This is a genomic window from Novosphingobium jiangmenense (assembly GCF_015694345.1).
GTDB classification, from domain to species: domain Bacteria; phylum Pseudomonadota; class Alphaproteobacteria; order Sphingomonadales; family Sphingomonadaceae; genus Novosphingobium; species Novosphingobium jiangmenense.
In genome coordinates this window covers 111,937-169,607 of sequence record NZ_JADQDC010000006.1, presented here as the reverse complement: position 1 = coordinate 169,607, position 57,671 = coordinate 111,937, and the positions used below count along the sequence as shown (strand labels likewise).

The following is a 57,671-nucleotide window of genomic DNA, read 5'->3' as shown; positions in this document are numbered from 1 at the left end:
CCTTCGCTGTAGGTGGCATAGACCATCAGATCGGGCGTGATCTTGTAGGAAGTGTTGAACTTCCAGACCGTCCCGCTCTTGCCCGAGTCACCGCCTCCGGTATCGAAGCGCAGCACGGGCACCGGCTCGAGCAGGGGCAAGGTGATGCCACCGTTGGTCTTCGCATCGTAGTTGAAGTATCGGCCACCGGCGGTGACTTGCCATTTCGGCGTGATCTCGAAGGTGGCTTCGCCGAAGATCGCCTTTTCGATGACCTTGCTGTCGTTGAAGCTCGCGTACTCGATCGGCTCGGGATAGGCGGGCGAATAGGTGACCGGGCCGAAGTAGAATTCGGGCAGGCCCGGCGTGACTTCGCGGTAAGTGCCCTTGGTCTTGCGCTCGTTGTAGAAGCCGCCGATGACCCAGCTGAATGGCCCGCCGTGCGTGGAGACGAAGCGGACTTCCTGGTTGAACTGCTTGATATCGGTGGCCGAACGGGTGAAGCCCGAGAACTGCGGGAACAGTTCGTAGCCGTAGTCGAGGTCGAGCAGAAGGTCGGTGACGTCATTCGACGAGCGGATCTTCTGGTGCGAGTACGCGGTTGCCGATACCATCTGGGCAATGTCACCCAGCTCGATCTGGACTTCGCCGCTTACGAGGTGGACCTGACGCTTGGATGGTTCGAGATAGCGCCCGACGGCCTCGTACTTGCCGGTGCCGAACACGCCGGCGCCATTGACCTGACGGCCGTTGGTCGAAGTGTTTTGGTACGCATAGTTGATGTAGACGCCGATCGTTTCCGACGGGAACAGAGCCAGCGTGTTACGCGTGGTGAAGGTATGCTCGAAGTTGGCATCCTTGTAAGTGTAGAGGTTCGCGGCGATCTGTTCAGGCGTGCCGAGTGGTGCGGTGCGCGAGGTGGCGGGGCCGCCGGGCTGCGGCAGCGACACGCCAGGTTCCTTGAGCAGCGCGACGTAATCGATGAAGCCGGGGTCGTTGTAGTAGCCTACGGTCGAACGCAGCGCGATCTTGTCGGTCACGATCGGAATGTTGACCGTTGCATCGACCTGGAAGCCCGGATCATCGGCCTGCGCGACGTCATAGACGCGGCCGTGGAAGTCTGCCGTCCAGCGCGTCGGGTCCGGACGGTTGGGGATGTAGCGGATCGCGCCGGCGAGCGTGCCGACGCCGTAGAGCGTGCCCTGCGGCCCGAGCAGTGTTTCGACGCGGGCGATGTCGAGGAGCTTGAAGTCCTGATAGAGCGGCACTTCGCCGAGGTAGATGGCGACGGCGTTGTCGGAGTTCGCGCCGGTCACGCCGACGTCTGCCGCCGAGAGGCCACGTATCACGATGGAACCGGTCGAGCGGGGGCCGGTGTCGAGGATGGTCAGGCCCGGCGTGAAGGCGGCGAGGCCGCGCACATCGTCGATGCGCTTTTCGGTGAGGTCATCGCCGGAGACGGCGGTGATGTTGATCGGCACATCCTGAAGGGAGACGGCGCGGCGGGTGGCGGTGACAACGATGGTGCCGCCTTCTCCTTCGCCCTCGGGTGCAGCTTCTGCCGAAGTTTCGGCGGCCGGGGCTTCCTGGGCGACAGCAGGAAGGGCGGCGAGACCAGCAAGAGCGCTGGCCGAAAGGAGCGCTGCGCGCTTCAGGGAAAACGTCATGAAACCCTCACTTTGTTGTTTTGCTCTCGTGGCTTCAGTCACCCTCAAGGTCGGCAAGGCTTGACCCTCTGTGCCGAGGCCGTTGTGGCCACGCCGACGCTTTTCTCCCCGGCAATCGATCCGGAATGACCTGAAGCTAGACGGTTGGACCAAAGCGCCTATGGGTCATTTGACGTACTGCCGACGCGCTGGGTGAGCGTTCTCAATTCAGGCGTACGTAAATCGGCCCATCCTCGCCGCAGGAATGCGCGCGCAGTATCGGGACATGGAAATTTCCTGCCCGGATCGCGCGCGGTCCACTACATCGCGAATTGCGCAAACCATTGAAGGGGCACGCTGAAGGTGCCACGCCCGGTGTCCATCGTTCCGGAACGGCGGTCCTACAACCAATGGGCGGCGAGCCAGACTCTTGAAGACTTTGCCCATCGCCACACCGGGCAGGAAGCGCGGCAGGGACCAGCGGGAAATGTCGTCACTTCTGCACTGAGCACGAGTTCCTCGCTGGTCTACGAAGCCATCGGGGCGACGATCACGCTCCTGTATGGCTTGAAGGCGAGCGTGGCGGCGATCGTGGCGGGCTGCCTGCTGATTGTCCTGACCGGGTTGCCCATCGCAATCCGTTCGGCGCGGCGAGGCATCGACATCGACCTCGTGACGCGCGGGGCCGGGTTCGGGTATCTCGGTTCGACGATCACCACCCTGATCTATGCCTCGTTCACTTTCCTGCTGCTGGCGATCGAGGCGAGCATCATGGCGATGGCGCTGCAGACGGTGACCGGCCTGTCGATCGAACTGGCCTATGTCGTCTCGACCTTCGTGGTGGTGCCGATTGCGCTGCAAGGCGTGCGCTTCGTCGGCCGGTTCCAGGCGTGGACGCAGCCGCTGTGGCTGGCGATGCAGGTCGTGCCGGTGGTCTATGTGCTGTGGCGGATCGATGATGTTGCCGCGGCCTGGGCCGGTTTCTCGGGCGTCTATGCGCCGCGCACGGATGTCGTATCGTTCGGTCTCGCCCTGTCGGTGCTGCTGTCGCTGCTGCCCCGTATCGGTGAGCAGGCGGGCTATCTGCGGTTTCTCCCTGCCGTCGAGCAGATTGGAGCGAAGCGCTGGTGGACTTCCGTGATGCTCGGCGGCGCGGGTTGGGTGGTGATCGGCGGTCTGAAGATGCTGCTGGGAGGCGTGCTGGCAGCGTGGGCCGTCAACCCCGCAATGGCCCCCGATGGTGCCGCTTCGGCCAGCCGGCTTCTTGGTCAGGCTTTCGCGCCGATAGGGGGCGGCATGGAAGGGGGCCTCGTCCTTTCCCTGCTGTTTGTGATCATCTGCCAGACGCGAGTAAACGTGACCAACGCCTTTGCCGGGGCTGTGGCGTGGTCCAATCTGTTCTCGCGCCTGACCCAGGGTTACTCGTCCCGCAATGTCTGGCTGCTGTTCAACGTCGGGCTGGCGACGACGCTGCTGCTGTTCGGCATCACGCGGTCGTTCGAAGTGGTGCTGGTGCTTCATGCCAGCCTTGCGGCGGGATGGATCGGAACCCTTGCCGCCGACCTGCTGATCTCGCGGGCACTGGGTCTCAGTCCTGAAGCAACCGAGTTCCAGAGGGCCTTTCTGTATGACGTGAATCCTGTCGGCATCGGGGCGATGCTGCTGTCGTTGGTCGCCTCGGCGGTGTGCCAGCTCGGCTTTCTGGGCGAAGTTGCCCAAGCCTTTGCCCCCCTGATCGGGCTGCTTGTTGCCATGGCGGCGGCGCCGGCGATCGCGGCGCTGACGAAGGGGCGCTATTACCTCGCCCGGCGCCGCGCCGAGTCTGAACCGGCAGTGCAGGCCTGCGTCATCTGCGAGCACAGGTACGAGCGGGCGGATATGGCGCATTGTCCGGTCTATGCCGGCGCGATCTGTTCGCTGTGCTGCACGCTGGAGACGCGCTGCCACGATGCCTGCAAGCAAGGCAGCAGGGCGACCGAACAGTTCACCAACATTGCCGAGCGCCTGCTGCCGCGCGTGCTGGCGCGTTATGTCCACACCACGACCGGGCATTTCGTGGGCGTGGCGGGTGCTTTCACGCTGGCCAACATGCTGGTGCTGGGCCTGATCGGGCGCGAGTATGCCCGGGTCTATCCTGCGCTTTCCACCCATGTGTGGTCGATCCTGTTCGCGGTGTTCCTGGTGTTCTTCTTCATGTCGGGCGTGGGGAGCTGGTTCATCGTGCTGGCGCATGAAAGCCGCCGCGCGGCGCTGGACGAGACACGGCGGCACTTGGCCGAACTCGAGCAGGAGATCGTTGCTCACGAGGCGACTGACGCTGCGCTGCAGAAGGCGCGCGAGGTGGCGGAGAACGCCAACGCGGCCAAGAGCCGCTATCTCGTCTCGGTCAGCCACGAGATCCGCTCGCCGCTCAATTCGATCTACGGCTATGCCCAGTTGCTGGAGCGGGGAAGCGATCTGAATCCGGGCGAGGTGGGCAAGGTGATCTGCCGGTCGAGCGAGCACCTCTCCAACCTCGTCGACGGCTTGCTCGACATTGCACAAGTCGAGGCGGGCGTGCTGCGGCTGTCGCGCGACACGATCCGCCTGCCGGCCTTTGTCGAGCAGATCGCCAACATGTTCCGTCCGCAGGCGCAGGCCAAGGGGCTGACATTCCGGCTGGAGACGCCGAAGCAGTTGCCCGAGTTCGTGCGCGGCGACCAGAAGCGCTTGCGGCAGGTGCTGATTAACCTGATCTCGAACGCGATCAAGTTCACGCCAACGGGGTCGGTGACGTTCCGGATCGGCTGGCGCGGCGAGATCGCGACGTTCGAGGTGATCGACACCGGCATCGGCATTGCGCCGGAGGACATGGACCGGATCTTCGGCGCGTTCGAGCGCGGGACCAGCAATTCGGTGGCGGGACAGCCGGGGATCGGACTCGGGCTCGCGATTACTTCGACGCTGGTGCACGTCATGGGCGGTGACCTTACGGTCGACAGCACATTGGGCGTGGGGACGCGGTTCGCGCTCAGGTTGATGCTCTCGCGGCCGGTGACGCAGCCGGTGCAGAGCCATCGGGCCGATGTGATCACCGGCTATGAAGGCGATCGGCGCAAGGTTCTTGTGGTCGACGACGATGCCGCGCAGGCCTCGGTGATCGAGAACCTGTTGCGGCCGCTGGGCTTCGTGGTGACCGGCGCACGCGATGGCGATACGGCGATCGCGCTGGCGGCGGCGACGCGGCCGGACATCGTGTTCATGGATATTTCCATGCCGGGCAAGACCGGGTGGGAGACGGCGGGGCTGCTGCGTGCAGCGCATGGCAGCGCCTTGCGGATCGTCATGGTCTCGGCCGACGCGCACCAGTTCCGGCGCGGGGGTGACGGGCATGATCCGCACGACATGTTCCTGACCAAGCCGGTCGAACTCGACAGCCTGCTCGACGCGCTGTCGTGGCAACTGGACCTGACCTGGACCGTGGCGGACGGGAGCCCGCGCCCGCCAGCGCCCGCCGCCGCCGTTGAACTGCACTTGCCTGCCGCAGCCCTGCCGTTCGTCCCCGAAATCGACAGCCTCGCGCGGATCGGCAACGTCCGCGCGATCCAGAACCGCCTTTCCGAACTTGAGGATGCCGTCCCCGATGCAGCCCGCTTCGTCGCACACCTTCGTACCAGTCTCGAATGCTTCGATTTCAAGGGCCTGCGCGAGGCCCTCCGGCGAGGCGTCGTCAGTGTTCAGTGACGGCGTCGTCGCGCAGGCAGGGCGCGACACCGTGCTGGTGGTCGATGACAACCCGGAATCGCTGCACTTCCTGATCGACACGATCGAGCGGGCGGGGATGACCGTGCTGATCGCGACCAATGGCGACAACGCGCTGGAACTGCTGGAACACGTGGCGCCCGATCTGATCCTGATCGATGCGATCATGCCGGGGCTGGACGGCTTCGACACGACGCGGGCGATCAAGAAGCAGCCCCGGCTTGCGGACATTCCGGTGATCTTCATGACCGGGCTGACCGAAACCGAACATGCCGTTCGGGCGCTCGATGCGGGCGGGGTGGACTATGTGCGCAAGCCCATCGCCATCGAGGAACTGCTGGCGCGGATGCGGGTGCATCTGGCTGGCGCGCGGGTTTCGCAGGCGGGGCGCTCGGCGCTGGACGCTACCGGGCGGCACCTGTTCGCGGTGGACCGGGCTGGGGAGCTGTTGTGGGCGACGCCGCAAGTGGAACACCTGATGGGCTCGCTAGGGGCAGATGACGGCCTGCCGCCGGACTTTGCGGGGCCGGTCGCGCGATTGCTGGCGCAGCGGGAGAGCCCGGATGCGTCGCTGCGTTTCGATGCCGGGGGGCAGGTGGTCGAACTGGTTCTCGTCGGCCCGGTGCGGCGCGACGAAGGTGACGGACGGGAATTGCTGATCCGGCTCAACCTGATCCGCGAGGGCGCCGAAGTGGAGCGGTTGCGCGAGCGCTATGGGCTGACCCAGCGCGAGGCCGAGGTGCTGCTGTGGATCAGCTATGGCAAGCCCAACCGCGTGATCAGCGAGATTCTGGGCATCAGCCCGCGCACGGTGAACAAGCACCTCGAGCAGGTGTTTGTGAAGCTCGGCGTCGAGACGCGCGCGGCGGCGGCGGCGTTCGCGGTGCGCACGATTGCCTGAATGCTTTGGTGAAGGGCCCGCTCTCTTCCTTCGCCATGCTGCGGGAAAGGCGTTAGGATAGGTCGATGATGATCCGAGCCCTTTCCCGCAGCGCCTCTTTCGCCCTCATTCTGGCAGCATCGCCGGTGTTGGCGAGCAGTCATGACGTCACGATCACGCGGGATGATTGGGGGATTGCCCATATCGACGGCAAGACCGATGCCGATGCCGTGTTCGGCGCGATCTATGCGCAGGCCGAGGACGATTTTCCGCGCGTCGAGGCGAACCTGCTGACGGCGCTGGGACGCCGCGCCGAGGCCGAAGGCGAGGATTTCCTGTGGCAGGACTTGCGGCAGCGGCTGTGGATCGATCCAGTGGCGCTGAAACGGGACTATGCGGCATCGCCTGCGTGGTTGCGCAAGCTGATGGATGCCTGGGCTGCGGGGCTCAACCACTACATCGCGACGCATCCTGACGATCAGCCGAAGGTGCTGATACGGTTCGAGCCATGGATGGCGCTGTCCTTCACCGAAGGTTCCATCGGCGGAGACATCGAGAAGGCCGCGCTGAAACCCCTGGCCGCGTTCTACGGTGGCGAAGCCAGTCCGCTGGCGCTGGCGATGGAAACGGTGCGCGACAACGAGCCTCGCGGCTCGAACGGAATCGCCATTGCGCCGAAGCTGACCGCGAACGGCCATTCCCTGCTGCTGATCAACCCGCATACCTCGCTGTTCTTCCGGTCAGAGCTGGAGATGAAGAGCGGCGATGGGCTTCATGCCTATGGTGCTTCGACCTGGGGGCAGTTCTTCATCTACCAGGGCTTCAACGACAAGCTCGGCTGGATGCACACGACCAGTGGCGCGGACAATGTCGACGAGTTTGTCGAACAGGTCTCGAAGAAAGCGGGCAAGTGGTTCTACAGGCGCGGAAATGCCCTGAAGCCTTTTGTCGTGAAGCGCGTCACGTTGCGCTATCGCAAGGCCGATGGCAGCATGGGCGAGCGGACTTTTACGACCTATGTCAGCGAGCATGGACCGATCGTGCGGGCGGAATCGCGAGATAACACCGCGAACTGGATTGCCCTTTCGTTGATGCACCGGCCGGTGGCGGCGCTGAGCCAGTCATGGCTGCGGACCAAGGCGCGCGATCAGGCTGAGTTTCTGAAGGTCGGCGAGTATCAGGCCAATTCATCGAACAACACGCTCTATGCCGACGCCGGGGGCAATATCGCGCTGCTGATGCCGCAGTTCGCGCCGCGCCGCGACGCACGCTTCGACTATCGCCTGCCGGTGGACGGCAGCGATCCGGCGGCGGACTGGCATGGGTTTTATGAACGGGCGCAGCGGCCGGATGTGATCAATCCCAAGTCGGGCTGGGTCTACAATTCGAACGATGCGCCCTGGCGCGCGGCGGGCGAGGGGACTTCGGACTCGGCGCACTGGCCGGCGACATTCGATCAGGTGGGTGCCAATCCGCGCGGCGATCATGCGCTGGAATTGCTTGGCAAAGCCAAGGGGCTGGATCTCGAGAGCTTGCGCGCGCTCGCCTATGATCCGCATATGCCGCTGTTCGAGGATCTGATACCGGGACTGCCAGCGGTGCAGGCCGGCGATCCGTTGGGCGGGCCTGTGGCGCTGCTCAAGGGCTGGGACCGGCGATGGTCGGCGGGCTCGGAGGCGATGAGTCTGGCCAACTATTGGGGTGATGAGCTTGAAGCGGATGTGCGCAGGACTTTGCCGCGTACCGGCAATGTGTTCGACGCGATGCGGGCGACGTCGGGCGCGCAGCGGCTGGCGGCACTCGCGCGCGCGGTATCAAGGATGCAGGCCGACTTTGGCGGATGGCGAGTGCCGTGGAGCGAGGTCAATCGCTACCAGAGAACGACATCAGCGATCGTCCAGCCCTTTGCCGACGACAAGCCTAGCTTGCCGGTGGTGTTCTCGTCGGCGCGGTGGGGTTCGCTCGCCTCGTTCGGGACAAAGCAGTATCCGGGGACGAAGCGGTGGTACGGCACGAGCGGGAACAGTTTCGTTGCTGTCGTGGAGTTCGGCCCGAAGGTTCGCGCGATGGCGGTTTCGTCGGGCGGTGCGAGCGGGCGCGAGGGTTCGGTGCATTTCAACGATCAGGCCGAACTCTATGCCTCGGGACGGATGCGGCCGGTTTACTTCTATCCCGAAGACCTCGCGGGGCACGTCGAGAAGACCTATCGGCCCTGAAGCAGGGCTTCGGCCCGCGCCAGATCGTCCGGCGTGTCGATGTCGAGCGCGAGAGTTTCTTCGAGCGTAATTGCCGGGGCATCGCGTAGCAGGGCTGCCGCGCCGCGATCGCCGTCGAGCGCGGCGAGGTCAGAAAACAGATGGGCGCCGAAGATGGCGGGGACCATGGTGCGACCGGCAACCACGGTGCCGATGCGCTCGCCGTCGAACGCTTCGATAAGGCGCTCGAAGTGGTCTGTGGGCACCAGTGGCATGTCGGCGAGGGCAATCAGGGCTGCGCCTGTGCCTGAGACTGCGGTAATGGCGGTGGCGATGGAGCGCGACAGAGGCGCTCCGGAGGGATCGAGCTCGATGCGTTCGAAACCGTCTATGGGCGGGGTTGCCGTGGAGCAGACCAGCACTTTTCGGGCGAACGGCATGGCGGCCAGACGTTCACCGACGTGAAGGGCAACGGGCTTCCCTGCGAGGTCAGCCGCAAGCTTTCCGCCGCCAAAACGCGACGCGCGTCCTGCGGCCAGCAGGATCACGGCGATGTCGCCTGCCTTCACTGCGCGGCGTCTGCCAGCGCTGCCCCGGTCCAGTAGGTCCATTGCGACAGCGCGTTGTATTCGGCGACGACTTCGCCAAGCACCGAAAGGGCAAGGGTTGCCGGATCGCGGGTTGCGGGGATCAGGCCGATATGGCCGCGCAGGCGCGCGATGTGGTCTTCAGGTACGCCCGAGTTTCGAAGGGCTTCGAGTCTGGCGGCGTGGGTTCGTCTGGAGCCTATTGCACCGTGGTAGAAGGCGGGCAGGGCAAGGGCCTGCGGCAGAAGATGTTCTTCCCAGTCGCGGCCATGGAACAGGAAGATGATCGCCGACCACGGATCGGACGCGGCGAGCGGCAGTGTCGTCCGGGTTGCGATATGGCTCGTGGCAATACCGGTGGCTTCCAGTTCCGCGCACGTCAGGGCTTCCGGGCAAAGTGCATGAACTTGTGCGCCGAAAGCGTTGGCGAGCTTGGTGAAAGCCGTCAGATCCTCGCCCTGGCCGAGCGCATGGATGTGCAAGGGGGGCTGGTAGCTGTGGCTCAGCGTCTCGCCGTTCCATGAGCCTGAGGACAGATCAGGGAGGAGCGTGACGCAATCGCATTCAAGGCGGAGTGTCGCGGGCTTTCTGGAATCGAGCAGCGCCAGCGCGGCCTTGATCGCGGCAGGATCGGGGCGGGGGGTGAACAGCAGGTCGATGCCACCGCCGCAGGGCAGGCGGATGTCGATATAGGGTGAGCCGACTCCGTAGCGGACCACGTGCCCCCAGCCGTCCTTCAGCGTTTCGAGCGCTTCGGACGCCACGGCATCCTCGACGCAGCCGCCCGAAAAGGAGCCGATGCGCCGACCGTCGGCAGCAACCGCCATCTGCGTACCGACGCCGCGTGACGAGCCGCCGATGACGGCGACAAGCGTGATAAGCACGCAATCGACACCCTCGTCCGCACGGGCGGCAAGGAAGCGCAGGATATTGGGCGGAGTCGTGGCGACCATGGGCCGCGGGCTATACCATCTCCAGCGGCAGGCGGCGATGGCGCTTTCCGGTGAGCGAGTAGATCGCATTGGACAGCGCCGGGATCACCGGCGGCAGTGCCGGTTCGCCAAGGCCGGTGGGCGGGAAATCGGTCTTGACGAACTCCACCGCGATGGCGCGCGGGGCCGCATCGATGCGCATCAGCGCGAAGTCGCCGAAGTTTTCGGCGGTGATGGCGCCGTTCTCCTGCACGATCTTCTGGCCGATCAGCGCTTGGCCGATGCCGTCGATCACGCAGCCCTGGGCCTGGTTCATCGCGTTGAGCGGGTTGATGACGTGGGCGCCAATGTCTCCGGCGACCCAGACCTTGTCGATCCGGATCATGCCGTCCTTCATGGAAAGATCCACGATTTCAGCGAAGTATCCGAGATGGCTGAAGTAGAAGCCGAAGCCGCGACCCTTCTCGCGGCCTTTCCATCCGGCGGACTTGCACACGGCGTCGATCACGCCCCGCGCGCGGCCGGTGTGGAACTTGACGCGCTCGCCCGGAATTTCGCGCGGCGCGCCGAGGGTGCGGCGCATGAATTCGGGGAGGTCGAGTCCGGCGGCTTCGGCGACCTCGTCCATGAACGATTGCCAGACGAATGACATCGCGTTGGACGTGGGCGCGCGCAGCCAGCCGGTGGCGAGGTTCGTCGCCATGTAGCTGACGCCGAGATCGACGTTGGGCACGACCGGCGCGGGGAATTCGCTCGGTGCCATCTGCGCGGCACGGATCGGCTTGCCGTCGACGCCGAAGGTGACGAAGTGGTCCTTGAGCGCGATCAGCGCGCCATTCGCGTCGAGACCTGCGGTGAAGCGGTGCCAACCTGCCGGACGGTAGAAGTCGTGGCGGAAATCGTCGGTGCGGTCGTAGAGCACCTTGACCGGCTTTCCGGGCATGGCTTTGGCGATCTGGCCCGCTATGACCATGTAGTCGTTCATAAGGCGGCGGCCGAAGCCACCGCCGATGCGGGTCATGTGGATGGTGAGGTCGTCAGGCGCCAGGCCGCACAGCTTGGCGGTTTCCTCGCGGCCACCGGCGGGCGCCTGGCTGGGTGCCCAGATCTCGAGCTTGCCGTCCTTGAACAGCGCAGTGCAGTTCTGCGGTTCGAGCGGGGCGTGGGCGAGGAAGGGGTAGTCGTAGTCTGCCTTCACCACCTTGGCTGCACCGGCGAGCGTGGCATCGGCATCGCCTGCCTTGAACAGGCTGGCCTGCGGGGCGTTGGCGACGATCTTTGCTGCATCGGCTTCGTACTTCGCGGTGGAGAAGCCGGTTACGGCGGCATCGTCCCACTTCACGGCCAGCTTCTCACGGGCCTTGCTGGCTTTCCACCAGCTGTCAGCGATCACGACCACGGTGTCCGATTTGCCTTGGGGGACGAAGCCGCTGTTGACGGCGACGACACCGAGGACGCCGGGCATCGCCTTGACCGCTGCAGCGTCGAACGAGGCGACGGTGCCACCATGGGCGGGACACTTGACGATCGCAGCATGGACCATGCCGGGCAAGCGCGTGTCGATGCCATAGAGGGGGACGCCCTTGACGATCTTTGGCACGTCGACGCCGGGCTTGGACTTGCCGATGATCGTGAAGGTCTTCTCGTTCTTGAGTGCAACCTTGGCGAGATCGGGCGGGGTTTCGACGGCGGCGAGTTTCGCGAGCGAGGCGTAGGTAAGGCTCTTGCCCGAGGAGGGGTGGACGACCGCGCCCTTGGACGTGGCGAGGGTGGCTGGATCGATACCCCACTTCTTCGCCGCAGCGGCAACGAGCATGGCGCGGGCGGCGCCGCCGACCTGGCGCATTGGCAGCCAGTTGCGCGGGGTGGCAGTGCTGCCCCCGGCGACCTGCGGGCCATAGCGCTTTTCATCGGCATCGGTCTGTTCGATGCGGACCTGCTCCCAGGCGAGGTCCATTTCCTCGGCGATGAGCATCGGCAGCATGACCTTCACGCCCTGGCCGATCTCGGGATTCTTGGCGCCGATGGTCACGGTGTTGTCGGCATTGATGCGGATGAAGGCGTTCAACTCCTGGCCGGGAGAGGAAGCCGTGGTGATCTCCGTGGCGGCGAGAACAACCGAGGCGTCGAGCGTCAGGACGGTGCCGCCAGCAAGAGAGGCAGCGATGAACGAGCGGCGGGAGAGGGCGATCTGGTCGCTCATGCTGCGGTCTCCTCGGCGGGAAGGCCTGCGGCGGTGCGGATCGCGGCGCGGATGCGCATGTAAGTGGCGCAGCGGCAGATGTTGCCGCTCATCCAGCCGTCGATGTCCTCGGGCGTGGGCTTGGGGTTCTGCTTGAGCAGGGCGGTGGCGGACATGATCTGCCCGGCCTGGCAATAGCCACACTGCGGCACGTCAAGCGCGATCCATGCATCCTGCACGCGCTTGCCAAGTTCGTTCAAGCCGACTCCCTCGATCGTGGTGATCGACTTGCCCGCTGCATCGGCGATCGGCGTCTGGCACGAGCGGACCGCATCGCCATCGAGGTGGACGGTGCAGGCGCCGCACAGCCCCGCGCCGCAGCCGAACTTGGTGCCGGGCATGTCGAGGTCTTCGCGCAGGACCCAGAGCAGGGGCTTATCGGCATCGGCTGCTACCGTCCGCTTGCGGCCATTTACGGTGAGGGTAATGCTCATCGCTTGAAATCCCTGGATAATCCGGAAGGGCGAAGCGGCAGCGCCGTCTGCACTGACTTCGTTCGCGCGGAAATCTGGACAGGCATCCGGTGCCGGTCAAGCTCCTTGTTGGGCAAGTGTCCGTTCTGCGGCACTCGGGCAAAGCCGGTCCTTGGTCTTGGGCGCAGGCGGTGTTATGCGCGACTTCACAATGGCCGCGCTTCCCGAGACTTTCGACACGGACCTGCCGTCCGCTCCGCGCCCGGGAACCTACGCGCGTGGCACCGAAACGGTCGATGCGATCATCAAGGCCGCGCTCAGCGTGCTGATCAACGAGGGCGCCGGAGCCTTCACTATCCGGCGCATCGCGGCCGAGTGCGGGATGAAGGTAGGCAATGTCAGCTACCACTTCCCCAAGAAGGAACTGCTGATCCAGACGCTGCTGGATGACATCATCGGCAACTACGACAAGTTGCTGGAACGCACGGTGCGGCAGCCCGGCCTCGATGCCGAGGAGCGGCTGCGGCTGATCGTGGTGATGTGCCTGGATGACATCGCGGGCAAGCGGACCACGCGGTTGTTCACGGAACTCTGGGCACTGGCCAACCACAACGAGTTCGTGGCGGACCGGGTACGGCTGTTCTACCAGCGCGTACACGAGATCATCGCCGAATACGTTGCCGAACTGAACCCGGCGCTGAGCAAGCAGGAAGTGCGCGACGTCGCGCTCTACATCAGCGCTTCGATGGAAGGAGCGACGCCTTTCCTGGGTTATGAGAAGCCGTGGGCGACGCGGATGAGCGCCTATACCGCGATTGCAACGCACGCGCTGGTGTGGCTTGCCAAGTCGGTCACTTCGGCAGAAATTGCGGGTCTCGCTGACCGCAGATAGGGCCACGACCAGTACGTCCCTTCGCACACGCAAAAAAGGCGTTGACCGAATCTGGACATGCGTCAAGTCTCTTCCCCGCGGACTGGCAAAGGGGGCCGAGATGACGCTTGAACGCAAGGTGTCGCGAGTTGTTCTGGGATCGATGCTGGCGGGATCGCTGGCAGGTCTTGCTCCGCTTCCCGCGATTGCCGAAACCGTGGTGCCCGAGGCTGAAGAGCCGGGCGTCATGACCATGGAGCCGCCCAAGGCGAACTGGTTCTATGTGCGCGGTGGCTGGGGCTCGGCCGGATCGAGCATTTTCGACGCCAGCACAGGCAAGATGGTCGGCATGGTCAACACCAGCCGTGATTCCGATCTGGCAATCGATCCTTCGGGCAAGTTCTATTACGTGGCCGAGACAATCTGGTCGAAGGTCAACCGTGGCACGCGGCAGGATCTGATTTCGGTCTATGACAGCAAGACGCTGAAGCTGGTGAGCGAGATTCCGACGCCGGGGCGCCTGATCGTCGGCGGATTCACGACCAACTTCGTGCTGACGGACGACGGCAAGACGGCCTACGATTACAATTTCGATCCGGCCTCGTCGGTCAACATCATCGACATGGTGAAGCGCAAGTTCGTGCGGGCGGTGGAGCTGCCGGGTTGCGCAGGGATGATCCTCAATCCGGGCGTGGGCTTCTCCTCGCTCTGCGCCGATGGCACGATTGCGACGGTGGCGATCAAGGGGGCGACGCAGGACATAACCCGGACCGAACCGTTCTTCGATGCGGCGGCGGACCCGATCTTCTCCAACACCCTCTACGATCGCAAGAAAAAGCAGGTCGTGATGGTCAGTTACACCGGTCTTGTCCGCACGGCTTCGGTCGGTGCGAAGGTCGAAGTGAGCGCGCCGTTCTCGCTGCAGGAAGCGGGCGGAATGAAGGCGGCGGACGTCAAGCCGCTTGATATCGCCTGGTATCCCGGCGGAATGCAACCGATCGCTCTGCATCGACCAAGCGGCACGCTGTGGGTGCTGATGCACAAGGGCGAGTACTGGAGCCACAAGGAAGGCGCCGAGGAAATCTGGGGCATCAACCTGGCGACCAGGAAGCTCATCAAGCGCATTCCGGTGGAGGGCGAGCCGGGCAACATCCAGATCACGCAGGATGATGCCGCGCTGATCATGGTCAATGGCTACAAGGGCAAGGCGCTCATCATCGACTCCAAGACCGGCGAGGTGAAGCACGAGATCGAGAACGCCGGTGGCGGCCTGATCACCGTCGTGGAGCCGATGTGATCCTGGGCGAAGCCATCGGTGTTGCCGGAGCTGCGGCCGGGATCGGCGTCGGCGCTGTGTTTCTGGGCGCGGGCTTGGCGAAGCTGCGCAACCGCCGCGTCTTTCCCGGTGTCGTGGCCAATTACCGCTTGCTGCCCGAACCGCTGGTCGCGCCGGTGGCAGTGACATTGCCGATTGCGGAAGTTGTTATCGGCTTGGCGCTGTTCGCGGGACTGCGGGTCGCGGCGGTTCCGGCGGGGCTGCTCCTGCTCGCGTTTGCTGCGGCAATGGCGATCAATATCGGGCGGGGACGTTCGCACATCGATTGCGGATGCGGGCGTCCCGAATTGCGCCAGCCTCTGAGCCGTGCCCTGGTGGTGCGCAATCTGGTTCTCGCTGCTTTGCTGCTGCCGCTGTTGATGCCGACTCCACCTGTCGGATCCGCGCTCTGGTTCGTCGCGCTCGCCTTTGGCGTGGCGCTCTATCTTTTGACCCTGCTGGCCAATGCGCTGAGCGCGCTGGCGCAGGGGCCTCTCGCCATGGAAAGGAATTCGCGATGATGACGGCGCTGCTCGTGGGGCAGGTCCTGTCGTGGCTGGTGATCATTGCGCTGGTGGTGGCACTGCTGGCGCTGGCGCGGCAGGTGGGCGTGCTGCACATGCGCGTGGCTCCGGCAGGCGCGCTGCAGACGAGTGGCGGGCCTGCTGTCGGCGGCAAGGCTCCGGCGGTTCCGGCGCATACGCTTGAAGGCAAGGACGTCATTATCGGCGGGCCTGCCAAGGACGTGCCGTTGCGGCTGCTGATGTTCGTTTCAGCGACGTGCCCGCTGTGCAAGGGGCTGATCCCGGCGGCGCGCTCCTTCGCCAAGGATGAGCGGGTGGAGCTGACCTTCGTCGGCGACGATGACGCGCAAGTGCAGCGCGGACTGATCGCGGCGCAGGGGCTGGAGAGCTACCGCTTCATCAACGGGCCTGAAGTGGGCCAAGCGTTCGAAGTGGGCAAGCTGCCCTATGCGGTGCTTTTGGATGCGGAAGGGACGATCCTGTCCAAGGGGCTCGTCAACAGCCGCGAGCATCTCGAGAGCCTGGTGGTGGCGCACGAGATGGGGATCGCCACCGTGCAGGACTACATCGGCAAGCTGAAGACTGTCGCCGCAGCCTGACGGCGCGAGCGCATCAAGGATCATAGGGGGCATTCGATGAAGCGTTTCAATCCCGATGCGATGGGCGAGAAGCTGTTGCGCCGCTTTGCCGGTGGCACTTCGCGACGCGGTATCCTTGCGCGGATGGGGGCGGCGCTGGTTGCGGCGCCGGTCTTCCCGCTGCTGCCGGTGAGCCGTGCCGAAGCGGCCAAGCCCGATCGTTCGCCCGAGGCCAAGACCGCGTTTGCGCGCAGTGCCCAGACGACCGACCAGACCAAGTGCAACTACTGGCGCTATTGCGCGATCGATGGCGCGCTGTGCACTTGCTGCGGTGGTGGTATCCACACGTGCCCGGCGGGCGCGGAGCCGTCTCCGGTTTCGTGGGTGGGATCGTGTATCAATCCGGACGACGGCAAGGCCTACATGATCGCTTACCGCGACTGCTGCGGAAAGCCGGCCTGCGGCCAGTGCAACTGCGACAACACCGACCGCGAGACGCAGCTTTACCTGCCGCAGCTCAACAACAACGTGATCTGGTGTTTCGGCACGAGCAGCATGGAGTACCACTGCTCCACCGCGATGATGATCGGCGCGGCCTGAGGATCTGGCGATGCGCCTGATCGCTCTTGCCGGAATTGCCGTAGCGCTGGCGATTGCCGTGCCGGCGTTGTCGGCGGGCGATCCGCGTGCGGAGACCGTCGCGAAGGGTTTGGCCGCGATTGGCGATCCGGAACTGGCCAAGGCGGACTACGTCGAGCATTGCGCCGGTTGCCATGGTGTGCAGGGGCTTTCGGCTCCGGCCAAGCTGCCGGAACTGCGCGGGCGGGTCGGCTACATGATGTGCACGGCCGATACCCGGGCCTATCTGCTGCGCTTGCCCAACATCGCCAAGAGCCGGATCAGCGACAACCAGCAGCTGGCCGACATGTTGAACTTCATGGTGTTCGGGCTGGGCGGGACGAGCATCCTGCCCGGGACAAAACCGTTCACGGCGGCAGAGGTGGGCTACGAGCGCCAGTTCGCGCTGACGTCGGCATCGCTGGTGCGCGAGCGCAAGCGGCATGTCGAGACCGCAATCGGCAAGTGCGGTGCGCCTGCCTCGTTCCGCAACTTTTACAGCGGGAACTGATCAGCGCGGAGCGAGGCCTGCAGTCAGGAAATCGACAAGCTGCGTTGCGATATCGCGCTCTGAAAGTTCGCCATCGGGGCGGTGCCAGCGCGAGGGGCCGTTCAACGCGCTGGCCAATGTGAGGGCCGCGAGCTTCGGGTCGCACTGCGCAACCGAACCATCGGTAATGCCTTCGGCAACCAGTTCTCGCAGTGTGGCGTCGATGCGGCGCTTGCGCAGGCGGATGGACTCGCGCGCGTCCGGGGACAGCGCTTCGTTGGCGGTGAGGATGTTGCAGCGGCCGAAGTCGTTCATATTGATCTCGGCGTAGTCGGTGAGGAAGGCGCGGAGGCGGTCAATGCCGCGTCCATGGTGCGCGCGCGCTTCTTCTGCGGCGGCGAGCAACTGGTTCATGCCGATGGTCAGGCATTCGACCAGCACCTGCTCCTTGTTGCCGAGGTAGTGGTAGATCGTCGGCTTGGAAATGCCGAGGCTTGCCGCAACGTCGTCGAGCGAGGTCTGATGATAGCCGCGCGCGTTGAACATCCGTACGGCTGCTTCGAGCACGGCCATGCGCTTGGCCTCGCGCTCCTCGCTGCGTTCGGCGGGGGTCTTGAAGGGGGATCGTGCGGCCAAGAGCGGTACCCTGCGTGTTCTGCCAGTTGGAAAGTGCGCCAAGCCGGCGCTTCTGTCGCCTGCAAGGTAGGGCAATCTTGCGATTGACACCATACCCTTCAGAACAATACTTACTTGCGAGTAGATGTTGTTCCGGCTGGTTTGGTAATACGCCGCGGTCGGCTGCGCGAAAGGATGGATTGGCTATGGAAATCAACGGTCTGGCAGCAATCGTAACCGGCGGCGCTTCGGGTCTTGGTGGCGCAACCGCAGCACGACTCGCACAGTTGGGCGCGAAGGTCGCGATCTTTGACCTCAATGAAGACCTTGGCCGCGCCCATGCCGCCACCATTGGCGGTTCGTTCTTCAAGGTCGACGTGACTGATGAGGACGCGGTAGACAATGCCATCCTTGAAGCCGAGGCGATGAACGGCAAGGCGCGCATTCTGGTGAACTGCGCCGGTATTGGTCCGCCGGCCAAGGTCATTGGCCGCGATGGCAAGGCGATCCCGCTCAAGGACTTTTCGAAGATCATCCAGATCAACCTGATCGGCACGTTCAACGTGCTGTCGAAGTTTGCCGCGCGCATCTTCGATGCCGAGCAGGTCGGCGAAGAGCGCGGCGTGATCGTCAACACTGCCAGCGTTGCCGCTTTCGAAGGGCAGATCGGGCAGGCCGCCTATTCCGCGTCCAAGGGGGGCGTCGTCGGCATGGCGCTGCCGATCGCACGCGAGTTTGCCCGCTATGGCATCCGCGTGAACACCATCGCGCCAGGCCTGTTCCTGACGCCGCTGCTGCAGTCGCTGCCGCAGGAGGCACAGGATTCGCTGGGCCAGCAGGTGCCGTTCCCGAGCCGTCTGGGCAAGCCCGAGGAATATGCGCGCATGGTCGAGAGCATCGTGACCAATCCGATGGTCAACGCCGAAGTGATCCGCCTCGACGGCGCGATCCGCATGGCACCCCGCTGAGAATTACCAACCGATCCCGCGATTGAGGAGTGAAGCAAATGGCAACTGGCATCGGCATGGACGCCGCATTGGAAATCGCGGATCGGGTGGAGCGGTTCGTCCGCGACGTGGTCATCCCCTATGAAAGCGATCCGCGCCGCGACGATCACGGCGCGCCGCTTGACGAGATGGTCATGGAAATGCGCGAGAAGGCGCGGGCTGCTGGCGTTCTGACGCCGCATATCCTTGCCGATGGTCGCCATCTCAACCAGCGCGAGACGGCGGTGGTGCTGATCCGCTCGGGCCTTTCGCCGCTCGGCATGCTGGCCGTGAATACCCAGGCGCCAGACGAGGGCAACATGTACCTGCTCGGCAAGGTCGGCAGCCCCGAACTCAAGGAGCGATTCCTCAAGCCGCTAGTGTCGGGCGAGGCGCGGTCGGCGTTCTTCATGACCGAGCCTGCCGAAACGGGGGGCGCAGGTTCCGACCCTTCGATGATGCAGACCACGTGCCGCCGCGACGGCAACCACTGGGTGATCAATGGGCGCAAGGCCTTCATCACTGGCGCCAAGGGCGCGAAGGTTGGCATCGTCATGGCCAAGGACGAGGAGGGCGGCGCGTGCATGTTCCTCGTCGACCTGCCCGACCCGGCGATCGAGATCGTGCGCGTGCCCAACACCATCGACAGCAACATGCCGGGCGGCCACGCGGTGATCGACATCAAGGATCTGCGCGTGTCTTCCGACCAGATGCTGGGCGAGCCGGGCGAGGGCTTCAAATATGCTCAGGTTCGCCTGTCGCCCGCACGTCTTTCGCATTGCATGCGCTGGCTCGGTGGCTGCATCCGCGCGCAGGAAATCGCTTCGGATTATGCCAACCGCCGCATGGCATTCGGCAAGCAGCTTATCGACCATGAGGGCGTCGGCTTCATGCTCGCCGAGAACATGATCGACCTGAAGCAGGCCGAGCTGATGATCGACTGGTGTGCCGGCGTGCTCGATACCGGCTCGCTCGGCACGGTGGAAAGCTCGATGGCCAAGGTTGCCGTGTCCGAGGCGCTGATGCGCGTGGCCGACAAGTGCGTGCAGGTGATGGGCGGGACCGGCGTGACGACCGACACGATCGTCGAACAGATGTTCCGCGAAGTGCGCGCCTTCCGCATCTATGATGGCCCGACCGAAGTCCACAAGTGGAGCCTTGCGAAGAAGATCCGCCGCGACTGGCGTCATGCCCAGGCCGGGGCTGCGCACTGATGAGCGGGGGCGCGCAGGAGGCCAATGCCGGCACGACGCCGGTGCGTGAAGGCTATCGCTTCGATGAAGCGGCGCTTTCGCGTTGGATGGAGGGACACGTCGAGGGCTTTTCCGGCCCGCTGACGGTCGAGCAGTTCAAGGGTGGGCAGTCCAATCCCACCTACAAGCTCGTGACTCCCGATCGCGCCTATGTCCTGCGCCGCAAGCCGCCCGGTCCCGTGCTGAAGGGCGCACACGCCGTCGAACGCGAGGCCAAGGTGCTCTCCGCGCTCGGCTCTGTCGGCTTCCCGGTGGCGAAGGTCTACGGGCTGTGCACGGACGAAAGCGTTATTGGCAGCTGGTTCTACGTCATGGAAATGGTGGAAGGGCGCATCTTCTGGGACGCGACATTCCCTGAAGTCCCGCGCGAGGAACGCCCGGCCTACTTCGACGCCATGAATGCGACGATCGCGCAATTGCACTCGATCGATCACGAGGCGGTCGGGCTGGGCGACTACGGCAAGCCGGGCAACTATTTCGCCAGGCAGGTCGGTCGCTGGTCGAAGCAGTATCTCGAGGACGAGCTTGCCGGGCGCGATCCGGACATGGACGCGCTGGTCGAGTGGCTGCCGACGGCGATTCCGGACGGGGACGAGACCAGCGTCGTCCACGGCGACTTCCGCTGCGACAACATGATCTTCCATCCGACCGAACCGCGCGTGATCGCGGTTCTGGATTGGGAGCTTTCGACGCTCGGACATCCGCTCGCCGACTTTGCCTACCACGCGATGATGTATCACATGCCGCCGAACATCGTTGCTGGATTGGAAGGTGCAGACCTCGCGGCACTCAACATTCCGAGCGAGGCTGACTACGTGGCCGCCTACTGCGAGAGGACCGGGCGCGATACGATCCCGTCGTGGGATTTCTACATGGCGTTCAACTTCTTCCGGCTCGCGGCGATCTTCCATGGCATCAAGGGGCGTTACCTGCGCGGCACCGCGGCCTCGGCCCACGCCAAGGACCGCGCCGAGGCCTTCCCGGTTCTCGCGCGGCTGGCGCGTCAGGCGATGGAACGTTGCGCCTGAAGAAGCGACGCTTTTCGTTCGATTCTGAAGCTTAACGGGCGGCAAGAGTCCGTGTGCGCTCACCCTCGGGCAAGGACGAGAACGAGCGCGGCAAGCCTGCGGGCTTAGACCATCGGCATGATGGGGCCCTGAAGTGGCGGGGTTCTGCAAATTACCCGGTCACGGCGGGTTCGCTGCTACGAATCTCGCCAAAGCGGAGCCGGTTCTGCCGGGGGATTACCTCATTGGCAACGCTGGTCCTGCGCGTGGACTAACTGACGAAGTTGTAAGTACTTCTCCGCAGCTGGCCCAGAAAATGCGCCATGTCGGCGGCGAATGTTGCTCTTATCCGGTGCAATCTTCGCTTTGCGCAGCGAACTTCGGCGCTACCGTGCCTTCATTGTCGAAGCCCGCGAGCACAGCGGAGCAGCAGGAAAAGCCGTCGCCATGCAGGTAGCAGCAAAGCCGCTCGTAGAAGTCTATGAAGCCTTGTCCACGGCGCTGGACGAGCTCGACAAGCACGGCGAAGCAATGGCCGCGTTGCATCTGGCAATGGCCGTTGACTGCCTTGCATCCTGCATCAGCGCCGAACCGGCCGAACAGACAGCCCTACGTCCGCGACCATATCTGCGGCTGGTCACTACCTCCTGAACCAGCGCCATTGGCGAGGGGTGTCCTGCGGCAAGGCGGGAGGGCGACTTGTCGCGCGTCATTCTCGCTCCATCGCTTCTTTATTGTCTATCGAAGAGATAGAGTTTAGGTGCCTCGCACGCTCCGGCCGTGTGTCGGCGCAGATCAACCTCTCCGATCGCTGATAGGAAAGCTTGAGGGCACAACAGTCGAAGTTTAATGTCTACTGAAAAAGTTGAGTATAGAAGCTTCACCAACGGCGGTTGATTCGCCGGAAACCGCGCAAACAGGGGCATCACGACAATGGTATCTGCATCGACGGGTGTTCTTCGCGCCAACAGGATCGAACGGGCGATGACCGAACCCACCAAAATGCCTTCGGGCACCGGGGCTGGCAATCAGGGTGAGTCCGAACGCCATCTCGAAGAAAGCATCGCAAGCGTGCGCGAGGCCCTGACAGGGCTGCGCTACGGCTCGGTGCAACTGACCGTCCACGAAGGACGTGTCGTCCAGATCGACGTGACCGAAAAGCGACGGCTCAAGCCGAACTGATCGTTCCACGCACCAGGTTTCAAGAACAGAACAACCGTACCGCTGACCGGACCACCGGAAGCATCGTTCGGGAACACATGAGGTCCTACGATGAATTTCCGCGTCCTTCTCGCGGGTGGCGTTGCGCCGCTCGCTCTCCTCTCGCATGCCGCCTTCGGGGCCGAGCCTGCTCCGGTGGCCGACCCGCAGAACACGGTTCCCCCTGCTGACGTAACCGCTGGCCCTGCGGAAGCTGATGGAGCGCCCGGTGACATCGTCGTCACCGCCCGCCGCCGGACGGAGAACGTTCAGACCGTACCCATTGCCGTTTCGGTGGTCGATGCGGGCCGTCTCGAAGCGCAGGGCACGTTCAACATCTCGCGCCTGACACAGATTCAGCCGACGCTGCAGTTCTACACGCAGAACCCGCGCAATACCTTCATCAATATCCGCGGGATCGGGGCGCCGTTCGGACTGACCAACGACGGCTTCGAACAAGGCGTCGGGATATACATCGATGACGTCTACTACAACCGCATCGCCTCGGCGACGCTCGACTTTGTCGACGTGCAGCAGATCGAGACGCTGCGCGGGCCGCAGGGCACTCTCTATGGCAAGAATACCACGGCCGGCGCGATCAACATCACGACCACTCCGCCGAGCTTCGACTTTGGCGGCAAGGCCGAGGTGACGCTGGGCAACCTCAATTTCAAGCAGGGCAAGGCGACCATCACCGGCCCGATTTCGGACACGCTGGCCGCGCGGATCAGCGCTTCGACCACCAGCCGCCGCGGCACGATCTACAACGTCACCACCAATTCCTACATCCAGTCGATCGACAACCTCGGCGTGCGTGGCGCGCTGCTGTGGAAGCCCAGGTCCGACCTCAGCGTGACGCTTTCGGGTGACTGGAACCTGCAGGATCCCATCTGCTGCGCTTTGCCGTTCTACAGCTATGGCCGGACGCAGCGCGCGGCGAACCGCCAGTTGCCTGCCTTGCTGACCTACTTCCCCGGCTATCCGCGCGCCGACTATCCGCTGCCCAACGTCGATCCGTTCGACCGCCTTACCGACGTCGATGCGCAGCTTGCGGCCCGCAACGAGCATGGCGGTCTTTCCGCCAAGGCGGTGTGGGATCTGGACGAGGGCAATACGATCACCTCGATTTCGGCATGGCGTTACTGGGACTGGGGGCCGGCCAACGACCGCGACTACACCGGCTTGCCGATCTACACGAAGGTCAACAACCCGACGAAGCAGAACCAGTACACCCAGGAATTCCGCTGGAATCACAAGGGTTCTGGCTATGATTTCGTGATCGGCCTGTTCGGCTTCCACCAGTCGATCCGCACCAGCGGCATCCAGCAGACCGGCACGGCGGCAAGCAAGTGGTTGCTCAATCCCACGAATGCGCTGTCGAACAATCCCAACGTTGCCAACAATCTCGTTGCGGTCAACGACATCCGTCTCGACAACACCAGCGCTGCGCTGTTCGGCAAGCTCAATTGGGACGTGACCGAACAACTCGTCATCTCGCCGGGCTTCCGCGTGAACTATGACCGGAAGAAGGGGCTCTACAATTCGGTGGTGACCGGCAATGCTTCGGACGGCACGCGCCAGATCGTCTCGCCGGTGCCGGGCTCGGCCTACTACAATGATCCGTGGATCACGCAGCTGCGCGGCATTCAGGCGTCTCAGTTTTTCGAGCCGACATTCAGCGCCTGGAATCTCTCGTACGACGTGAACGTCCGGTACAAGATCACGCCGGACGTCAATGTCTATGCGACCTACGCCCGCTCGTTCAAGACCGGTGGCATCAACCTCAACGGTGTTCCCGCCGACGCCAACGGCGTGCCAATCGCTTCGGCGTTCACGATCAAGCCCGAGAAGGTGGACCACTTCGAGGCGGGCTTCAAAACCCAGTTCTGGGACCGCAAGGCAACGTTCAACGTCACCGGCTTCTGGACCGAGATCAAGGACTTCCAGGCCAGCGTCAGCAACGGCCAGCTCGGCACGGTGCGCGGCTATCTGGCCAATGCCGACAAGGTCCGATCGCGCGGCGTCGAGGCCGATCTGTCGCTGCGTCCCAGTGACCGGTTCAGCACTTACGCTAACGTGGCATATACCGATGCCACCTTTGAGAAGTTCTGCGACGCTCCGCCGCCGCCCGAGCTTTCGGGTGGGTCCAGCACGGGCATCGTCGTGACCGGCAAGTGCACCTATACCGGTACGATTGGCGCACCGGGCACGCCTGGTGCGGTAAGCCCGCCGTTCGTTGACATCTCGGGGTCGCCATTGCCGGGTGTTTCGAAGTGGGCGGCAGCCTGGGGGGCGGAGTTCAACCTGCCCACGCCGATCTTCGGCGAAGAGGGGCAGGCGTACTTCGGCTATGATGCCAGCTATCGTTCGAGCTGGTCATCGAATCCTTCGCCTTCGATCTACACCAACGTCGCAGGCTACTCGCTGCACAACTTCCGGGCAGGTTTCCGCACCGACCGGTTTGACGTGTTCGGCTGGGTGCGCAACGCGTTCAACCAGAACTACGTCGAGCTGCTGCTGGCGGGTACCGGCGGCAACACGGGCCTGATCGCGGGGCAAATCGGTGATCCGCGCACGTTTGGCGGCACCATCAAGGCTACTTTCTGACTCTATCCCTCCACCCCGCAGCGCATGCGGTACTCAAGGGCCGGTGGAGTGATCCACCGGCCCCTTCTTTTGGCAGATCAGTTGTTGCCGCCGATGAAGTCGCCCAGTTCGCCGAGGATCGAGCCTTCACCACGGTTCTGGCCGCCGCGTGATCCGGCGGCGGCAAGCATCCGGCCGGCAAGGCGCGAAAAGGGCAGCGACTGGATCCATACCTTGCCGGGGCCGCGCAGGCGCGCGAAGAACAGACCTTCGCCGCCGAACAGCACCGATTTCACGCCGCCCGCCGTGACGAGGTCGAAATCGATGCCGGGCGTGTAGGCGGCAAGGCAGCCGGTATCGACGTGGAGTTCCTCGCCGGGGCGCAGTTCCTTCTCCACCAAGGTGCCGCCCATCTGGACGAAGACCCAGCCATCACCATCGAGCTTTTGCATGATGAAGCCTTCGCCGCCGAACAGGCCGGTCATCACGCGCCGCTGAAAGGCAACGCCGATGGAAACGCCGCGCGCAGCGGCCAGGAAGCTGTCCTTCTGGCAGATCAGTGTACCGCCCACGTCCGACAGCTTGATCGGCAGGATGGCACCGGGCGTGGGCGAGGCAAAGGCTACGCGCGCCTTGCCGTGACCGTTATGGGTGAAGACGGTGGTGAACAGGCTTTCGCCGGTGACCAGGCGCTTGCCCGCGCCGAGCAGCTTGCCCATGAAGCCACCCTGCTGATCGGCGCTGCCATCGCCGAACACGGTGGTCATGCCGACCGAGCCGTCCTTCCACACCAGCGCGCCCGCTTCGGCGACGGCGCTTTCACCGGGATCGAGCTCGATCTCGAGGAACTGAAGTTCCTGCCCCTTGATCTCGAAATCGATGTCGTCGGCGATGCTCGCGCTGCGATGATGGGCCCAGGGACTGTTGGACATTGAGGTCTCCCGTGAAGTGGAATGGCACTGATGTAGCAATCACCAGCGCTGATGCGAGAGGGCATATCATGTCTTCGTCGGCGCTGTTATGACGCTCGTCGGATCGAGGGGAATTTTGACTTATGACGACGCTGCGGCCCGAACGGTATTCTGCGCTTGCGATCATACTTCATTGGGCGATTGCCCTGCTGCTGCTGTTCCAGATCGGGCTGGGCTGGGCACTCGAGGACCTGCCCAAGGGCGCGGTACAGTTCGCCGGTTACCAGTTCCACAAGTCGGTCGGCATCACGATCCTGCTGCTGAGCGTGGCGCGATTGGCGGTGCGGCTGTTCAAATCACGACCCGCGCCGGTGCCCGACGGCAAGGCGCAGATGCTGCTCGCTTCGGCTGTTCATGTCCTGCTTTACGCTGTGATGATCGTGGGGCCGCTGACCGGGTGGATCATCGTTTCAACCGCCAAGGTACGGTTGCAGACCATGCTGTTCGGCAAGGTGCCGTGGCCTGATCTGCCGGTAGGGCAGGGACTGCATGAGCCGGCGGAGGTCCTGCACGGAGCGCTTGGTACTGTCGGCATCGCGCTGATCGCGCTGCACGTGGCCGGCGCGCTCTACCACCATCTCAAGCGGGAGTACGTGATCGGGAGGATGCTGCCCGGCGTGATCCGTTCGCACAGTGCCATCGGGATTGCCGGACTTTTGGCGATTGCGCTCGGGGTAGGAGCGCTGATCTGCGGGCTGTTCCTGTCGTTCCCGGCCAGCAAGGCTCCTGCCGCAGCGCCGAGCGATACGGCTTCAGCAGTTGCTAGCGATGTAGCCAGCGAGGAGCCTGCCGAAGTGGCGACGGCTGAGCCGGTGGTTGCGGAGTCGGAAGCAGCCGCTACTACCATGGCGAGCGCGTGGAAGCTGGAGAAGGGCGGCCGCCTCGGCTTCTCGGCAGAGTACAGTGGCGAGGCCATCAGCGGATCATTCTCGCGCTGGGATGCCATGATCGTGTTCGATCCCGAGGACCTGCCAGGCTCTTCGATCCGCGCGACGATCGATCTGGCATCGGTCGAAAGTGGCGACAGCCAGCGTGATGACATGCTGCGCAGCGACAGCTTCTTCGGCGTTGGCGCACATCCGACCGCGCAGTTCGTCTCGACCAACATCCGCGAGGCGGGCGCGGGGCGCTATGTCGCCAACGGCACGCTGTCGCTTCACGGCCAGCGCAAGCCACTCGCGCTCCGTTTTGCGCTGAAGATCGATGGCGACAAGGCTTCGGCCAATGGCAGCGCCACACTGCAAAGGCTGGCATTCGGGGTCGGCGAGGGCGAATGGTCGGCGACCGATCAGCTCAAGGATGCGGTCAGCGTGAACTTCTCGCTCAAGGCTGTGCGGAAGGCGCCGTGATGTTGCCGCTGTGGCGCAGACTCGCGAAGAAGAACTCGGAATAGGCGCGCGCCCAGCGTTCATTGGCGGCGGCATCGATCTCGCCTACGGGACCTTCCAGGCGCGCGTGGCCGAGCAGCCCTTCGAGCCAGAAGCGGGCGGCTAGTTCGGGCTCGGCCAGGGCGAGGTTCTGCTCGTGGGCAATCTCTCGTAGTTCGTCGGTGATGTTGGTCAGCGCATCGATGTACATGGCCTGGCGGTAATTCATCTCGCCGTTGCCGAACTCCTGATCGCACCAGTCGACCAGCCGTTCCATCATGCGGCCTTCCGGTGAATGGAGCACATGCATGACCGCCGCAGCGCGCATGCAAAATGAATCCATCAAGGGGAGCCCCGCGCCGAGTTTCATGATTTCGAGGCGTCGTTCGACGGTCTTGTGCGCGAGCAGGGCTTCGAGGAATTCGCGTTTGCCGGCAAAGCGGGAATAGATCGTCGCCTTGCCGATGTGGGCGTGGCGGGCGACGCGATCGAAGGTAAAGGCTTCGAAGCCGTGGTCCCTCAGGACTTCCCATCCGGCTTCGAGAATGCGCGCAGGAAGCCTTTGCGCTTCCTCCAGCGAGGGGCGGCCGCGCTTGGCTGCGGTCCCGGCCAGGCCATCACTGGCCGAAAGATCAGTGGACGGTGGGCTGCTGTCCTGCGAGTGAGAGTGCGGCTTCGTCATGCGGGCGATCCCGCTCGCACAGACGGTCGGCCAGTGCCTCGGCAATCCGGTTGTGAACCGGGCAGGACATCTCCAGTCCTTCGCGATAGGCCTGCCAGAAGCGGAGGCCCGCATCGGTAATCCAGCGCATCTTTCCCACTTTCTCGCCTTTGCGGCGTATCGTGGGTGCAGAGTGCCTCAGCCATGGCTGGAGTCAATATACTATAAAATGGGCGATTTCGTCTCATTTATCGGGTCCTGACCCTGCCGTCCCGGCGCTCCAGCCGAGGCCAAGTGCCTTTTCCACCGCGATAAATCCGCTTGTCAGCTCGGCTCTGGACGAGGCCGTAGCCATGGCGAGCTGCAGAGCCTGCCGCTCTGCGGTGAGGCGATCGGGTTTGGCGATGGTGCCGGCTGCGAACCTCTGCTGCTGCAGATCGACGTTCTTGCGCGCGCGATCCTCGGCATCGAGCGCCTTGCCGAAGGCGACGCGTTGCGCGCCGAAGCGCGAGAGCGAGGCCTCGGCATCCTGCAATGCGGCGAGCACGGTGCGGCGATAACCGGCCTCGGCTTCGGCGTAGGCACCTTTGGCGGCTTCGACCTGCCGGTTGGCGCGGCCGCCGTCGAAAAGGTTCCACTTGATCTGGGGCAGGGCGATGCCGACGATGTTTGCGGGATCGAAAATGTCGCTGATGTTCTGGCCCCCGAGGCCGAGCAGGCCGAGAAACGAGATCTTAGGGAACTTGTCCGCGATTTTCACGCCGACATCGGCGTTGGCAGCGGCCAGCTGGCGCTCGGCCATGCGAATGTCGGGTCGGCTGCGCAGGAGCAGAGCGGGATCCCCGATCGCGATTTCCGCGGGCGGGAGGGGCACGGGCGCGGGCGTGGCCAGCAGGCTATCGAGCGTGCCGGGCTCCTTGCCGGTCAGCACGGCGATCTGGTCCATCAGCACTGCGATCTCGGCACGGGACTTGGCCGCGTCTGCCTCGCTGGCGAAGGCCTGGGCCTCGGCTGCATTCACCGGCTGCTGCGGGATCGAGCCAGCGGCAAAGCGCTGGCGGGCAAGAGATACCAGTTCGCGGTCAATCTCGACCTGACGGTCCTGCAACCCAAGCATCGCCTGGCGCGCGCGCAGGCCGACGTAGGCCCGGGCAATCTCGGCCGACAGCGTGACGCGCGCGTCGGCGGCACTGGCCTCGGCGGCTTCGGCGCGAGCGGACGCAGCCTCGATCTTGCGGCGGGTGCCGCCGAACAGGTCGATCTCCCACGAGGCGTCAAAACCGAGGTTATAGGCGTTGATCTCGTCGCGTCCGCCACCGTTGCCGGCGATGTTGCCGGGCACGTTGATGTAGGGCGCGGCGAAGGAGGTATTGATCGTCGGCAGCGCGGCGGTGCGGTTGGCGGCGAGTGCGGCGCGCGACTGGGCAATGCGCGCGTTGGCAGCAGCGATGCCAGGGCTGTCCGCCAGCGCGGCATCGACCAGCTGGTTCAGCACGGGATCGCCAAGGCTTTCCCACCAGCGGGCGGCAGGAGCAGTTGCCACAACGCCAGCGTCAGCGCGGACGAAGCTGCCGCGCACAGCGGCCTTTGGGGCGGTCTCGGGAGCGCCCTTGTAGTCGCGGCCGACGGTGGCGCAGCCTGCGAGCAGCGCGGCGAGCAGCGCGGCGAGCAGCGCGGCGCTGCCAAGGCGGCGGAGGGGGAGCGAGGCAGTCATCAGTGTGCGGCCTTTGCGTGGTAGCCCTTGGGAAGCGGGCGCAGAAGGAGAACGAGCGGCGCGACGACCAGAATGCCGATGGTCAGCGCCATGAAGTCGTCGTTGAAGGCCATGACCATCGCATCGCGCAGGATCATGCCGTCGAGCGAGCGGAAGGCTGCGGCCAGGCCGTCAGGCCCGCCGCCGTAAGTCATGGCTTGCTGGCTGACCCAGTCCTGCACGTTGAGGTCATTGGCCCCGAGCGCGCTGTGAAGGGTCCAGCGGTGGAACTCCCAGCGCTGGTCCTGCAGGGTGGCAAGTGCCGCAAGGCCGACCGAACCGCCGAGGTTGCGCGAGGCGTTGAACAGACCCGCAGCATCGCCGGCATCCTCGCGCGCCACCGAACTGATCGCGGCCTGATTGAGGAACATCATGCAGAATACGGTGCCAAGGCCGCGCAGCAGCTGGGTCTCGACAAAATCGCCTCCGCGCGATTGCGCGGTAAGCGTCACGTCAAGATAGCAGGACAGCGCGAGCAGTGCGACGCCGGTGCCGACGATCAGGCGCAAGTCGACGCGCGAGATGAGGATCGGGAACAGCGGCATCATCATCATTGCCGGAATGCCGGAAATGAAAACGATCTGCCCGGCTTGCATCGCGTTGTAGTTGGCGATTGCGGCAAGGAACTGCGGAATGACGTAGGCGGTGCCGAACATCACCGCACCCAGCACGAAGGCAAGCACGAACACCGCCGCGAACGAGCGCTGGCGCAGCAGGGCAAGCTTGATCACCGGGCGCTTCGCCTTGAACTGGCCGATCCCGATGAGGATGAAGCCAAGCAGCGTCACCGCGCTCAGTTTCCAGATCAGCGCGGATTCGAACCAATGTTCGCGATGGCCTTCCTCGAGCACCACGGTGATGCCGCCGAGGCCGAGCACGAGGCCGATCACGCCGAACCAGTCGGCGTTGACCAGCTCGCCCAGCTGCATCTTGCCCTTGGGCAGGCCGACAAGCAGCAGGGTGATCAGGATCAGGCTGATCGGCACGTTGACGAAGAAGGCATAGTGCCAGCTGAAGTTCTCGGTCAGCCAGCCGCCGACCAAGGGACCGAGTACCGGGCCCATGATCACGGTCAGGCCGAACAGCGCCGTCCCGACCGGTTGCTGGTTCGGTGGCAGGCGCGTGGCGATGATGGTGAGGGCCGTCGGGATCATGGCGCCTGCGGTGAAGCCTTGGCCAACGCGGCCGAGGATCATCATGGTCAGCGACGACGACAGTCCGCACATCACCGAGAAACCGGTAAACAGGATAGCCGCGATCAACAGGAAGCGTCGCAGGCCGAACACGCGTTCGAGCCAGCCGGTGAGCGGGATGATGATGATCTCGGCCACGAGATAGGCCGTGGCGATCCACGTGCCTTCGCTCGATGAAGCGCCGATCTCGCCCTGGATCGTCGGCAGCGAGGCGTTGACGATCGAGATGTCGAGCGTCGCCATCAAGGACCCAATGGCGCCGGCGGCGACGCCAAGCCACGCCGAAACGTCGGCCTTGGCTGCACTTGCAGGTGGGGGCGGGGCCACGTCGTCCATGGTTGCCGACTGGCTCACTTGGCCGAGACCCGATCCTGTTCGTTGCGGATCGCATCGATTGCCGACTTCGCCGAGCGGGTGTCGACCTCGACCGAGAGCGACAGGCCGGGGACGAGGACCTTGCGCGATTCAGGGCCGGCGTTGATGCGGATGCGAACCGGCACGCGCTGGACGATCTTCGTAAAGTTGCCGGTCGCGTTCTGCGGCGGGATCAGCGAGAAGTTCGCACCGGTACCCGGGGTGATGCTCTCGACCGTGCCGTGGAAATCGACGTCGGGCAGGGCATCAACGTGGACCGTCACCGGCTGGCCGGGGCGCATCAGGCCGATCTGGGTCTCCTTGAAGTTGGCCTCGACATAGATTGCCTCGGTCGGGACGATCGTCATCAGGCGCTGGCCGGGCTGGACGAACTGGCCGATGCGTACCGTCGAATTGCCGACCTTGCCGCCGATGGGGGCAACGATGCGGGTAGTGGCGAGATCAGTGCTGGCGGCATCGCGCTGAGCCTGTGCAGCCTTGATCTGTGCGGTGCTCTGGCCGGCCTGGGCACGGGCACTGGTCACGCGGTCGGTTGCCGCAGCGAGACCGGCCTGCTTGGCTGAAACGTCGGCGGCGGCCTTGTCGCGGTTGGCGACGAGCTGGTCGAAAGCCTGACGCGGTTCTGCGCCGCTGGCGACGAGCGGGCGCATGCGGGCAACCTCGCCGTTGAGATAGGCAAGATCGCGCTGCGATGCCTGAAGTGCCGCGCGGGCCTGTCCGACTGCGGATTGCGCTTCCTGGATCGCAGCGGATGCAGCGGCCTCGGTTGCGCGAGCGACATCGACTTGCGCGGTGCTCTGCGCAAGGCGCGTGGCGTAATCGGTGGGATCGATCTGAACTAGTAGCGTGCCCTGCTCGACTGCCTGGTTGTCGGCAACGGCAACTCGGCGGACATAGCCGCCGAGCTTGGAACTGATCGTGACGCCGTCGGCTTTCACATAAGCGTCTTCCGTGTCCTGCATGTAACGGCCGACGGTCTCGTAATCGTAAAGCGCGTAGGCCCCGTAGAGCGCGCCTGCGGCCAGCGCACCGAGCGCGATCCGGCCTGCAGTCTTCTTGCGGCCATCATTGTCGGCGGGTGCGGCAGCTGTGTTCGGGTCGGTCGAGGCGGCCATCTGAGATCCATCCGGAGATAATTGAACGAAATCGTTCCGTTGCGAATTGCCACTTGGTTCAACCGCGCCGCGATTTCAAGTGCGGAAATTGCGGCGCATCGTGCAAAAACTGCATCAAGGTGCGGCAACGCCCGCGAAACTCATGCGTTCCGGCGATTTCGCAGCACCTGTCCTTTAGGTCAGAGATTTCCTTGAGGACGTGAAAGTGCCATCAAACATTCGCCATTGATCGAGGCAATCAATCAAACAGGGCGAATTTGCTCATTGGAATTTGGCGGGTCCATGCACTACCTCCAGCCTCGTATCCCGGTTCACCAATCCACAACGAGAAGGATTTGAGTCTATGTCGATCGTCGGAACCAAGCTGAAGCCGTTCCAGGCAACCGCTTTCCACCAGGGCAAGTTCGTCGACGTGAGCGATGCCGACGTCGTGGGCAAGTGGGGCGTGTTCTTCTTCTACCCCGCCGACTTCACCTTCGTCTGCCCGACCGAGCTCGAAGACCTCGCCGACATCTATGGCGAACTGCAGGGCCTCGGCGTTGAAGTCTACTCGGTCTCGACCGACACGCACTTCAGCCACAAGGCCTGGCACGAAACCTCGCCCGCTGTCGGCAAGATCAACTACTACATGCTGGGCGACCAGAACCACGTGATCTCGAACAACTTCGGCATCCTGCGCGAAGGCGTCGGCCTGGCTGACCGTGGCACCTTCGTGACCGATCCCGATGGCACCATCCAGCTGGTCGAAATCACCCCCGAGGGCGTGGGCCGCAACGCTGCGGAACTGCTGCGCAAGATCAAGGCTGCCAAGTACTGGCGCGAGAACCCCGGCCAGGTCTGCCCGGCCAAGTGGGAAGAAGGCGCTGCCACGCTGGCTCCGTCGATCGACCTCGTCGGCAAGATCTGATTGTTCTGGCGGGGCGTTCACCGCGTGGGGTTGAACGTCCTGCCATGACTGCCGGACGGGCCGTGCCGCTGACGGGCGGCCCGCCGGTTCCACGATTTCGATCCTCTCCAGATTGATCCCCGTGCGCCGACCATGCGGTGACGCGCGAGTCCTGTTGTCCAAAGGAAATGACCATGCCCGTTCTCGACGCCGCCACTACTGCCCAGCTCAAGGCCTATCTGGCCAACCTGCGCCGGCCGATCGAGCTGGTCGCCACTCTGGACGACAGCGCCAAGTCGGCAGAACTGCGCAGCCTTGTCGAAGAGGTTGCGGCGCAGTCCGACAAGGTGAGCGCGCGCTTTGACGGCACCGACGAGCGCGCCCCGAGCTTTGCCATCCGCGCCGATGAGGGTCGCGCAGAGGCCGTGTTTGCCGGCTTGCCGATGGGCCATGAGTTTACCTCGCTGATCCTCGCGCTACTCCATGTCGGTGGGCACCCGCCGAAGGAAGACGCGGACCTGCTTGATCAGGTGCGTGGCCTTGAAGGGCCGCTGCACTTCGAGACGTTCTTCTCGCTGACCTGCCAGAACTGCCCGGACGTCGTGCAGGCGCTCAACATCATGGCTGCGCTGAACCCCAACATCACGCACGTCGCCATTGATGGCGCCCTGTTCAAGGACGAGGTCGAGCGTCGCCAGATCATGGCGGTGCCGACCGTATTCCTCAACGGCCAGCCCTTCGGTTCGGGCCGCATGGACCTTGCCCAGATCGTCGCCAAGCTCGACACCAATGCTTCGGCTCGGGCGGCCGAGAAGATCGCTGCAAAGGAGCCGTTCGACGTTCTCGTCGTCGGAGGTGGTCCGGCCGGGGCCGCGGCCGCAATCTATGCCGCACGCAAGGGCATCCGCACCGGTGTGGTGGCGGAGCGTTTCGGCGGGCAGGTGCTCGACACAATGGGCATCGAGAACTTCATCTCCGTACAGCACACCGAAGGACCGAAGCTCGCCGCGCAGCTGGAGAGCCACGTCAAGGAATACGAAGTCGACGTGATGAACCTGCAGAAGGCGACGGCGCTTATTCCCGCAAGCGAGGGCAGCTTGCACGAGGTTCAGCTCGAGAACGGCGCAAGCCTCAAGGCGAAGACGCTGATCCTCTCCACCGGCGCACGCTGGCGGCAGATGGGCGTGCCCGGCGAGGACGAATATCGCAACAAGGGCGTGGCCTATTGCCCGCACTGCGACGGCCCGCTGTTCAAGGGCAAGCGCACGGCGGTGATAGGCGGCGGCAACTCCGGCGTCGAAGCGGCGATCGACCTTGCGGGCATCGTGGCGCACGTGACGCTGATCGAGTTCGACAGCCAGTTGCGCGCAGATGCTGTGCTCCAGGCCAAGCTGCGTTCGCTGCCCAACGTGACGATCGTAACTTCGGCGCTGACCACGGAAGTTCTCGGCGATGGCGCGAAGGTAACTGGCCTCGTCTACAAGGACCGCACGAGCGAGGAACTGCACACGGTCGAGCTCGAAGGCATCTTCGTGCAGATCGGACTTGTCCCCAATACGGAATGGATCAAGGGCGCGATCGATCTTTCGGCGCGGGGCGAAATCGAGGTCGATGCCCGCGGGGCGACCAGCGTTCCGGGCATCTTTGCAGCGGGCGACGCCACGACGGTGCCCTACAAGCAGATCATCATTGCCATGGGCGAAGGTTCCAAAGCTGCGCTTTCTGCGTTCGACTATATGATCCGACAGGGATAACTTAACCCCCGGTTTCCCAAGGGCTTTCCCCTTTTTTGCCCGAAGGGTCGCAGAAGCGGCGGCGCAATGTGCTTGCGTCGCCGCTTTTTCTTTGTCCGGGCAGTTGCCTCGAATGACACCCAGCTTTAACGTGGTTCGTGTCTTGCGCTGTCATGTGCGAGTGGGAGAGACCTATGCCGCGTTCAATCGCCTCGCTTCGTTGGGGTTCAGCAATCCTGCCGGGCGTCCTCGCAACGGCGCTTGCCAGCAGTCCGGGCTGGGCTGGCGAGGGCTATCGCGATCTCAACCACAATGGGCGTCAGGACGTCTACGAGAATCCGGCAGTACCGGTCGCACGTCGTGTTGACGACCTGCTGCGGCAGATGACGCTCGAGGAGAAGGTCGCCCTCATGCTTCACGGAACCCTTGCCGCCGAGAATGGGGCGAGGATTGGCTTGGGCGTGGCCTACGACAAGGGCGCTGCCCAAGTCCAACTGGCCCGTGGCGTGAACAGCGCGATTACGCGCCTATCGCCTGATGCGAAGACCTTTGCCGAAGAGAACAATACGATCCAGCGGCTTGCCGAAGCCACCCGGCTAGGCATCCCGGTGACGATCAGCACCGATCCGCGCAACCATTTCCAGGTGACCGTCGGGGTCAGTTCGGCTTCGGGCGGGTTTTCGCAGTGGCCGGAAACACTTGGCATGGCCGCAATCGGTGACGAGAAATTGGTCGAGCGGTTTGGCCGGATCGTCGCCGCCGAATACCGCGCGGTCGGCATCCACATGGCCTTGAGTCCGCAAGCCGACCTCTACACCGAACCGCGCTGGGCGCGCGGGGTGGCGACGTTCGGATCGGATGCGGCGACGGTTTCCCGGCTTGCGGGAGCCTATGTGCGCGGCTTCCAGGGCAGTCCCAAGGGACTCGTCCGTTCGGGCGTTGCCACCGTGGTCAAGCACTGGGTTGGCTATGGGGCAGAGCCGGAGGGCTTTGACGGCCACAACTATTATGGCCGCATCGCCCGCCTCGACAACGCCAGTTTCGCCCAGCATGTCGCTGCCTTCGAAGGCGCGCTGGCGGCCAAGTCTGCAGGCGTGATGCCGACCTACGTCATTGCCGATGGTGTCCGCATCAACGGCAAGCCTTTGCCGCAGGTTGGCGCGGGCTTCAGCAAGCCGCTGATCGACGGGCTCCTGCGCAAGACGAAGAAGTTCGGCGGCATCGTCATTTCCGACTGGGGCATCACCAACACCTGTCTCGAGCAGTGCAAGGCTCCCACCGCGGAGAAGCCGCAGGGGTACAACATCGCCATGCCCTGGGGCGTCGAAGGTCTCTCCGAGGAAGACCGTTACGCGATGGGCGCGAACGCCGGGATCGATCAGTTCGGCGGCGTTGACGATCCGGCACCGCTCTTGGCGGCAGTCCGCCACGGCAAAGTCAGCCTCGCCCGCGTGGATCAGGCGGCGCGGCGTGTGCTGACGCTGAAGTTCGAACTTGGCCTGTTCGACAACCCTTATGTCGACGTGGCCCAGGCGACCAGGGTGATCGGCGATCCGGCCACTCAGGCTGAAGCCGACAAGGCCCAGCGCGCAGCGCAGGTCCTGCTGGAAAACAAGGCAGGAATGCTGCCACTGGCATCGGGCCGGAAAGTCTGGCTGTCGGGCGTCAATGCCGACATCGCTCGTGCCGGCGGTCTGACGGTTGTCGACACGCTTGATCAGGCCGATGTCGCGCTGGTCCGCGTCGCAACCCCGTTTGAGGTGCTCCATCCCAACCACTTCTTCGGCTCGCGCCAGCACGAAGGAAGGCTCGACTTCCGCGCCGACGACGCGGCAACCAAGGTGGTGACCATGGCATCGGCCAAGGTGCCAACCATCGTCGCGGTCGACCTCGATCGCCCAGCAGTGCTGACCTTGCTCAAGGACAAGGCAAGTGCCCTCTATGGTCTGTTCGGGGCCAGCGACGCAGTGCTTGTCGATCTCGTGACCGGCAAGGCGAAGTCGCAAGGGCGCCTGCCGTTCGAACTGCCATCGTCGGCCAAGGCGGTGGAAGATCAGCACCCCGGGCGACCCGATGACAGCGCGGCGCCGCTTTACAAGCGGGGCGATGGCATCGTCCTGCCGTAGCTGCGGACAAAGGCCGGGGAAATCACGCTTCTGCGGCCTTGCCGATTCCTCCCGTCTTCGCCAGAGCGTCAGGCGTGAGCGCATCAATCGTCATCGGCGCCGACCGGTCCGGCGCCTCTGTCAGGATCGACGTCGAGGAACTCCTTGCCACCCGCCTGCTGGTGCAGGGCAACAGCGGGTCGGGCAAGTCGCACCTGCTGCGCCGTTTGCTCGAAGAGAGCGCCAGCATCGTCCAGCAGGTGGTGATCGATCCGGAGGGTGATTTCGTCACGCTGGCCGAGCCTTTCGGCCACGTCGTGGTGGATGGTTCTGCCTATGACGGGCCCGAGATCGCCAAGCTGGCCGCACGGATCCGCAAGCATCGCGCTTCGGTGATCCTCGCGCTCGACGGGCTTGAACTAGAAGCGCAGATGCGCTGCGCGGCGGTGTTCCTCAACACCCTGTTCGATGCCCCGCGCGACGAGTGGTATCCGGCGCTTGTGGTCGTCGACGAGGCGCAGATGTTCGCGCCTGCCGCCGCCGGTGACGTGACGGACGAAGTGCGCCGCCTCAGCCTTTCGGCCATGACCAACCTGATGTGCCGCGGGCGCAAGCGCGGACTTGCCGGCGTCATCGCCACGCAGCGCCTTGCCAAGCTCGCGAAGAACGTCGCCGCCGAAGCCTCCAACTTCCTGATGGGGCGCACCTTCCTCGACATCGACATGGCGCGCGCAGCCGATCTGCTCGGCATGGAGCGGCGCGAGGCGGAGAAGATCCGCGATCTCGAACGTGGGCACTTCCTTGGCCTTGGCCCGGCCATAGCTCGTCGCCCGGTCAGCGTCCGTATTGCCGACGTTCAGACCCGCGCGCGAAACGTGGTGCAAGGGCTGATGCCGCTGCCGAATGCTGCCGGGGCGGAGATGGAATCGATCCTGCTGTCCGAGCCACTGGCAATGGAGCCGCCGCCCCGCGCGCCCGAGCCGGAAGTTCTTGCTCCCGAAAGCGGCGAATTGCTCGAGCAGATCGAAGGCTTCGTGCCTGCCGCCGAACAGGTCGAACCACCTGCAGCGCCCAGTCTGTTCGAGGCAGAGGAGACGGCCGCGAGCATTGCCTCGATCCTCGCCGAAATGGCGGCCGAGCCCGATTGCACCTTCCAGCCCGCATCGCAGCTCTATCAGGACTTCACCGTCCGCTGCCGCATGTTGCGCATCCTGCCGGGGATGGATCTGGGCGCTTTCCGCCGCCGCTTCGCGATGGCTGTTGCGGGGATCTATGACGACAAGGCAGCACAGTGGCAGGACCTGCTGCGCATCGGCAAGGACGTGCCTGACGACCTGCTTGCGCCTTTCCTGACGCTCGCCCGCGCGGCCGTGGAAGGCGCACCTTGCCCTGATGACGAGCGTCTGGCCGAGATATACGGCACGCGCTCATCGGGCCGCATCCGTCGCCTGCTGGAACATCTCGAGAAGGGCAACCTCATCGTGGTCCGCACCGATTATGGCGGTCGCCGGTCGGTCGGCATCCCCGCGCTGGGGATGACGACAGCACCGGTCGAAGCCTGAGAAGCCTTTACTCTACGGCGTAGAAATCGATCACCACGCCATCGGGCTTGCGAATGCCGCGTGCGACGAACACCTTGCGCCGCAGCCATTCATAGGCGCCGGGCTTGACCGAGAAGCGCGGTGTCGTGCGGAAGTAGTAGGCCGACGGATCGACGGCTTCGCCCTTCGCCAGCTTTTCGATTACCTCGGGCGCGGCGGTGCGCACGCCCGGATTGGTCACTTCGATCACGGTCCCGTCCGTGGTCTTCAGGAAATAGCGTGCCTCGATCGAGGTCAGCCCGCCCGGCAGGATGGCCTGCCAGTCGCCGCCGCCGGGAAGCACTTCCCCGTTCAGCGCCGGGCCGCTGACGGTGCCGCCGGTTATCGGGATGAACCGCTTGCGACCGGTGTCGATTTCGCCCTGTTCAACTGGCGGTGCCAGCGTGGCCTTCACGGTGAAGGCATAAGTGAGCGAAGGCGGGGGCGCGCTCGGACCGCTCTGGGCCTGCGCGACTGTGGCCGTAAGGGCGGTTGCGACAATTGCCAGTATAACCTTGCCCGACATTGCTCATTCTCCCCGTTTCCAAGTCGAAGTGCGCGATATCGCTGTCTTTGTCGAGGCTGAAGCACGGCGCGCGGGGTTTTCCACGGATGAAGGCTCCAATGTGCATTGCACAAAACACTTTGCAGAACTTGTATGCTTTACTAATGGACGGAGCCGACCGCCGCGCGATCCTGCGAGCATTTCCGCCGCATTGAAGGAGCCGCGCGCCAGCGTTGGAAGGACAATCCGTGGCTACGGCAGAGATTACCCGTCAATCCGTCGTGCCCGATCTCGATCTCGACGAGCTCGATTCCGTTCTTGGCCTGCATATCGGCACGGTCAACACCCTGTTCGTGACCCGCCTCGAGAAGCGGCTCGATCCGATGAGCGTCACGCCCAAGCAGGTGGCGATCCTGTGGCTGGTCAACGCCAATCCCGGGGTGAAGCAGACCGACCTTTCGAAGTTCTTCCAGATCGAACGCCCGACCGTGCACCAGTTCGTGCGGCAGCTGATCAAGAACGGCTATCTGCTGAATGAGCCCTCGAAGCTGGATCGCCGTGCCGGCGGTCTGTGGCTGACCGACGAGGGGCGTGACGTTCTAGGCCGGGCGCGGCTGGCCATTGCCGAGCACGAAACGGAACTCACTTCCAGCCTTACGGCGCGGGAGAAGTCGGAATTGTTCCGCATCCTGATGAAGCTCTATCTTTCGGCACCGGCGAAGGATTGACCGTTCAGCCGCGGGACATACCTTGGGCGCTATGCTCTGCCCATGTTCAAAGGACCCCGCTCGATGAAGCCTATCGCACTCCTTGGCGTAGCGTCGCTGGCACTTGCCGGCACCGCGATGGCGCAACAGGCCTCGGGGGATCCGGTGCGCGGCAAGACTGTCTACGCCCGATGCGCCGCTTGCCACGACCTCAATACAGGCGCCACCCGGCTTGGGCCATCGCTCAAGGGTGTGGTCGGGCGCACGTCCGGCACTATGCCCAACTTCAATTACTCTCAGGCTCTGAAGGACAAGGCCGTTGTCTGGAATGCCGAGACGCTGGATGCATTTCTGTCAGGGCCGTCGAAGTACGTTCCTGGCAACCGCATGGCATTCCCGCCGCTGGCCAACCCACAGGACCGGGCGGATCTGATTGCGTTCCTGGAACAGTCCGCCCGCTGATCCACAATCCGTAGCAGTTCGAGCCTCGCACTTTCGAGTGCGGGGCTTTTCCGTGCCTGGTGTCCAAATAATCATAAATGATCATTCTTGATCGTTTTTGCGCAGTCTGCTAGAGAATCGCCAACCGCGAAACTCGCGCAATTGCCGCAGGGATGCCATGAACGCACATACCCCGATTACCGCTGCCCTTCCGTTTGCCGTGCCTTCAAGTCGCTGGGACGAATCGGTTGCAGGTAAGCTCAGCCCCGCCGAACTGCTGCTCTACCGCTCGAACCTGCTCGGCGGTGACCTGACGGTGACGAACTTCGGCGGCGGCAACACTTCGGCCAAGCTCGAAGAGGTCGACCCGCTTACGGGCGAGAAGGTTGAAGTGCTTTGGGTCAAGGGATCGGGCGGCGACATCGGTTCGATGAAGCTCGATGGCTTTGCCACGCTCTACCAGGCGAAGCTGCTCGGCCTCGAGGCGCACTATGCGGGCCCGGACGACGACGACAAGATGGTCGGCTTCCTGCCGCACTGCACGTTCAACCTGAATGGCCGCGCTGCCTCGATCGACACGCCGCTGCACTCGCTGCTGCCCTTCGCGCATGTCGATCACGTGCATCCCGATGCGATCATCGCACTGGCCGCGTCTTCGGGCGGCGAGGCGGCAACGCAGGAGATCTGGGGCGGCAAGATCGGCTGGCTGCCGTGGAAGCGGCCCGGCTACACGCTCGGGGTAATGCTGCGTGATTACGTGAAGGCCAATCCGCAGGTCGAGGGCGTCATGCTCGCAGGCCACGGGATCATATGCTGGGCCGACAGCGCCAAAGCCTGTTACGAGCACACGGTGCAGTTGATTGCCGATGCTGCGAATTATCTGAATGCCAAGCTTGGCAGCGCACCTGCTTTTGGCGGCCAGAAGGTTGCTCCCAATCCGGATCGCGCTGCCATTGCCGCCGATCTGATGCCCCGCCTGCGCGGCTTCATGACCGGTGCGCGCCAGAAGCTCGGCCATTTCTCGGACGACGCCGAGGCGCTGGAGTTCACCGGCTCGGTCGATTTCGAACGTCTCGCGGCGCTGGGCACTTCATGTCCTGACCATTTCCTGCGCACCAAGATCGCTCCGCTGACGCTCGATCCGGCGCGCCTGCAGGACGACGCCTATCTGGCGCAGAAGATTGCCGATTACCGCGAGATGTATGCGGCCTATTATGAACGCTGCAAGCGGCCCAACTCGCCTGCCATGCGAGATTCCAACCCGGTCGTCGTGCTGGTGCCGGGCGTCGGTCGCATCACCTTCGCCACCGACAAGACCACGGCGCGTCTCGCCGGTGAATTTTACGGCAATGCGATCAACGTGATGCGCGGGGCCGAGGCGATCGGCGACTACATCGCGCTCGACGAGCAGGAAGCCTTCGACATCGAATACTGGCTGCTCGAGGAAGCCAAGCTGCAGCGCATGCCTGCGCCCAAGCCGCTGGTCGGCAAGATTGCATTGGTTACCGGCGGGGCAGGCGGCATCGGCGCTGCGTCCGCTGCCCGACTGCTCCGCGAGGGGGCCTGCGTGGTTCTGGCTGACCGCGCGGCTGACGCCGTGGAAGAGGTGCGGGCGGGCTTTGCCAAGCAGTTCGGCAAGGACGTCGTGCGCGCTGCCGTTTGCGATGTCACTGACGAGGCACAGGTGCAGGCTGCTATCGATGTGGCGGCGCGTGAATTCGGCGGGTTGGACATCCTGGTGGCCAATGCCGGCATCGCTTCGTCCGCGCCGATCGAGGAGACCACGATTGAGCTGTGGAACCGCAACTATGACGTTCTGGCGCAGGGCTACTTCCTCACCGCACGCGCTGCCTGGCCGCTGATGAAGCGGATGAAGGAGCAAGGTGGCTCGTCGGTCGTGTTCATCGGTTCGAAGAACGGCGTTGCCGCGGCGACCAATGCCAGCGCCTATGCCTCGGCCAAGGCGGCTGCCAACCATCTCGCCCGCTGCCTTGCGCTTGAAGGCGCCCCGCACGGCATCCGCGTCAACACCGTCAATCCCGATGCGGTGATCAAGGGCAGCAAGATCTGGGACGGCGACTGGCGCAAGGAACGCGCCGGGGCCCACGGCATCGACAGTGGCAAGGAACTGGAAGAGCACTACCGCCAGCGTTCCATGCTCAAGCGCGACGTCCTGCCCGAGGACATTGCCGAAGCTGTCTATTTCCTCGGCTCGGACATGAGCGCAAAGTCCACCGGCAACATGATCAACGTCGACGCGGGCAACGCGCAAGCCTTCACGCGCTAAGTCTCCGGGAGAGGATAAAGACATGACCGAACTGCCGATCTCGCTCGACCTGATCGCCGAACGCAATGCCGTTCACGCCGAGGCGCTCGAGGAAGATTACGCCGCGCTTGGGCGCAAGCTTTCGCGCACCGGGATCGATATCGATGCGATCAAGGAACGCGTCGCCGGGTTCTCCGTCGCCGTGCCTTCGTGGGGGGCGGGTCGTGGTGGTACGCGCTTTGCCAAGTTCCCGATTGCGGGCGAGCCGACCAACATCCACGAGAAGCTTGAGGACTGCGCGGTCATCCAGCAGCTCTCGCGCGTCACGCCCCGCGTCTCGCCCCACTTCCCGTGGGACAAGGTCAACGACTACAAGGCCCTGCGCGAGGAAGCCGCCGCCCTCGGCCTGGGTTGGGATGCGGTGAACTCCAACACCTTCCAGGACCAGGTCGGTCAGGCGCACACTTACGCCAACGGCTCGCTCGCCGCACAGGATGCCGCGACGCGTCAGCAGGCGGTGGACCACAACATCGAATGCATCGAGATCGGCCGCCAGCTTGGATCGACCGATCTGACGGTGTGGGTCGGCGATGGCACCAACTTCCCCGGCCAGCAGGATCTTGGCCGCAGCCTTGACCGCTATCTCGAAGCCGCTTCGAAGATATACGCCGCACTGCCGGACGACTGGCGGATGCTGCTCGAACACAAGATGTTCGAGCCTGCCTTCTACTCGACCGTGATCAGCGACTGGGGCTCCTCGATCCTCGCCGCGCAGGAACTCGGCCCCAAGGCCAAGTGCCTCGTCGACTTGGGCCACCATGCGCCCAACGTGAACATCGAACAGATCGTCGCGCGCCTGCATCGCTTCGGGAAGCTCGGCGGCTTCCACTTCAACGACAGCAAGTACGGTGACGATGACCTCGACAGCGGCTCGATCAATCCGCACCAGCTCTTCCTGGTGTTCAACGAACTGGTCGAGGCCGAACTCAATCCGAGGGACGGCTTCAACCCGAGCTACATGATCGATCAGTCGCACAACGTGACCGATCCGATCGAATCCATGCTGTCGAGCGCCGAGACGATCACCCAGTGCTTCGCCAAGGCGCAGCTTGTGGACCGCGAGGCGCTGCACGCGGCGCAGGAGGCCAACGACACCATGATGGCCTTCCAGGCCCTGCGCCGCGCCTACAATGTCGATGTCGCCCCGATCCTGGCCAAGGCGCGGGTGGAAGCGGGCGGCGCCATCGATGTGCTCGAAGCCTACCGTCTCAGCCAGTACCGCAGCCGCAAGGCGCAGGAACGCAAGGCTGTCGGGCTGGGCGCTGGCATCGTCTGATTTTCAATTACAAGAAGCATTTCCGGAGAGAGCAGCATGACCATTCGCCGGGGCCTTTCGGCCGCAACGATCCTCGCCTGCAGCACGCTGCTGTCTCCGGTTGCCCTTGCAGAAGGTCCGGCAACCCAGCAGGCCGCGACCACTGCAGACACGCTCGCCCAACAGTTCCAGGACCCGCCGATGGAAGCGCGCCCGCGCGTGTGGTGGCACTGGATGAACGGCAACGTGACCAAGGACGGGATCGCCAAGGATCTCGCCTGGATGAAGCGCGTCGGTATCGGCGGCATGCAGAACTTCGATGCCGGACTCGATACGCCACAAGTGGTGGACAAGCGCCTCGTCTACATGACACCGGAATGGAAGGACGCCTTTCGATTTGCCGCCAGCGAGGCTGACCGTTTGGGCCTCGAACTTGCGATCGCCGCATCGCCGGGCTGGTCGGAAACCGGCGGGCCGTGGGTGAAGGCCGAAGATGGTCTGAAGAAGGTCGTCTGGGCCGAAACCCGCGTGAAGGGTGGCAAGAAGTTCACTGGCAAGCTACCGATGCCGCCTGTAACCACCGGACCGTTCCTCGACATGCCGGATTCCGATCCGCTGGTGAAGATCACGGGCGAAAAGGGGTTCAAGGCGCCAGAGCACTACAGCGACATCGCGGTCCTGGCAGTCCCTGATATCGTGGCGGCTGATCTTGTTCCTGCCTACGGTTCGGCCGGAAAGCCGCTCGATGCGGCGGCTCTTGCCGATGCCAGCCTGACCACTGGCGTGACGCTGCCGCGCGGTCCGGCCGAGGCTCCGACGACATTGGTGGCAAGCTATGCCAAGCCGCAGACCATCCGTTCTGCCACCATCGCGATCCCCGGTGCCAAGAGCATGTTCGCGGGGCCGACGCTCGAAATCCGTCTCGAAGCCAGCGACGATGGCAGTGCTTGGCGACCAGTCGCTGACGTGCCTGTTACCGGCGCACCTTCGACCGTGAGTTTCGAGCCCGTGACGGCGCGGCACTTCCGCCTCGTTCTGGCGCCTCTTCCGTTCAACGGGTCGAACATGGGCGATCCTGCGCCTGGCGTGATCGTGAGCGGTTTCGTCGAGATGATCGCTGCCGGGGCGAAAGCGCCGATCGACATCATGCAGTTCAGGCTCTCTTCCGAGGCGGCCATCGACCAGTTCGAAGCCAAGGCAGGCTTCGCGGTCGTGCGAGATTACTACGCCCTTGGCACTCCCGATGCGACTGCTGCCGGCGTTGATCCTGCAAAGGTCATCGACCTGACCGGCAAGCTGCGTCCGGACGGGTCGCTTGACTGGACTCCGCCCAAGGGCACGTGGCGCGTAATCCGCCTCGGCTCGAGCCTGCTCGGCACTACCAATCACCCGGCACCGCCCGAGGCTACCGGTCTCGAGGTCGACAAGTTCGATGGCGCGGCCGTCCGCCGCTATCTCGAACACTACATCGGCACCTACAAGGATGCGGCCGGTAAGGAGCTTGTCGGCCAGCGCGGTGTGCGCGCGCTCCTGACCGATTCCATCGAAGTCGGCGCGGCCAACTGGACGCCACGCATGGTCGAACAGTTCAAGCGCCTGCGCGGCTATGATCCGTTGCCTTATCTGCCGACGCTGGCAGGCGTGCTGGTTGGCACGCGTGAGCAGTCGGACAAATTCCTCCGCGATTATCGCCAGACTCTCGCCGATCTGATGGCTTCCGAGCACTATGGCACCGTCGCTCAGGTGGCCCACGAAAATGGCCTCAAGGTCTATGGCGAGGCGCTGGAAGACAACCGACCTTCGCTCTGTGACGATATGGCGATGCGCAGTCACGCGGACGTGCCCATGGCGGCGTTGTGGACCTTCAGTCGTAGGGCCGGGCCAAATCCCAGCTATCTCGTGGACATGAAGGGCGCGGCTTCGGTCGCGCACATCTATGGTCAGAACCTCGTCGCGGCGGAATCGATGACATCGGCACTGGCTCCGTGGGCCTACGCGCCCAACGAGCTTCGCCGCATCATCGATCTCGAGTTTGCCAGCGGCGTGAATCGCCCCGTCGTCCATACTTCGGTCCACCAGCCGGTCGACGACAAGGTTCCGGGCCTTTCGCTGGCCATCTTTGGCCAGTTCTTCAACCGGCACGAGGCTTGGGCGGACCTGGCCCGACCGTGGGTCGACTACATGGCGCGCTCATCGCTGCTGCTCCAGGCTGGACGAAACGTTGCCGATGTTGCCTACTTCTACGGCGAGGAAGGCCCGCTCACTGCGCTCTACGGCCGCAATCGCATCGCCGATGCGCCCAAGGCGCACGCCTATGACTTCATCAACCGCGATGCGCTGTTCGAGGCGGTGAAGGTCGAAGGAAATGAAGTGGTCGCCAAGGGCGGGGCACGCTACCGTGCCATCCAGCTGGGCGGCTCCTCGCGCAGGATGACGGTAGCAACGTTGCAGCGCCTTGCCTCGCTGGTCGAAGCCGGCGCCACGGTGATCGGTCAGGCGCCGGAAAGCTCGCCGGCGTTGGCAGACAACAGTGCCGAATCTGCTGCTTTGGTAGCGAAGCTGTGGAGCGGCCAGCCGGTCACGAAGATTGGCGCGGGGCAGGTCATCGCGTCATCCGATGTCGATGCGGCGCTGGAGGTGGCGGGCGTCGCCCCGGACTTCCGCATGACCGGTGCAAGCGCCGATGCGGAAGTGCTGTTCGTGCATCGCCAGCTTGCCGATGGCGATGTCTGGTTCCTCAACAACCGCAAGCCTGCCGCAGAGCAAGTCGAGGCGCGCTTCCGCGTTACCGGCAAGCAGCCGGAACTGTGGCACGCCGATACGGGAGCCACCGAAGCGGTATCCTATCGCATCGAGAATGGCGAAACCGTGGTGCCGATGACGCTGGACGCCGAAAGCTCGGTCTTCGTCGTGTTCCGCAAGCCTGCCCCGGCAGCTTCTCTGATGCTGAAGAAGGTCGTCCCCACCGTTGCCGCCACGCTCGACAAACCTTGGCAGGTCACGTTCCAGGCCGGGCGCGGTGCGCCTGCGTCTATCACCTTGCCCAAGCTGACCTCGCTGACCGAACAGGCGGACCCCGGCGTGAAGTACTTCTCGGGGATGGCAACCTATACCACCAGCTTCACCCTGCCCAAGGGCGCCAAGCCCGGCGCGCCGCTCTGGCTGAACCTGGGTGATGTCGGCGAGATTGCCGAAGTCTCGGTCAACGGCAAGCATGCCGGTTATGCCTGGCACAAGCCCTACCGCGTCGATCTGTCAGGTGTGGTCACGAAGGGGACCAACACGCTGGAAGTGAAGGTTGCCAACCTCTGGGTCAACCGGCTGGTCGGCGATGCGCAGCCCGATGCCAAGAAGGTGACCTGGACCTCGTTCCCGACCTATCGTGCCGACGCGCCGCTACGGCCTGCCGGCCTGATCGGGCCGGTCACGCTTGAGGCGGCGGGGCCGTCGAATCCCTGACGACGAGGTGGAAGTCGAGCCGGTGCAGTGCGCTTTCCGGCTCGTCCCGTCTCAGCAGCAGCGATGCGGCGGCGTGGCCCATTTCCTCGATCGGCTGATAGACCGTGGTCAGATAGGGCCACACTGACCGCGCGATCCAGCTGTCGTCGAACCCGCATACCGAGATGTCGTCGGGCACCTTGAGCCCGGCCTTCGAACATGCGGCCATGACGCCGGCCGCGCTGTCGTCGTTGCCCGCGAATATCGCGGTCGGACGCAGGCCGCTGGCGAGCAGGGAATCGCCGGCACGGATGCCACCCTCGAAACTGAACCCGGCATCGATTTCGATGACCGGATGCTCAAGGCCAAGGCGCTTCAGTTCCTCGATGAAACCGTCGCGCCGACGCGCGGCGGCCATGTGTGCCGTCGGGCCGCGCATGATCGCATAGCGACGGTGACCGAGGTCCCACAGATGCCGGGCCATGGCTGCGGCGGCAGCGGCGTCGTCGATCACGATTCCCGAGCCGCGCGATTTCTCGAGGGCAGGGGCGATCCGCACGTAGCGGATGCCGCTCTGGTCGAGGAAGTCGAGCAACAACAGGTTGTCCGAAAGCGGCGGCGTCAGGACAAAACCGTCGCAGCGGCTGTTGCGCACAAGGGCCTCGAGCTGTGCGGAAAACTCGTCGTCGGGGACGGACGAATCCACGTTGTCGATGCGCAAGTGGTACTGGTGCGCGCGAACGGCATCGTAGACGCCCTTCTGGACCTTCATCGTGTAGTTGGGACTCGGGTTGTCGAGCAAGAGGCCGATGATGAACGTGCGCGACCCGGCAAGCGACCGGGCGGCGGCATCGGGAACGTACTTGAGCTCGGCAATGGCGGCTTCGACTTTCGCCCTGAGCGTTGCCGAAACGTGTGGTTCGCCGTTGATGACGCGCGATACGCTCTTGAGTGACACGCCCGAGTGGCGTGCCACGTCATCCATGGTAGCCCGCACCGGGCCGGTCGAAGAGGTTGCGAGGTTCATGTCCGCTCAGCCGTGGCGCCGGCAACAGGTCGTTCCCGGTTCTGTTTGGTGGCCTTACTTAGTCGGCCCGATCCTTCGCCACAAGGACCGCGGCTGCGAGGTCTTCGATTTGTCGCGATATCCTTGACAACGCTGACATTCCTCTGCGACCAGTTGGGGCACATCGCGGCCAACCGACAGGTTGCAGCCGCGGGGAGAAGAGGCCGGACTGATCGCCGGCTCAGGGAACTGGAAGGATCAAGGATGCGTGCGACTGCAATGCTTGCGTTGGGGACGGCTCTGATGATGGCGATGCCGACCGCGGCCCAAGCGGCGAAGGCCAAGGCGGGGCCGGCTCCTGCCGGGGAAGTTGTGGTCGAAACCGCCTCGGGCAAGGTCCGTGGCGTGGATGGCGGCAAGGGCGTCAGCGCTTTCCTCGGCATCCCCTACGCCGCACCGCCAGTTGGCGAAAATCGCTGGCGGGCACCGCAGCCAACCGCAGCATGGACCGGCGTGCGCGATGCGACGAACTATGGTGCAGACTGCCTCCAGGCACCGTTCCCGCCAGATGCGGCACCAATCCGCACGACCCCGTCGGAAGACTGCCTTTTCGTCAACGTGTGGAAGCCCTCCACCGCCAAGGCGGGCGCGAAGCTTCCGGTGATGGTCTGGGTGCATGGCGGCGGCTTCGTCAATGGTGGTTCCTCGCCGGCGGTCTATTCCGGTGAGAACTTCGCCCGTGACGGCGTCGTCCTCATCAGCCTCAACTACCGGCTCGGCCGTTTCGGCTTCTTCGCGCATCCTGCACTTGCCGCCGAGGGCTACGGAGGCAACTTCGGCTATCTCGATCAGATCGCGGCCCTGAAATGGGTTCAGGCCAATGCAGCAAGCTTCGGCGGTGATCCGGCCAATGTCACCGTGTTCGGCGAAAGCGCCGGCGGCATGTCGATGCACATGCTTCTGCAGGCACCGGAGGCGCGGGGGCTTTTCAGCAAGGTGATCATCGAGAGCGGCGCCGGTCGGGACCGCTCCTTGCCGACGCCCACGGTCGCCGTCGCGGCCAAGGCAGGGGAACTCTTCGCGCCCGGCCTGGACGCCGCCTCGCTCCGCGCCCTCCCGGCGGAGAAGGTCACCGGCGATCTTTCGATGATGACCATGTCGCAGCCCACTTATTCCGGGCCGATGCTCGACGGGCGGACGATTTTTGGCAGCCCGGTGGAGGCTATCGCCGGAGGGCTTTATGCCAAGGTGCCGGTCATGGTCGGATCCAATTCGGCGGACGGGCTGCCCTTCGGCACCGACAAGGACAAGATCTGGGCCAGCTACGGATCAAAGGCCGACGAAGCGCGCAAGCTCTACGATCCGACCGGGCAGGGCGCACCCTTGCAGGTTGCGGTGATGACCAGCGCTGACCGGACCTTCATCGAACCGGCCCGCGCCGTTGCGCGCGGTCTGGCGCAGCGCGGCCAATCGGCGTGGCTCTACCGATTTGGCTATGCCCATCCCACCTTCCGCGACGCAATGGGCGGCGCACCCCATGCCAGCGAAATCCCCTACGTGTTCGATACGCTCGCGGCACGAACGCAGTGGAAGGTGGTTCCGGGAGAGCAGGCGGTCGCCAGTGCCACCCACAAGCGCTGGATCGAGTTTGCGGTTACCGGTGCGCCGGGCACCGATTGGCCTGCCGCTACAGCCGACGACTCCAAGGTCATGCTCATAGCCGAAAAGGGCACCGACCATGTCGAAGATCCATATCGCGCGCGCCTTGATTTCGTGGAAAGCCTTGCAGGCGCAAAATAGAGTCTGACGGGTCGCAACCGCAGGCAGCAACAGACGCCACGCGCCCGGTCTCCTCAGGAGGCCGGGCGCGATTGCTGTCCGGGCAGGGCAGTGTCATCCCGAAATTCTACCCGGCGCGTTGACATTCGCCCGCGAGTGTTCATCTGTGCCGAATGCTTTCGCAAAAGACGCGATATACCATCCGGGCGCTGCAACATCTTTCCGACACGTTCGGGCAAGGCCCTGTGCGCCTCGATGCGATCGCCGAGGCGCAGAACATCCCGCGCAAGTTCCTCACCGTGATCCTGTCCGAGATGGCGCGGGAAGGAATCGTCATTTCCCATCGCGGGCGTGAGGGGGGCTACGAGCTCGCCTTGCCGCCGGTGGACATCCGTTACGGCGATATTATCCGCCTGACGCGGGGCAGTCTGGCGCTCGTGCCTTGCGCGGCCCGCAATGCCCATGAAACCTGCAACAACTGCCTGCCCGAAGCCGAGTGCCGGCTGCGCGGCCTGATGCTCCAGCTGCGCGACGAAACCGCCGCCATTCTTGACCGGATCACCCTTGCCGATCCGATCGCGCTGGAGCCTCCCTTCACCGAAGCGTAAAAGACCGCAACTTCACTTGGCGTTCAGGAACCGGCTGGCTATAGGGTCGGCATGACCGTCCTCGACATGCGCCGTCCGCTGCGCTTCGCCGTCCTTGCTGCTGCCACTGTCGCCATGGGCGTGACTGCAGGCTGTGCTGGCGGAGGAAACAAGAAGAAGGACGTCGCCTACGTCGCTCGCGACGTCGACACGCTCTACACCGCCGCGAAGGATCGTCTCGATCGCGGCGATTCGAAGCAGGCTGCCGCGCTGTTCGACGAGGTCGAGCGCCAGCACCCCTATTCGCCGTGGGCCCGTCGCGCCCAGCTGATGAGCGCTTTCAGCTACTACGTCGCGCGCGATTACTCGAAGTCGGTCCAGTCGGCCCAGCGCTTCCTGTCGATACACCCCGGCAACAAGGACGCGCCCTACGCCTACTACCTCGTCGCGCTGTGCTATTACGAACAGATCTCCGACGTCACGCGCGACCAGAAGATCACCCAGCAGGCGCTGACGGCGATGAACGAGCTGGTTCGCCGTTATCCCAACACCGACTACGCGGCGGATGCGCGCCTGAAGATCGACCTGATCAACGATCACCTTGCCGGCAAGGAGATGGAGATCGGTCGCATGTACCAGCGCAGCGGCAAGTGGCTGGCGGGCACGCTTCGCTTCCGCACCGTGGTCGACAAGTTCCAGAGCACCAGCCACACGCCCGAAGCGCTCTATCGCCTGGTCGAAAGCTACCTTTCGCTCGGCCTGCCGCAGGAAGCGCAGAAGGCTGCTGCGGTTCTCGGCACCAACTATCCCGGCAGCAAATGGTACGAGCGCTCGTACGAGCTGATGAACAAGTACGCGCCGGGCACCAAGGCCGTCTGAGCTTCGCTCAGAACCCCCTGATCTTCATTCAGAACCCATAGACCAGCGTCAGCCGGCTTGTCGTATCCGTGCCAAGCCGCCCGAGTTCCGGGGCGGTTTCGTGCTGGATCATGTACGAAAGCCGCGCCTTCAGCTTTCCGATGAGGCGGGAATCCAGCGCAGCTAACGTGTAGAACGTGCTGCCTTGCGCATCGACATAGGCGCTCGCGTCTTGGCTGTATTCCAGTGACGGCGAGAGCTTGAACTTGGCCTCGATCGAGGCGAGTCCCGCGACAACCGATTCCCGTTCCGCACCCACCGGATTGGTCACGCGCCACGCAGGCCCGGCCTTGACGCTGAGCTTGGCTCCCTCATCCTTCAGCACGCTGTACCCGAGGCCGCCGGATATGCTGTAGCGCGAGGCAAATCCCTGAAAGCGGTCCTTCTCGAACTGGCCCAGCCCGTAAATGTAGCCGCGATCATCGAACTTGTAGTTCGGCTCGGCAGAGAACCGGTATTGCTCTCGCGTAACGACATCGGCCGTTTCCTGATAATCGGCGCGGGCGGACGTGGCGACGCGCCAGTTCTGCCCTTCGGCCAGAAGCTTGAAACCACCGACCAGGCCGATGCCGGGAGCGTTCCCGGTGTTGGCAAAAGCGCCTGCCTCGCCTTCGCCGGTCAGCCTCGTGCCGCCCGCTTCAGCCGCTGTCGGTGCCGTGTCGCGGCGCGCAGGTGCAGCGGGGGCGGCGTCTGCCCTGGCGATTGCGGTAGCCGCGCGCATGACCTTCCATTGCGCCACGATCTGTTCGATCGCGTCGGCCGCGCCGGGATAGGCCCGCTTTGCCGTCCGGATGACCACCTCGGCCTCGGCCGCATTTCCGGATTCAAGCGCGGAACCAACCATCTCCCGCACGCCCGCGGGCAGCTCTTCGCCGGGCGCGGGCTTGCTGGATTGTGCTTCAATCACAACAGGTTGAACTTGCAGGTCGGCTAGCATGCGGCAACGGGCTCCATGGCCCGGCGCTTAGCATGGCGCGTCCGGAGCTTTCCACCGCTTATGTGCCGCCTTTGGCTAAGGCCGCAATCAGGCGATCTCCAGCCGCGCCTCGGATTGCACCGCCTCGCGCACGGCATCGAGGAACTGGTCGGTGGCCCGGTCCCAGTTGTGCCGTGCCCCCTGTACCGCCGCGCCCACGCGGTCGCATCGCAGCGCCTTGGCAATGGCCAAGGCGAGATCGTCCTCCAGCGCGCCGATCGTCATGGGAAGATCATTGTCGGGCCCGCGGCCGCCAAAGCCAATGATGTCCAGCGGTCCGGGCACCGGGTAGGCTGCAACCGGTACGCCGCAGGCCAGCGCTTCGATAACGACAAGGCCGAAAGTGTCGGTCTTGCTCGGGAATACGAAGACATCCGCAGAGGCATAGGCCCGCGCCAGCTCAACGCCATGGCGAGCGCCGAGGAATACCGCATCGGGGAACCGGTCTTTCAGTCGCGTCAGCGCTGGACCGTCGCCGACGATGACCTTGGTTCCGGGCACGTCGGCATGCAGAAATGCCTCGATGTTCTTCTCGATCGCCACTCGCCCCACGTTCAGCATGATCGGGCGGGGCAGGTCTGCCAGTTCGGGCAGGGGATCATGATGCGGGTGGAACACCTCGCGGTCGATTCCGCGCGTCCACAGCCGCGTGTGGTTCAGGCCATGGCTGGCCAGTTCGTGCGCCAGTGTCGGCGTCGATACCAGCACCGCGCGACTTGCCCCGTGGAACCGTCGCATGACCGGCCAGAACCGCTCCGGCTTGAGACCCGTTCGCACCGCGGCATATTCAGGGAAGCGCGTGTGGAAGGCGCTTGTGAACGGCACGCCATTGGCCTTGCACCAGCTCCGCGCGCTCCAGCCGATCGGTCCCTCGGTGGCGATGTGCACGACATCCGGGGCGAAATCGCTGAGGGTTCGGCGCGTTCCGAAGCGCGGCAGCATCGCCAGCCGGATCTCGCTGTAGCCCGGCAGCGGCATGGTCAGAAACTGGCTCGGGGTGACCAGTTCGACCTCGTGGCCGCGCGCGACCAGCCGCTCCACCGTCGCTGCCAGCGTGCGGACCACGCCGTTCACTTGGGGGTGCCAGGCGTCGGTGCAGATCGCGATTCTCATGCCGGTTCTTCCTCGAGTTGCGGGATCGGCTTCAGAGCGGCCTTTACGGCTGCGGCCCGCCGCGTCTCGTCGGCCCAGTCGATGATCGCCATGCTCCCATCGAATTCCTCGGCCAGCGCGGTGCAGCTCTCCACCCAGTCGCCATCATTGTAGTAAGTCACGTCGCCGATCTGGCGGATCTCGGCGCAGTGGATGTGCCCGCAGACCACACCATCCACGCCCATGTCCCGCGCGGCGTGGGCCACGGCCTCCTCGAAGTCGCAGACGAACTGGACTGCGTTCTTGACCTTCTTCTTGAGGTAGGCCGAAAGTGACCAGTACGGCAGCTTGAACTGGCGGCGGGCCAAGTTGAACAGCACGTTCGCTCGCAGCAACAGCGAGTAGGCCTTGTCGCCGAGGAAGGCGAGCCAGCGGGCATAGAGCACCACGCCATCGAACCCGTCACCGTGCGTCACCAGCAGGCGCCGCCCGTCGGCAGTCTTGTGGATCGCCTCCAACGCCAGTTCCACGCCGCCGAAGCTCATCCCGGCATAGGGGCGCAGCATCTCGTCATGGTTGCCCGCGATCAGGATCACCCGCGTCCCGCGATGCGCCATCTTGAGGATGCGGCGGATGACCTCGTTGTGCGCATCCGGCCAGTACCAGCCCTTGCACAGTCGCCAGCCATCGACAATGTCGCCGACCAGGTAGAGCGTCTCGCACTCGATTGCCGCGAGGAAGTCGAGCAGCATCGCCGCATTGCAGCCCCGCGTGCCGAGGTGCACGTCGGAAATCCACACCGTGCGCAAACGGCGCTTGGGGCGAAAGCCGCGCGGTTCCGGCAAATCAAGCCAGGCAGGGGCCGAAGACAGCAGATCGGCGGCAGACTTGAACGGCGTCTTGCCGGCGAGCTTGGCGTGGGGTGCCATGAGCGAACCTTTCTCCATCTGGAGCCACCAATGGCGGATTCGCATTGCGTGCGTGTGGCACCGTGTCACCCGAATGAAACAAGTCGAGAACGAAACGCACTTCCCTGCGTGGACGAGCGCGGCGCAACCGGCTAGAGAATCGCGCGATGCTCACCAGCCTGTCGATCCGCAATGTCGTGCTCATCGAGGCGCTCGATCTCAGCTTTGCCAGCGGCCTAGGCGTGCTGACGGGCGAGACCGGCGCGGGCAAGTCGATCCTGCTCGATGCGCTGGGCCTCATTCTCGGCGATCGGGCCGACAGCGGCCTTGTCCGTTCGGGCGAAGATCAGGCCAGCGTTACCGCCACGTTCGAGTTCGATCGCTTTCCGCCTGCGATCCGCTCCGCGCTCAACGAAGCGGAAGTCGATGTAGAGCCGGGCGAGGCGCTGATCATCAAGCGCCGGGTGAGGGCCGATGGCGGCTCCAAGGCCTTCGTCAACGACCAGCCGGTCGGCGTCGCCTTGCTTCGCGAACTGGCTCGCAGCCTGGTCGAACTTCACGGCCAGCACGATGATCGCGGCCTTGTGAATGCGCGTGGTCATCGCGCACTCCTGGACCGTTATGCCGGGGCCGATGTGGCGGGCGTAGAAGCCGCATGGTCGAAGTGGCGCAAGGCCGAAGATGCACTCGATGCCGCCCGCGCTGCCGTCTCGCGCGCGGCCGAGGAGCAGGACCTGCTGCTCGCCCACCTCGCCGAACTCAACGCCCTTGCCCCGGTGCTGGGCGAGGAAGAGGAACTCGCCGGCCAGCGCGCCGACATGCAGAAGGGGGAGCGGCTGTCGGGCGATCTCGTCGAACTGCAGCGCCTGTGGGAAGGCTCGGACTCCGCGCTCGCCACCTTGCGCAGCGCCGCCCGCCGCCTTGATCGCATCGCGGCCGAGCACCCGCTTCTGGCCGAGGCGCTGGAGGCGCTTGACCGCGCCGTGATCGAAGCGAGCGAGGCCGAGGACAAGCTCGCCCGCGCCGCCGAGGCACTGGCCCACGATCCGGCGCTGCTCGACCGGATCGAGACCCGCCTGTTCGACTTGCGCGCCGCTGCCCGCAAGCACGGCTGCACGGTAGACGACCTTCCGCACAAGATGACCGAGATGCGCACCGCGCTCGACGCCATCGAAGGTGGCGAGGCGCAGATCGCCGGGCTTGAGCGGACCGCCCGCGAAGCCGCGCTCGATTATCAGGCCAAGGCCGAAGCGCTCTCGGTCCAGCGTGCAGAGGCGGCCCGCCGGCTGGACAAGGCGGTCGCTGCCGAACTCGCGCCACTCAAGCTCGATGCCGCAAAGTTCCACACCGCCGTCCTGCGCCTGCCCGAGGATCGCTGGGGCGCTGGCGGCATTGACGCCGTCGAGTTCCTGATCTCGACCAACCCCGGCGCCGATTTCGCCCCGCTGGGCAAGATCGCTTCGGGCGGCGAACTTTCGCGCTTCATCCTCGCGCTCAAGGTTGCCCTTGCGGAAGAGGGCGGGGCAGCGACGATCATCTTCGACGAGATCGACCGTGGCGTCGGCGGGGCCGTAGCCAGTGCCATCGGCGATCGCCTCTCGCGCCTTGCCAGCGGGGGGCAACTGCTGGCCGTCACCCACAGCCCGCAAGTCGCCGCGCGCGGTGATCGGCACTACATGATCGCCAAGTCCTCGGAAGGGACAGTCACGCGCACTTCGGTCGCGCTTCTCGATGCAGCGGCGCGCAAGGAAGAGATTGCGCGGATGCTCTCGGGCGCCGAAGTCACCGCCGAGGCGCGCGCCCAGGCCGACCGGTTGCTGGAAAAGGCGTGAGCAGGCTCGATACCATGCTGAATTTCGCCGTACTCGATCGCCCCGTCTGGCATTCGCTGGGCGGACCACAGCAGGCGCTGGATCTTGGCGGAGGTCATGTTCGCAGGCTCGACCCTGCCTATGGCCCCTTCGCCGCAGCAGTTGCGGGCGCAGAAGCTGACCTTTCGCAGCACCTTCACGGCGGTGAAATCTGGCTTGTCGAACCCGAAGCCGTGCCTGCGCCCAAGGGCCTTCAGGTCCTGCGCACCGCGCCGTTGCTCCAGATGATCGCCGATGGTCCGATCGCACCATTCGAGGATGCGGAGATCGTGCCATTGGGTGAAGCCGACGCGGCGGAGATGGCCGAACTGGCAATCGCCACCGAGCCCGGCCCATGGGCGTCTGAAACATGGCGCTATGGCCAGTTCTACGGCATCCGCATCGATGGCCGCCTTGCCGCCATGGCGGGCGAACGCATGCGTCCGGCGCCGCACCTGGCCGAAGTCAGCGGCGTCTGCACCTGGCCGGAATTCCGGGGCAGGGGCCTTGCCGCGCGCCTGATCCGCAAGGTCATGGCCGGCATGGCCGCGCGCGGGGAAGTGCCCTACCTGCACAGCTACGCCACCAACGCCTCGGCGATCCGCCTCTACGAAAGCCTCGGCTTCCGCGCCCGCCGCGCCATGGTCGCCACGCTGCTTGGACCTGAATGATGATCGAGATGACCGAAGCCGATGCCGCCAACGAGCTGATGCGCCTCGCGCGCCAGATTGCGAAGCACAACCGGCTCTATCACGCCGAGGACGCGCCTGAGATTTCGGATGCCGAATACGATGCGCTGGTTCGCCGCAACGCCGAACTCGAAGCCGCCTTTCCGCACCTGATCCGGCCTGACAGCCCGAGCGCCCAAGTCGGGCATGAAGTGGCAGCGTCGCCATTGGGCAAGGTTGCCCACGAGGTTCGCATGATGAGCCTCGACAACGCCTTCACCGACGAGGAGGTCGAGGAGTTCGTCGCCCGCGTCCGCCGTTTCCTCGCGCTGCCCGAAGGCGCGGAAGTGGTAATGACGGCAGAGGACAAGATCGACGGCCTGTCCTGCTCGCTGCGCTACGAGAACGGCAAGCTGGTTCGCGCCGCCACGCGTGGTGATGGGCAAGTGGGCGAGGACGTGACGGCCAACGTCGCCCATATTGCCGACATTCCGCAGGAATTGAAGGGCGCAGGCCTGTTCGACGTGCCCGCCGTCTTCGAAATCCGTGGCGAGGTCTATATGGCCAAGGCCGATTTCCTCGCGCTCAACGAGCGTCAGGCCGAGGCAGGCGACAAGGTCTTCGCCAACCCGCGCAATGCCGCCGCCGGATCGCTGCGCCAGAAGGACGCCAGCGTCACAGCCGCCCGTCCCTTGCGCTTTCTCGCCCATGGCTGGGGCGCGGCCAGCGAGGTGCCCGCCGCGACCCAGTTCGAGATGATGCGCAAGATTGCGGATTGGGGCGTGCCGGTCTCGCCATTGCTTGTCCGCTGCTCGTCG

At 64.4% G+C, this 57,671-nt stretch carries 48 protein-coding genes (2 of these 48 only partly in view); 31 read left to right on the top strand and 17 right to left on the bottom strand.

Translation table 11 applies throughout. The annotated features are described in order from the left end of the window. Window positions 1-1,646: the 5' portion of a TonB-dependent receptor gene (locus I2488_RS10860; protein ID WP_196275816.1), read on the bottom strand. It extends 808 nt beyond the left edge of the window; only the first 1,646 of its 2,454 coding nucleotides appear in the window; it begins with the start codon at window positions 1,644-1,646; its stop codon lies off the left edge, out of view. 354 nt (window positions 1,647-2,000) lie between these two features. On the opposite strand from I2488_RS10860, the gene I2488_RS19800 reads away from it, so the two are divergent. The 3 genes from I2488_RS19800 (at window position 2,001) to I2488_RS10845 (ending at window position 8,462) form a co-directional block, all read left to right on the top strand. After that, on the top strand, window positions 2,001-5,348 hold the full coding sequence (locus tag I2488_RS19800; protein WP_343071047.1) for a hybrid sensor histidine kinase/response regulator: 3,348 nt from the start codon (window positions 2,001-2,003) through the stop codon (window positions 5,346-5,348). After that, window positions 5,338-6,267: a response regulator gene (locus tag I2488_RS10850; RefSeq protein WP_343071046.1), complete on the top strand. Its 930-nt coding sequence runs from the start codon at window positions 5,338-5,340 to the stop codon at window positions 6,265-6,267. The genes I2488_RS19800 and I2488_RS10850 overlap by 11 nt, the downstream gene beginning before the upstream one ends. 68 nt (window positions 6,268-6,335) lie before the next feature. Continuing rightward, window positions 6,336-8,462 (top strand): penicillin acylase family protein, encoded by a 2,127-nt coding sequence (locus tag I2488_RS10845; RefSeq protein WP_196275909.1) that lies wholly within the window; start codon window positions 6,336-6,338, stop codon window positions 8,460-8,462. Here I2488_RS10845 and I2488_RS10840 read toward each other — a convergent pair. Genes I2488_RS10840 through I2488_RS10825 form a run of 4 tightly spaced genes read right to left on the bottom strand, consistent with a single transcriptional unit; the run spans window position 8,450 to window position 12,636 of the window. Further along, on the bottom strand, window positions 8,450-9,010 hold the full coding sequence (locus I2488_RS10840) for an NTP transferase domain-containing protein (RefSeq protein ID WP_196275813.1): 561 nt from the start codon (window positions 9,008-9,010) through the stop codon (window positions 8,450-8,452). The two genes, I2488_RS10845 and I2488_RS10840, sit on opposite strands and share 13 nt — an antisense overlap. Then, the gene (locus I2488_RS10835) at window positions 9,007-9,981 is read right to left on the bottom strand and encodes an XdhC family protein (protein ID WP_196275812.1); all 975 of its coding nucleotides are present in this window, start codon (window positions 9,979-9,981) and stop codon (window positions 9,007-9,009) included. The genes I2488_RS10840 and I2488_RS10835 overlap by 4 nt, the downstream gene beginning before the upstream one ends. Before the next feature lie 10 nt (window positions 9,982-9,991). Then, window positions 9,992-12,163, bottom strand: coding sequence for a xanthine dehydrogenase family protein molybdopterin-binding subunit (locus I2488_RS10830; RefSeq protein WP_196275811.1), 2,172 nt, complete (start codon window positions 12,161-12,163; stop codon window positions 9,992-9,994). After that, complete coding sequence (locus I2488_RS10825; RefSeq protein WP_196275810.1) at window positions 12,160-12,636, bottom strand: (2Fe-2S)-binding protein; 477 nt, start codon at window positions 12,634-12,636, stop codon at window positions 12,160-12,162. The genes I2488_RS10830 and I2488_RS10825 overlap by 4 nt, the downstream gene beginning before the upstream one ends. 175 nt (window positions 12,637-12,811) lie before the next feature. Between I2488_RS10825 and I2488_RS10820 the strand changes: the two genes are divergently transcribed. The 6 genes from I2488_RS10820 to I2488_RS10795 all read left to right on the top strand — a co-directional run bounded on the left by I2488_RS10820 (window position 12,812) and on the right by I2488_RS10795 (window position 17,032). After that, window positions 12,812-13,507 (top strand): TetR/AcrR family transcriptional regulator, encoded by a 696-nt coding sequence (locus tag I2488_RS10820; protein WP_246465611.1) that lies wholly within the window; start codon window positions 12,812-12,814, stop codon window positions 13,505-13,507. 100 nt (window positions 13,508-13,607) lie between these two features. Beyond that, a complete protein-coding gene (locus I2488_RS10815; RefSeq protein ID WP_196275809.1) occupies window positions 13,608-14,783 on the top strand; it encodes an amine dehydrogenase large subunit in 1,176 nt (391 codons plus the stop codon). Continuing rightward, a complete protein-coding gene (locus I2488_RS10810) occupies window positions 14,780-15,322 on the top strand; it encodes a MauE/DoxX family redox-associated membrane protein (RefSeq protein WP_343071044.1) in 543 nt (180 codons plus the stop codon). Before I2488_RS10815 ends, I2488_RS10810 begins: the two co-directional genes overlap by 4 nt. Next, complete coding sequence (locus I2488_RS10805) at window positions 15,322-15,924, top strand: thioredoxin domain-containing protein (protein ID WP_246465609.1); 603 nt, start codon at window positions 15,322-15,324, stop codon at window positions 15,922-15,924. The genes I2488_RS10810 and I2488_RS10805 overlap by 1 nt, the downstream gene beginning before the upstream one ends. Before the next feature lie 36 nt (window positions 15,925-15,960). After that, on the top strand, window positions 15,961-16,503 hold the full coding sequence (locus I2488_RS10800; RefSeq protein WP_196275807.1) for a methylamine dehydrogenase light chain: 543 nt from the start codon (window positions 15,961-15,963) through the stop codon (window positions 16,501-16,503). 10 nt (window positions 16,504-16,513) lie between these two features. Further along, window positions 16,514-17,032, top strand: a complete 519-nt coding sequence (locus tag I2488_RS10795; protein WP_196275806.1) for a cytochrome C — start codon at window positions 16,514-16,516, stop codon at window positions 17,030-17,032. Here the strand turns inward: I2488_RS10795 and I2488_RS10790 are convergent, their stop codons facing one another. After that, a complete protein-coding gene (locus I2488_RS10790; RefSeq protein WP_246465608.1) occupies window positions 17,033-17,647 on the bottom strand; it encodes a TetR/AcrR family transcriptional regulator in 615 nt (204 codons plus the stop codon). Between the two features lie 185 nt (window positions 17,648-17,832). Between I2488_RS10790 and I2488_RS10785 the strand changes: the two genes are divergently transcribed. From I2488_RS10785 to I2488_RS10760, 6 genes are all read left to right on the top strand, one after another. After that, the gene (locus tag I2488_RS10785) at window positions 17,833-18,594 is read left to right on the top strand and encodes an SDR family NAD(P)-dependent oxidoreductase (RefSeq protein WP_196275804.1); all 762 of its coding nucleotides are present in this window, start codon (window positions 17,833-17,835) and stop codon (window positions 18,592-18,594) included. A gap of 38 nt (window positions 18,595-18,632) precedes the next feature. Then, entirely contained in the window at window positions 18,633-19,826 is a 1,194-nt protein-coding gene (locus tag I2488_RS10780) for an acyl-CoA dehydrogenase family protein (protein ID WP_196275803.1), read from the top strand. Then, window positions 19,826-20,893 (top strand): phosphotransferase, encoded by a 1,068-nt coding sequence (locus tag I2488_RS10775; protein ID WP_196275802.1) that lies wholly within the window; start codon window positions 19,826-19,828, stop codon window positions 20,891-20,893. Before I2488_RS10780 ends, I2488_RS10775 begins: the two co-directional genes overlap by 1 nt. A gap of 315 nt (window positions 20,894-21,208) precedes the next feature. After that, the gene (locus I2488_RS10770; protein ID WP_196275801.1) at window positions 21,209-21,523 is read left to right on the top strand and encodes a hypothetical protein; all 315 of its coding nucleotides are present in this window, start codon (window positions 21,209-21,211) and stop codon (window positions 21,521-21,523) included. Window positions 21,524-21,856: 333 nt separating this feature from the next. Further along, window positions 21,857-22,054 (top strand): YezD family protein, encoded by a 198-nt coding sequence (locus I2488_RS10765; protein ID WP_246465607.1) that lies wholly within the window; start codon window positions 21,857-21,859, stop codon window positions 22,052-22,054. Between the two features lie 90 nt (window positions 22,055-22,144). Continuing rightward, window positions 22,145-24,679 (top strand): TonB-dependent receptor, encoded by a 2,535-nt coding sequence (locus I2488_RS10760; protein WP_196275800.1) that lies wholly within the window; start codon window positions 22,145-22,147, stop codon window positions 24,677-24,679. 77 nt (window positions 24,680-24,756) lie between these two features. Here the strand turns inward: I2488_RS10760 and I2488_RS10755 are convergent, their stop codons facing one another. Then, on the bottom strand, window positions 24,757-25,590 hold the full coding sequence (locus I2488_RS10755) for a TIGR00266 family protein (RefSeq protein ID WP_118073624.1): 834 nt from the start codon (window positions 25,588-25,590) through the stop codon (window positions 24,757-24,759). A gap of 122 nt (window positions 25,591-25,712) precedes the next feature. Here I2488_RS10755 and I2488_RS10750 point away from each other — a divergent pair, with 122 nt between their 5' ends. Beyond that, the gene (locus I2488_RS10750; protein WP_196275799.1) at window positions 25,713-26,978 is read left to right on the top strand and encodes a cytochrome b/b6 domain-containing protein; all 1,266 of its coding nucleotides are present in this window, start codon (window positions 25,713-25,715) and stop codon (window positions 26,976-26,978) included. Here the strand turns inward: I2488_RS10750 and I2488_RS10745 are convergent. From I2488_RS10745 to I2488_RS10725, 5 genes are all read right to left on the bottom strand, one after another. Then, a complete protein-coding gene (locus I2488_RS10745) occupies window positions 26,953-27,678 on the bottom strand; it encodes a TetR/AcrR family transcriptional regulator (protein ID WP_196275798.1) in 726 nt (241 codons plus the stop codon). The genes I2488_RS10750 and I2488_RS10745 overlap by 26 nt on opposite strands. Next, the gene (locus tag I2488_RS10740; RefSeq protein ID WP_196275797.1) at window positions 27,629-27,817 is read right to left on the bottom strand and encodes a hypothetical protein; all 189 of its coding nucleotides are present in this window, start codon (window positions 27,815-27,817) and stop codon (window positions 27,629-27,631) included. Before I2488_RS10740 ends, I2488_RS10745 begins: the two co-directional genes overlap by 50 nt. An 84-nt stretch (window positions 27,818-27,901) precedes the next feature. After that, window positions 27,902-29,371: an efflux transporter outer membrane subunit gene (locus I2488_RS10735; protein ID WP_196275796.1), complete on the bottom strand. Its 1,470-nt coding sequence runs from the start codon at window positions 29,369-29,371 to the stop codon at window positions 27,902-27,904. Next, window positions 29,371-30,939 (bottom strand): DHA2 family efflux MFS transporter permease subunit, encoded by a 1,569-nt coding sequence (locus I2488_RS10730; protein ID WP_196275905.1) that lies wholly within the window; start codon window positions 30,937-30,939, stop codon window positions 29,371-29,373. The genes I2488_RS10735 and I2488_RS10730 overlap by 1 nt, the downstream gene beginning before the upstream one ends. Window positions 30,940-30,953: 14 nt before the next feature. Next, window positions 30,954-32,093 (bottom strand): HlyD family secretion protein, encoded by a 1,140-nt coding sequence (locus I2488_RS10725; RefSeq protein ID WP_196275795.1) that lies wholly within the window; start codon window positions 32,091-32,093, stop codon window positions 30,954-30,956. 343 nt (window positions 32,094-32,436) lie between these two features. On the opposite strand from I2488_RS10725, the gene ahpC reads away from it, so the two are divergent. From ahpC to I2488_RS10705, 4 genes are all read left to right on the top strand, one after another. Next, complete coding sequence (gene ahpC, locus I2488_RS10720) at window positions 32,437-33,000, top strand: alkyl hydroperoxide reductase subunit C (RefSeq protein ID WP_196275794.1); 564 nt, start codon at window positions 32,437-32,439, stop codon at window positions 32,998-33,000. Window positions 33,001-33,173: 173 nt separating this feature from the next. Further along, complete coding sequence (gene ahpF / locus I2488_RS10715; RefSeq protein ID WP_196275904.1) at window positions 33,174-34,733, top strand: alkyl hydroperoxide reductase subunit F; 1,560 nt, start codon at window positions 33,174-33,176, stop codon at window positions 34,731-34,733. 173 nt (window positions 34,734-34,906) lie between these two features. Continuing rightward, entirely contained in the window at window positions 34,907-36,838 is a 1,932-nt protein-coding gene (locus tag I2488_RS10710) for a glycoside hydrolase family 3 protein (RefSeq protein ID WP_196275793.1), read from the top strand. A 74-nt stretch (window positions 36,839-36,912) separates the two neighbouring features. After that, window positions 36,913-38,379, top strand: coding sequence for a helicase HerA domain-containing protein (locus I2488_RS10705; RefSeq protein ID WP_196275792.1), 1,467 nt, complete (start codon window positions 36,913-36,915; stop codon window positions 38,377-38,379). Window positions 38,380-38,386: 7 nt separating this feature from the next. Here I2488_RS10705 and I2488_RS10700 read toward each other — a convergent pair whose 3' ends face one another. Continuing rightward, window positions 38,387-38,923: a DUF3237 domain-containing protein gene (locus I2488_RS10700; protein ID WP_196275791.1), complete on the bottom strand. Its 537-nt coding sequence runs from the start codon at window positions 38,921-38,923 to the stop codon at window positions 38,387-38,389. Between the two features lie 227 nt (window positions 38,924-39,150). On the opposite strand from I2488_RS10700, the gene I2488_RS10695 reads away from it, so the two are divergent. The 5 genes from I2488_RS10695 to I2488_RS10675 all read left to right on the top strand — a co-directional run bounded on the left by I2488_RS10695 (window position 39,151) and on the right by I2488_RS10675 (window position 47,090). Next, window positions 39,151-39,630 (top strand): MarR family transcriptional regulator, encoded by a 480-nt coding sequence (locus I2488_RS10695; RefSeq protein WP_196275790.1) that lies wholly within the window; start codon window positions 39,151-39,153, stop codon window positions 39,628-39,630. A gap of 63 nt (window positions 39,631-39,693) precedes the next feature. Further along, window positions 39,694-40,071: a c-type cytochrome gene (locus I2488_RS10690; protein ID WP_196275789.1), complete on the top strand. Its 378-nt coding sequence runs from the start codon at window positions 39,694-39,696 to the stop codon at window positions 40,069-40,071. A 157-nt stretch (window positions 40,072-40,228) separates the two neighbouring features. Beyond that, the gene (locus I2488_RS10685; protein WP_196275788.1) at window positions 40,229-42,337 is read left to right on the top strand and encodes a bifunctional rhamnulose-1-phosphate aldolase/short-chain dehydrogenase; all 2,109 of its coding nucleotides are present in this window, start codon (window positions 40,229-40,231) and stop codon (window positions 42,335-42,337) included. A 22-nt stretch (window positions 42,338-42,359) separates the two neighbouring features. Beyond that, window positions 42,360-43,652, top strand: a complete 1,293-nt coding sequence (rhaI, locus tag I2488_RS10680; RefSeq protein ID WP_196275787.1) for an L-rhamnose catabolism isomerase — start codon at window positions 42,360-42,362, stop codon at window positions 43,650-43,652. A 36-nt stretch (window positions 43,653-43,688) separates the two neighbouring features. After that, the gene (locus tag I2488_RS10675) at window positions 43,689-47,090 is read left to right on the top strand and encodes a glycosyl hydrolase (RefSeq protein WP_196275786.1); all 3,402 of its coding nucleotides are present in this window, start codon (window positions 43,689-43,691) and stop codon (window positions 47,088-47,090) included. Here the strand turns inward: I2488_RS10675 and I2488_RS10670 are convergent. Then, window positions 47,056-48,096: a LacI family DNA-binding transcriptional regulator gene (locus tag I2488_RS10670; RefSeq protein ID WP_196275785.1), complete on the bottom strand. Its 1,041-nt coding sequence runs from the start codon at window positions 48,094-48,096 to the stop codon at window positions 47,056-47,058. The two genes, I2488_RS10675 and I2488_RS10670, sit on opposite strands and share 35 nt — an antisense overlap. Window positions 48,097-48,339: 243 nt before the next feature. Here I2488_RS10670 and I2488_RS10665 point away from each other — a divergent pair, with 243 nt between their 5' ends. The 3 genes from I2488_RS10665 to I2488_RS10655 all read left to right on the top strand — a co-directional run bounded on the left by I2488_RS10665 (window position 48,340) and on the right by I2488_RS10655 (window position 51,320). Further along, window positions 48,340-49,875 carry a carboxylesterase/lipase family protein gene (locus tag I2488_RS10665; RefSeq protein ID WP_246465606.1) on the top strand — a complete coding sequence of 512 codons (1,536 nt, stop codon included), beginning with the start codon at window positions 48,340-48,342 and terminating at the stop codon, window positions 49,873-49,875. A 152-nt stretch (window positions 49,876-50,027) separates the two neighbouring features. Next, window positions 50,028-50,462: an RrF2 family transcriptional regulator gene (locus I2488_RS10660; RefSeq protein WP_196275783.1), complete on the top strand. Its 435-nt coding sequence runs from the start codon at window positions 50,028-50,030 to the stop codon at window positions 50,460-50,462. 51 nt (window positions 50,463-50,513) lie between these two features. Then, on the top strand, window positions 50,514-51,320 hold the full coding sequence (locus I2488_RS10655) for an outer membrane protein assembly factor BamD (RefSeq protein ID WP_196275782.1): 807 nt from the start codon (window positions 50,514-50,516) through the stop codon (window positions 51,318-51,320). 28 nt (window positions 51,321-51,348) lie between these two features. Here I2488_RS10655 and I2488_RS10650 read toward each other — a convergent pair whose 3' ends face one another. The 3 genes from I2488_RS10650 to I2488_RS10640 form a co-directional block, all read right to left on the bottom strand. Then, a complete protein-coding gene (locus tag I2488_RS10650; RefSeq protein WP_343071043.1) occupies window positions 51,349-52,266 on the bottom strand; it encodes a DUF481 domain-containing protein in 918 nt (305 codons plus the stop codon). A gap of 117 nt (window positions 52,267-52,383) precedes the next feature. After that, complete coding sequence (locus tag I2488_RS10645) at window positions 52,384-53,448, bottom strand: glycosyltransferase family 4 protein (protein WP_196275780.1); 1,065 nt, start codon at window positions 53,446-53,448, stop codon at window positions 52,384-52,386. Beyond that, window positions 53,445-54,356, bottom strand: a complete 912-nt coding sequence (locus I2488_RS10640; RefSeq protein WP_196275779.1) for a UDP-2,3-diacylglucosamine diphosphatase — start codon at window positions 54,354-54,356, stop codon at window positions 53,445-53,447. The genes I2488_RS10645 and I2488_RS10640 overlap by 4 nt, the downstream gene beginning before the upstream one ends. A gap of 146 nt (window positions 54,357-54,502) precedes the next feature. On the opposite strand from I2488_RS10640, the gene recN reads away from it, so the two are divergent. The 3 genes in view from recN to ligA are tightly spaced (each overlapping or abutting the next) and all read left to right on the top strand, a layout consistent with a single transcriptional unit that may run on beyond the window. Further along, the gene (recN, locus tag I2488_RS10635) at window positions 54,503-56,167 is read left to right on the top strand and encodes a DNA repair protein RecN (RefSeq protein WP_196275778.1); all 1,665 of its coding nucleotides are present in this window, start codon (window positions 54,503-54,505) and stop codon (window positions 56,165-56,167) included. Further along, entirely contained in the window at window positions 56,164-56,856 is a 693-nt protein-coding gene (locus I2488_RS10630; protein ID WP_343071042.1) for a GNAT family N-acetyltransferase, read from the top strand. The genes recN and I2488_RS10630 overlap by 4 nt, the downstream gene beginning before the upstream one ends. After that, window positions 56,856-57,671, top strand: the start of a protein-coding gene (ligA, locus tag I2488_RS10625) for an NAD-dependent DNA ligase LigA (protein WP_425492393.1). Its footprint extends 1,251 nt past the window's final position; the window shows 816 of its 2,067 coding nt (coding positions 1-816); its start codon is at window positions 56,856-56,858; its stop codon lies off the right edge, out of view. Before I2488_RS10630 ends, ligA begins: the two co-directional genes overlap by 1 nt.

What these genes read in the sequence shown, in the direction of transcription:
- I2488_RS10670 (WP_196275785.1), bottom strand. Translation starts at nt 48,096, where the DNA reads ATGAACCTCGCAACCTCTTCGACCGGCCCGGTGCGGGCTACCATGGAT.
- ahpC (WP_196275794.1), top strand. Translation starts at nt 32,437, where the DNA reads ATGTCGATCGTCGGAACCAAGCTGAAGCCGTTCCAGGCAACCGCTTTC.
- I2488_RS10795 (WP_196275806.1), top strand. Translation starts at nt 16,514, where the DNA reads ATGCGCCTGATCGCTCTTGCCGGAATTGCCGTAGCGCTGGCGATTGCC.
- I2488_RS10690 (WP_196275789.1), top strand. Translation starts at nt 39,694, where the DNA reads ATGAAGCCTATCGCACTCCTTGGCGTAGCGTCGCTGGCACTTGCCGGC.
- I2488_RS10830 (WP_196275811.1), bottom strand. Translation starts at nt 12,163, where the DNA reads ATGAGCGACCAGATCGCCCTCTCCCGCCGCTCGTTCATCGCTGCCTCT.
- I2488_RS10725 (WP_196275795.1), bottom strand. Translation starts at nt 32,093, where the DNA reads ATGGCCGCCTCGACCGACCCGAACACAGCTGCCGCACCCGCCGACAAT.
- I2488_RS10765 (WP_246465607.1), top strand. Translation starts at nt 21,857, where the DNA reads ATGACCGAACCCACCAAAATGCCTTCGGGCACCGGGGCTGGCAATCAG.
- I2488_RS10660 (WP_196275783.1), top strand. Translation starts at nt 50,028, where the DNA reads ATGCTTTCGCAAAAGACGCGATATACCATCCGGGCGCTGCAACATCTT.
- I2488_RS10820 (WP_246465611.1), top strand. Translation starts at nt 12,812, where the DNA reads ATGCGCGACTTCACAATGGCCGCGCTTCCCGAGACTTTCGACACGGAC.
- I2488_RS10845 (WP_196275909.1), top strand. Translation starts at nt 6,336, where the DNA reads ATGATCCGAGCCCTTTCCCGCAGCGCCTCTTTCGCCCTCATTCTGGCA.
- I2488_RS10665 (WP_246465606.1), top strand. Translation starts at nt 48,340, where the DNA reads ATGCGTGCGACTGCAATGCTTGCGTTGGGGACGGCTCTGATGATGGCG.
- I2488_RS10735 (WP_196275796.1), bottom strand. Translation starts at nt 29,371, where the DNA reads ATGACTGCCTCGCTCCCCCTCCGCCGCCTTGGCAGCGCCGCGCTGCTC.
- I2488_RS10815 (WP_196275809.1), top strand. Translation starts at nt 13,608, where the DNA reads ATGACGCTTGAACGCAAGGTGTCGCGAGTTGTTCTGGGATCGATGCTG.
- I2488_RS10755 (WP_118073624.1), bottom strand. Translation starts at nt 25,590, where the DNA reads ATGTCCAACAGTCCCTGGGCCCATCATCGCAGCGCGAGCATCGCCGAC.
- I2488_RS10760 (WP_196275800.1), top strand. Translation starts at nt 22,145, where the DNA reads ATGAATTTCCGCGTCCTTCTCGCGGGTGGCGTTGCGCCGCTCGCTCTC.
- I2488_RS10700 (WP_196275791.1), bottom strand. Translation starts at nt 38,923, where the DNA reads ATGTCGGGCAAGGTTATACTGGCAATTGTCGCAACCGCCCTTACGGCC.
- I2488_RS10730 (WP_196275905.1), bottom strand. Translation starts at nt 30,939, where the DNA reads ATGGACGACGTGGCCCCGCCCCCACCTGCAAGTGCAGCCAAGGCCGAC.
- I2488_RS10645 (WP_196275780.1), bottom strand. Translation starts at nt 53,448, where the DNA reads ATGAGAATCGCGATCTGCACCGACGCCTGGCACCCCCAAGTGAACGGC.
- I2488_RS10800 (WP_196275807.1), top strand. Translation starts at nt 15,961, where the DNA reads ATGAAGCGTTTCAATCCCGATGCGATGGGCGAGAAGCTGTTGCGCCGC.
- I2488_RS10640 (WP_196275779.1), bottom strand. Translation starts at nt 54,356, where the DNA reads ATGGCACCCCACGCCAAGCTCGCCGGCAAGACGCCGTTCAAGTCTGCC.
- I2488_RS10805 (WP_246465609.1), top strand. Translation starts at nt 15,322, where the DNA reads ATGACGGCGCTGCTCGTGGGGCAGGTCCTGTCGTGGCTGGTGATCATT.
- I2488_RS10710 (WP_196275793.1), top strand. Translation starts at nt 34,907, where the DNA reads ATGCCGCGTTCAATCGCCTCGCTTCGTTGGGGTTCAGCAATCCTGCCG.
- recN (WP_196275778.1), top strand. Translation starts at nt 54,503, where the DNA reads ATGCTCACCAGCCTGTCGATCCGCAATGTCGTGCTCATCGAGGCGCTC.
- rhaI (WP_196275787.1), top strand. Translation starts at nt 42,360, where the DNA reads ATGACCGAACTGCCGATCTCGCTCGACCTGATCGCCGAACGCAATGCC.
- I2488_RS10780 (WP_196275803.1), top strand. Translation starts at nt 18,633, where the DNA reads ATGGCAACTGGCATCGGCATGGACGCCGCATTGGAAATCGCGGATCGG.
- ahpF (WP_196275904.1), top strand. Translation starts at nt 33,174, where the DNA reads ATGCCCGTTCTCGACGCCGCCACTACTGCCCAGCTCAAGGCCTATCTG.
- I2488_RS10745 (WP_196275798.1), bottom strand. Translation starts at nt 27,678, where the DNA reads ATGACGAAGCCGCACTCTCACTCGCAGGACAGCAGCCCACCGTCCACT.
- I2488_RS10685 (WP_196275788.1), top strand. Translation starts at nt 40,229, where the DNA reads ATGAACGCACATACCCCGATTACCGCTGCCCTTCCGTTTGCCGTGCCT.
- I2488_RS10750 (WP_196275799.1), top strand. Translation starts at nt 25,713, where the DNA reads ATGACGACGCTGCGGCCCGAACGGTATTCTGCGCTTGCGATCATACTT.
- I2488_RS10825 (WP_196275810.1), bottom strand. Translation starts at nt 12,636, where the DNA reads ATGAGCATTACCCTCACCGTAAATGGCCGCAAGCGGACGGTAGCAGCC.
- I2488_RS10655 (WP_196275782.1), top strand. Translation starts at nt 50,514, where the DNA reads ATGACCGTCCTCGACATGCGCCGTCCGCTGCGCTTCGCCGTCCTTGCT.
- I2488_RS10675 (WP_196275786.1), top strand. Translation starts at nt 43,689, where the DNA reads ATGACCATTCGCCGGGGCCTTTCGGCCGCAACGATCCTCGCCTGCAGC.
- I2488_RS10770 (WP_196275801.1), top strand. Translation starts at nt 21,209, where the DNA reads ATGTTGCTCTTATCCGGTGCAATCTTCGCTTTGCGCAGCGAACTTCGG.
- I2488_RS10785 (WP_196275804.1), top strand. Translation starts at nt 17,833, where the DNA reads ATGGAAATCAACGGTCTGGCAGCAATCGTAACCGGCGGCGCTTCGGGT.
- I2488_RS10775 (WP_196275802.1), top strand. Translation starts at nt 19,826, where the DNA reads ATGAGCGGGGGCGCGCAGGAGGCCAATGCCGGCACGACGCCGGTGCGT.
- I2488_RS10835 (WP_196275812.1), bottom strand. Translation starts at nt 9,981, where the DNA reads ATGGTCGCCACGACTCCGCCCAATATCCTGCGCTTCCTTGCCGCCCGT.